The sequence below is a fragment of the Antarctobacter sp. genome (assembly GCF_034670325.1).
Taxonomy (GTDB): Bacteria; Pseudomonadota; Alphaproteobacteria; order Rhodobacterales; family Rhodobacteraceae; genus Antarctobacter.
Window position 1 is genome coordinate 398140 of sequence record NZ_JAXMNR010000003.1, and the last position, 54658, is coordinate 452797.

Here is a 54658-nt window from a genome sequence, read left to right on the forward strand (position 1 = left end):
TGTCGGAATACATCTCCAGCTTGACCGCCTCCATGAAGGCGTCGTGATCCTCTTCGGAATCCAGCTGTTCGGTGACCGAGGTGATCCACTTGGCCGGGTCCACGGCAAAGCGGTTTTCGGCCCGCACCCCGTCGCGATAGGACCAGTGCGCGGCCACGCCGGTTTCGGCGACCTCGTGCATTTCGCGGGTGCGGATCTGCACCTCGACCCGTTTGCCATCGCGGCCTGACACGGTGGTGTGGATCGAGCGATAGCCGTTGGTCTTGGGTTGGCTGATGTAATCCTTGAACCGCCCCGGCACCGCGCGCCAGCGCTGGTGGATCGCCCCCAACGCGCCATAGCAGTCCTTTTCGGACCGTGTGATCACGCGGAACCCGTAGATGTCCGACAGCCGGGAAAAGCCGATCTTCTTTTCCTGCATCTTGCGCCAGATCGAATAGGGCTTTTTCGCGCGGCCAAAGACCTCGGCCTCGACCCCGGCCTTTTCCAGTTCGTGACGCATGTCAGAGGTGATCCGCTGCACCACGTCGCCGGTTTCCCTTTGCAGGGTGATGAAGCGGCGGATGATGCTGTCGCGGCCCTTGGGGTTGAGCACGCGAAAGGCGTGATCCTCCAGTTCCTCGCGCATCCACTGCATGCCCATGCGGCCCGCCAGCGGGGCGAAGATATCCATCGTCTCGCGCGCCTTCTGCACCTGCTTTTCAGGCTTCATGGCGCGGATCGTGCGCATGTTGTGCAGCCGGTCGGCCAGCTTGACGAGGATCACCCGCAGGTCCTTGGACATCGCCATGAACAGCTTGCGAAAATTTTCGGCCTGCTTGGTTTCAGAGCTGGAAAGCTGGAGGTTGGTCAGCTTGGTGACGCCATCGACAAGGTCGGCCACCTCGCGCCCGAATCTCTGTTTGACCTCGGCGTAGGTCGATCGGGTGTCTTCGATGGTGTCATGCAGCAGTGCGGTCACGATGGTGGCGTCGTCAAGCTGTTGCTCGGTCAGGATCGCCGCCACCGCAACCGGATGGCTGAAATAGGGCTCTCCCGACTTGCGGGTCTGGCCCTCATGCATCTCGAGGCCATACTCATAGGCCGCGAGGATCAACTTTGCGTTGGTCTTCGGGTTGTAGTTGCGAACGAGGTCAACGAGGTCTTCAGCAGAGATCATGTCACCTCACCGCCGAACCGGTATCAGCCCTGGCCCTGCGCCTCCATGAGCGCGCGCAGCAGTTTTTCTTCGGACATGTCGTCCTCTTGCGGCTTGTCCGCCTCGGTGCCCATGAGCAGCGCCATGGCGTCCTCTTCAGGCTCGTCCACCTCGATCTGGGTCTGGTTCGACTCGATCAGGCGTTCGCGGAGTTCGTCGGCAGACTGGGTCTCTTCTGCGATTTCGCGCAGGGCGACAACCGGGTTCTTGTCGTTGTCGCGGTCCACCGTGATCGCCGCACCGGATGCAACCTCGCGCGCACGATGTGCGGCCAGCATCACCAGCTCGAACCGGTTCGGGACTTTGTCAACGCAATCTTCTACCGTCACGCGGGCCATAGAGTGCTCCGTTTTCTGTCTTGAGGGCCTCAGAAAGACTTGACATACCGCGCGACCCGAGGATTGACAAGGGCAATAGCCCGGTCGTCACAGGTCAAATTGGTCGTGCCTCGGCGCGATCCTGCCGGGGCAGGGCGGCCAGCATTTGTGCGACGGTTTCGCCGGTCAGCGGGTGACGCCAATCCGCCGCGATATCGGCCAGCGGCACCAGCACGAAAACCCGGTCCTGCATCCGGGGATGTGGCAGGATCAGGCACTCCGGTGCCTCGCGGCCCTGTGCCTCCGTAGGCAGCGTCCGCCACCGGGTTTGCATGTCGACGTCCGGGCGCACGGCCCTATCCGCCGCCAACAGATCAAGGTCGAGCGACCGGCTGGCCCAGCGCTGTGCCCGTTCTCGGCCGAAATCCGCCTCTATCGCGTGCAGGATTTTCAGCAGCGCCTCGGGGCTGTCCGGCCCAGTGACCGCGGCGCAGGCATTGACATAGTCCGGTCCCGCGCCCGCCGGAAAGCAAGGGGTTGCGTAAAAACGGCTCAGGCGGCGCAGATGCAGCCCGGCAGCGGCCATGGCGGCCACAGCGGCGCCAAGCGTTTCTCCGCGCCCACCCGCCTCTGATCCAAGGTTGGAGCCCAGAGCGATAAGGAATTCTTGTACCATTTGACCCAACGTACTATTCTTTTGAGACTTCCCTGCGCCTTGCAGAGCGCAGAAAAAAACATAATCTACTTCGACGCGCTCGCCGCCACACTCACACTCACGGATCAGGCGAGCCGATTGGACGAAAGGAAATTTTATGTTCTACAAGGACGAACGGCTTGCGCTGTTCATAGACGGTTCCAATCTCTATGCCGCTGCAAAAGCTCTCGGTTTCGATATCGACTACAAGCTGCTTCGGCAGGAGTTTGCGCGTCGTGGCAAGATGGTTCGGGCCTTCTATTACACAGCGCTTCTGGAAAATGACGAGTATTCGCCGATCCGCCCGCTGGTGGACTGGCTGCACTACAACGGCTTCACCATGGTGACAAAGCCCGCGAAGGAATACACCGACAGCCAGGGCCGCCGCAAGGTCAAGGGTAACATGGATATCGAACTGACTGTCGATGCCATGGAACTGGCGCCCCGTGTGGACCATATCGTGCTGTTCTCCGGTGACGGTGACTTCCGCCCGCTGGTGGAAAGCCTGCAACGTCAGGGCGTGCGTGTCTCGGTGGTTTCGACCATCAGGTCGCAACCGCCGATGATCGCGGACGAACTGCGCCGTCAGGCCGACAACTTCATCGAACTCGACGAGCTGCGTGAAGTCATCGGTCGCCCGCCGCGCGACACACATGTCGAGCGCAACTTCGAAGTTGCCGCTTCTGGCAAGTGAACCGGACCGCGCCCGTCTCCGTGACGGGCGCGGCCTGCGGTTGGTGGCCCGGCCTTCACTCGGGTCGGGCACCAACCGTCACCTTCGCCTCTGGCAGAGGCGCTGCACCCTTTACCTCGCGCCGCACGGCCACTAGGTCTGCGCAGAACAGTTGAGGAAAGGTGCCTTGATGTCCCAGACCCTTCCACCGCTCACCCTGCTGCTGGCTGCGCCGCGCGGATTCTGTGCGGGCGTGGATCGCGCGATCAAGATCGTCGAGATGGCGCTCGATAAATGGGGGGCGCCGGTCTACGTCCGGCATGAGATCGTGCATAACAAATACGTCGTCGACGATCTGCGCGCCAAGGGTGCGGTGTTTGTCGAAGAGCTGGAGGATTGCCCGGACGACCGCCCGGTGATCTTTTCCGCACACGGCGTGCCCAAGGCCATTCCGGCAGAGGCGGCCCGGCGCGAAATGATCTATGTGGACGCGACCTGCCCGCTGGTGTCCAAGGTCCATATCGAGGCAGCCCGCCATTCGGAAAACGGGTTGCAGATGATCATGATCGGCCACGCGGGCCACCCCGAGACCGTTGGCACCATGGGCCAATTGCCCGAGGGCGAGGTGCTGTTGGTCGAGACGGTGGCGGATGTCGCGACGGTCGAGGTGCGCGACCCGGAGCGGTTGGCCTTTGTCACCCAGACCACGCTGTCTGTGGATGACACCGCCGGAATCGTCGCGGCGCTTCAGGCGCGCTTTCCCGCCATTGTCGGCCCCCACAAAGAAGACATCTGCTACGCCACCACCAACCGTCAGGAGGCGGTCAAGGCCATCGCGCCCCGCGTCGATGCGATCTTGGTGGTGGGCGCGCCCAACTCGTCAAACTCCAAACGTCTGGTCGAGGTCGGTCGCCGCGCGGGTTGCGCCTATGCGCAACTTGTCCAGCGCGCCACTGACATCGACTGGCGCGCCCTTGACGGGATCACATCGGTCGGCATCACGGCGGGGGCCTCGGCCCCAGAGGTGCTGATCGACGAGGTGATCGACGCGTTCCGCGCCCATTACGATGTGACGGTTGAAATGGTGGAAACCGCGCAGGAAAACGTGGAATTCAAGGTGCCGCGCGTGCTGCGCGTTCCCGCATGACCCGCCTTACGCAGAAAGGCCGCCGATGATTTCGCTGCAATTCCTGCTCACCGCCCTCGTTGTCGTGATCGCCCCTGGAACCGGGGTGATCTATACTCTGGCCATCGGGTTGGGGCAGGGGCGGTGGCCTTCGGTCGCCGCCGCGTTCGGCTGCACCATCGGGATCGTGCCGCACCTTGCCGCTGCGACATTGGGTCTGGCGGCGCTCTTGCACACCTCGGCGCTGCTGTTCAACGTGGTGAAATTCGCGGGCGTGGCCTATTTGCTCTACCTCGCGTGGCAGACGCTGAAATCCGGCGGCGCGCTTGCGGTCGGGGCCAACCGCAAGGCAGACCGGCCTTGGCGGATCGCTCGGCGCGGCGCGCTGATCAACATCCTCAACCCCAAGCTCTCGGTCTTCTTTCTGGCGTTGCTGCCGCCTTTTCTGACCGGCAACCCTGTCACCGCCACGGGAGAGATGATCACCTTGGGTGCGGTATTCATGGCGCTGACCTTTGCGGTCTTTGTGCTGTACGGCCTCTTTGCCGCGCGGGCCCGTGACTGGCTGTTGTCCAGCGAGGCCAAGATGCGCTGGCTCAACCGCTCTTTTGCCGGGATCTTTGCAGCCCTCGCCGGACGGCTGGCGCTGGAGCGCGCATGACCGCCATCCCCCGTTCCGCCCTGATCCTCGGGCTTGCCGGGGTTGTGCCCTTTTTATGGGGCGCATTGACGATCCTTGTGCCGGACGTGTTCGACTGGGGGCTGGCCAGTTTCGGTCCGCGCTTTGTCGGGCCCTATGTGCAGTTGTTTTACGGCGCGGTGATCCTGTCCTTCATGTCCGGCGTGCTCTGGGGCTTTGCCACCAAGGCCGAGGGCAGCCGGGCCGCTACCGGCTATGCGTTGTCGACGCTGCCCGCCCTCTGGGCCTTTTTCACCACTGGCGGCGGTGAGATGCGCGCCGCGCAGAACCTCATAATCGGCTTTCTGGCCCTGTTGTTGCTGGATGCCGCCTTTGTGCGCTGGGGCCTTGCCCCGCGCTGGTGGCTGCCACTGCGCCTGCTTTTGACCGGGCTGGTCGTGACCTGCCTTGCCGTCATTCCGCTGGCGTGATCCATTGGGCGATTGTGCCCTTCAAACCGCCCGATCCCTGCGACAAGCCCTTGCGATATGCCCGCAAAAAGGCGACATCACTGGCCATGACAGACCGCGAAACCATACGGATCTACGATACCCGCGCCGAGGATTACGCGCAGGTCACCGCGTCTGAGCGGCCTGATGCCACGCTTCAGGCCTTTATCGCCGCCTTGCCAAAAGACGCGACTGTGCTCGACCTTGGCTGTGGCCCCGGGCTCTCGGCGGCGCATATGGCGGCCGCCGGGTTGCAGGTCGAGGCATGGGATGCCTCGGCCGCCATGGTCGCTCTTGCCGCCACCCGGCCGGGTGTGGCCGCGAAACAGGCAGGGTTTGACGATCTGGACGCAACGGCGGCCTATGACGGCATCTGGGCCAATTTCAGCCTGCTGCACGCTCCGCGCGCCGACATGCCCCGCCATCTGGCCGCGATCGCGCGTGCGCTGACCCCCGGCGGGTTGCTGCACATCGGCGTAAAGGAGGGCGAGGGCGAAAGGCGCGACAGCCTTGGCCGCCACTATACCTATTACACCGAAACCAGCCTGACACAGCTCTTGCATGAGGCAGGCCTGGTGCCGGGGCCCTTTACACGGGGGGCGGACAAAGGGCTGGACGGTGTCGTGGCACCCTGGATCACGGTGACCTCCCATCGCTGACCTTTATGCCTATACCGACGGTGCCTGTTCCGGCAATCCCGGCCCCGGCGGCTGGGGGGCGCTGCTGCGTGCCAAGGACGGTGAGACCATCGTCAAGGAACGTGAACTCAGCGGCGGCGAGGCACAGACCACCAACAACCGGATGGAACTGCTGGCTGCAATCAACGCGCTGGAATCCCTCAGCCGGGCGTCCAACATTACCGTTGTGACTGACAGCGCCTACGTCAAGAATGGCGTCACCAGCTGGATTCATGGGTGGAAGCGCAACGGCTGGAAAACCGCCTCCAAGAAACCGGTCAAGAATGTCGATCTCTGGCAACGTCTGGAAGAGGCGCAAAAGCGCCATGACGTCACCTGGGAATGGGTCAAGGGCCACGCGGGTCACCCGGAAAACGAACGCGCCGATGAACTCGCCCGCGCAGGCATGGCGCCGTTCAAGAAATAGCGCCGAAGGAGCCGCCATGACCCCGCTTGTCCTGCTCGACTACGCCGCCGTGCTGGTCTTTGCGCTGACCGGTGCGCTGGTGGCCAGCCGCGCGCAGCTGGATATCGTGGGCTTTGCCTTTCTTGCCGGGGTGACGGGACTGGGCGGAGGTACGCTGCGCGACGTTCTGCTGGACCGCACGCCGATCTGGGTGGCGGACCAGACCTACCTTGGAGTCGTCACCGGGGCGGCAGTTCTGGTCTTCTTCACTGCCCACTTGCTGGAAAGCCGGATGAAAGCGATCCTCTGGCTGGACGCCTTTGCGTTGGGCGTGGCGGTGGCGGCGGGAGCCGGGCTGGCGCAACGGCTGGGGCAACCGCCCACGGTGGTCATGGTCATGGGCATCGCAACGGGGTGCGCCGGGGGGCTGGCGCGCGATGTGGTCGCCAACGAGGTGCCACTGGTGCTCAAGCAGGGAGAGCTTTACGTGACCTGCGCACTGGCCGGCTCACTGGCCACGGTGCTGGCCATTTGGCTGGGCGCGCCACCGGCGATGGCCGCCGCGCTGACGGCGTTGGTCACCATCGGCCTGCGCGCCGGGTCTATGGTGCTGGGCTGGCGCCTGCCGGTCTACAAACCGCGCCCGCCTCGCTCCTAACCGGGTCCGCCCCTCCCGCGTCATACGCGACCCGCAGGTTTCTTCTGTCCGGAAATATCCCGGGGAGCGCGAGGGGCTGGCCCCTCGCATCTATCACCGCAATCGGTCGCTTATTGCAGATCGGAAAACGCCTCCTGCAACCGCTCCACCGCCTGCGCCACCCGCGCGCGCGGCGTGGCAAAGTTGAACCGCAGGAAACTTTCGCCGCCGCTGCCAAAGGTGTCGCCGTGGTTTGCTGCGATCCGGGCCTCTTTCTCGACCCGGCGGGTGAACTCCTCTACCGCCATTCCAGTGCCGCCAAAATCCACCCAGGCCAGATAGGTGGCCTCCATCGGCATCGACCGCAGCCCCGGGATCGCGTTGATACCCGCGTCGAACAGACGCCGGTTGCCGTCCAGATAGGCGCATAGTTCATCGACCCATGTGGCCCCCTCGGGCGAATAGGCCGCCGTCGCCGTGACCATGCCAAAGGAATTCGGCGAGATTGCCAGCCCGGCCATGACCTCACCAAACCGCTTGCGCAGGACCTCGTCGGGAATGATCACATTGCCGATATGGCTGCCCGCCATGTTAAAGGTCTTGGTGGTTGCGGACATCATCACCAGCCGGTCCTCGATGCCCGCATCCAGCGTCGCCATCGGGATATGTTTCTGCCCCGGCATCACAAGGTCATGGTGGATCTCGTCTGACACCAGCACCAGATCGTGCCGCTTGGCGAATTCCGCCACCCCGCGCAGCTCATCCGCGCTCCAGATGCGCCCGCCGGGATTATGTGGCGAACACAGGATCACCATCTTTTCGCGCCCGGTCATCATCGCGTCAAAGGCGTCGAAATTCATCTCGTAGCGCCCGTCGACGAGTCCCAGCGGGCATTCCACCACCTCGCGCCCAGAGCCGCGGATCACCCGTGCAAAGGCATGGTAAACCGGCGTGAACAACACCACGCCATCGCCGGGCTGGGTGTAGGCCTGAAGGCACAAGGCGGTCCCGTTCACCAACCCATGTGTGGAAAAGATCCAGTCACGCGACACCTCCCAGCCGTGCCGCGTGTCCATCCACCAGCGGATCGCGTCACGATAGGCCGTGTCCGGACCGAAATAGCCAAAGACCCCGTGGTCCACCATCCGCTGCAACGCCGCCGGGACGCAGGCGGGCGGGCGAAAGTCCATGTCGGCGACCCACATCGCCAACCCATCCTCGGGCGAGACGCCATAGTAGGACTCCATCACGTCCCATTTTGTCGAATGCGTGCCCACGCGGTCGATCTCTTCGTCAAATCGGCTCATTCACTGATCCCTCAAGTCTCTTTGTCGCGCACGCTAGCGGGCTGATCGGCAGGGGCAAGGGGCCACGCTTGCCTAAACCGCTCGCGGCGCTTAAATCAGCGCCATGAAACGGCCCATTCTCATCCACCCCGATCCTCGCCTGAAGAAGCACTGCGATCCCGTCGACGACCTGTCCGACGATCTGCGCGTGCTTGCGGACGACATGCTGGAAACCATGTATGCCGCGCCCGGCATCGGCCTTGCGGCCCCGCAGGTCGGGGTCTTGTCGCGGCTGATCGTGCTCGACTGCGTGAAGTCGGACAGCGAAGACGCGCATCGCCCGCTAATCATGTTCAACCCCAAGGTCATTGCCAGCTCGGATGAGCGCAATGTCTACGAAGAGGGTTGCCTGTCGATTCCCGATCAATACGCCGATGTCGAACGCCCCAAGGTCGTCGACGTGGAATGGATCGACCGCAACGGCAAGCTGCAGTCTGAAACCTTTGACGGTCTTTGGGCCACTTGCGTCCAGCATGAGATCGACCATCTGAAAGGCAAGCTGTTCATCGACTACCTCAAGCCGCTGCGCCGCCAGTTGATCACCCGCAAGATGGTCAAGCTGAAAAAAGAACGCGCGCGGGAACGGGCATGAGCCTGCTGCCGATCCTGAAATGGCCGGACCCGCGTCTGGCCCAACCCTGCGCCCCGGTGACGGACCCCAAGGCGGTCGAAACGCTGGTCACGGACATGTTCGAGACGATGTATGACGCACCCGGTCGCGGCCTTGCCGCGCCGCAGGTTGGCGTGATGCAGCGGCTCTTTGTCATGGATGCCGGGTGGAAAGAGGGTGACATGACCCCGCTTGCTTGCCTCAATCCGACGATCATGTCGGCCACCGACGCCAAGACGACAGTGACCGAAGGCTGCCTGTCGGTTCCGGGCGTGACCGCCGACGTGACCCGTCCGGCAGAGATCAGACTGGCCTTCACCGATCTGACCGGGGTCGCGCAGGAAATCGCCCTCAGCGGGGCGGCGGCAACGATTGCCCAGCACGAACTCGACCATCTGGACGGCGTCATGCACTTTGACCGATTGGACCCTGCCGCCCGCGACGCCCTGCTGGCGGCATATACCACAGGGCAGGAAACATGACGGTCCGTCCCTTTGTCCCTTGGCCGGACAAACGCCTGCGCAGCGTCGCCGCCCCGGTCGCGGGCATCACGGACGAGATCCGCGCCACATGGCAGGACATGGTCGACACGATGGAGGCGATGCCGGGCGTCGGCCTTGCCGCGCCCCAGATCGGCGTGATGCTTCGGCTGGCGGTTGTGGATGCCTCTGACGCGCGCGGCAAGCCGATCCTCATGGCCAACCCCGAAATCCTGCACGCCTCGGTCGAATTTCGCGATCACGAAGAGGCCAGCCCCAACCTGCCGGGCTTTTCCGCCAAAATCTCGCGCCCCCGCGCGGTGACCATTACGTACATAGATCATCATGGGATGAAGGTGCGCAAGGATCTGGTCGGCCTTTGGGCGACCTCTGTCCAGCACCAGATCGATCACCTGAATGGACGGATGTATTTCGACCGGCTCAGCAAGATGAAGCGCGACATGCTGTTGCGCAAGGCCCGCAAGAAGGGCTGACAGCGGCACAGGCAAGCCGCCTGCCACTGGCGCGCTCCCGTCCCGGGCCTGCCCGGGACGTCCCCCAATCGGCCAGTTTCCGGCTTAGGCTCTTCTGCCCGGTCGCGACCTGCGCTAAGACCCCGGCAAGGCAGGAAAAGGGATCACTCATATGCGCGTTATCTTCATGGGTACCCCCGATTTCTCCGTTCCCGTGCTCGACGCGCTGGTCACGGCGGGGCATGAGATTGTCTGCGTCTATTGCCAGCCGCCGCGCCCGGCGGGACGCGGCAAAAAGGACCGCGCCACGCCCGTCCATGCGCGGGCAGAGGTGCTGGGCCTGCCGGTCCGCCATCCGGTCAGCCTGAAATCTGCCGAAGAAAAACAAGCCTTCGCCGATCTCAACGCCGACATTGCAGTGGTCGTGGCCTACGGGTTGATCCTGCCGCAGGCCATTCTCGACGCCCCAACGCGGGGCTGCCTCAACATCCATGCCTCTCTGCTGCCACGCTGGCGCGGGGCAGCCCCGATCCACCGCGCGATCATGGCAGGTGATGCGGAAACCGGCATCTGCATCATGCAGATGGAGGCTGGACTGGATACCGGCCCGGTGCTCTTGCGCAAGGCAACGCCGATCGGCGCAACCGAAACCACTGGCGCACTGCACGACCGCCTGAGTGCCATGGGCGCAGACTTGATCGTTACGGCGCTGAACAGGCTCGATACCCTCACACCCGAAATCCAACCCGAACAGGGCGTGACCTACGCCGCCAAGATCGACAAGGCCGAGGCTGCCGTCGACTGGACCCGACCCGCGGATGAGGTCTCGCGCCTGATCCGCGGCCTGTCGCCTGTTCCGGGGGCCTGGACGACGCACAAGGGCGAGCGCATCAAACTGCTTGGCGCAGAACCGGCAGCGGGGCAGGGCGCACCCGGCACCGTGCTGGACGACGCGTTCACCGTTGCCTGCGGCAGCGGCGCGCTGCGCGTCACCCGCGCACAGCGGGCGGGCAAAGGCGCGCAGGACGCCGCCACCTTTCTCAACGGCTGCCCGCTGCCGTCCGGCACCAATCTGGGCAACTGATCCTCTGGGCATTGCGCCACAAAGCCCCTAAATTGCCCCCAGACGCAGGAGAGACCCATGTTCCCAACCCTGATCGGCACCGTGGTGATCGCCGGAATCGTCGGATACGCCTCCGAGAAGTCCCGGTTCACCCACAACGGCATCCTGCCCAGCATCATCATCTGCATCGGCGGGGCCTTCCTGTTTTACTTCGTGACCATCATGTTCGGCATCGGCTTTCGCGCTCCGGGCCTCAATGCCATCGCCGCCTCTATCGGCGCGCTGGTCATCGTCCCCACCCACTGGCGCAAACGCTAAGACACGAGACGCAGCCCCGGGCTTCTTCGTTGGCCAAATACACCCGGGAGAGCCGACCAAACGGAGACGACGGCAGCGCCCCCATCCGCCGCCCCATCCGTCACCACAGGACAGGCCCGCGACATGGCCCGACACCTGTGGATGCCCCGCACAGACCCGGCCCCTGCGGGCCAACCTTCCCCCTAGGCCCCGCCGTCGCGCTCGACTATCCTGCGACCGAAACCCGTCCTGTCAGGAGCCCCCCCAATGCCCATCGTCTGGCTGATCATCGTCGGCGCCGCCGCCGGATTCCTTGCAACCCGCATGATGAAGATGGACACAGGCATCGTGCCCACCATCGCCATCGGTATTGGCGGCGCGCTCATCGGCGGGCTGGTCATTCGCTTTCTGCTCGCCGTAACCGGCCTGTTGGCCGGTCTTGTCGGCGCGGTGCTGGGCGCGATCCTGTTGATCTGGGTGTATAAAACCTACATGCGCTGACCTCTGTGCAGCAGCGCAAAGCCCCTGCGCGGCGCGTCGCCTTGGCGATCTCCGCCACCGCCGCTACCTGTTACTCAGCATACAGGAGGCGCACATGGGACAACTCGTAGACGGTAACTGGCACGCAGGCTGGTACGATACAAAGAAATCCGGCGGCAAGTTTGTCCGCTCAGAGTCGTCCTGGCGCAACTGGATCACTGCGGACGGCAGCGCCGGTCCCTCGGGTGAGGGCGGCTTCAAGGCCGAGGCCGATCGCTATCACCTCTATGTCAGCTACGCTTGCCCCTGGGCGCACCGCGCACTGGTCTTCCGCAAGCTCAAGGGGCTTGAGGACCTGATCACCGTCAGTGCCGTTCACCCGGACATGCTGGACGATGGTTGGACCTTTCAGACGGACGACAAGGGTGCCACCGGCGATACGTTGTACGGTCTGCCCTACCTGCGCGACATCTACACCAAGGCCGATCCCAAGGCGACGACCCGCGTGACGGTGCCGATCCTCTGGGACAAGCAGCGTAAGACCATCGTCTCCAACGAATCGGCCGAGATCATCCGCATGTTCAATTCGGCTTTTGACAGGGTGACCGGCAATACCGACGACTATTGGCCCAAAGGGCTGCGCGACGCCATCGAACCGGTCAACGCACGAATCTACGACACCCTTAACAACGGCGTCTACAAGTCCGGGTTCGCCACCTCGCAAGAGGCCTATGATGCCGCCGTCTATCCGCTGTTCGACACGCTGGACTGGATCGAAGAGCGGCTGTCACGTACCCGCTATCTGATGGGTGACCAAGTCACAGAGGCCGACTGGCGGCTGTTCACCACGCTGATCCGCTTTGACAAGGTCTACCACGGTCATTTCAAATGTAACCGCGCGCGGATCGTGGATTACCCCAACCTCTGGAATTACACGCGTGAGCTGTACCAATGGCCCGGTGTCGCCGAAACGGTGAATTTTGACCATATTACCCGCCACTACCACTACAGCCATGAAACGGTGAACCCGCACCGGATTGTGCCTGTCGGTCCCGACCTAGACCTGAACGCGCCGCACGGGCGCGAGCGGATGCGCGCCGCCTGACACCGGCCCGCGCGTCAGAGCGCGCGGGCGTAGTGGTGCACCATGTTGGTCAAGTCGTCCGGGGGCGTCGTGCAGGGAAGATAGGCGCAGGCATTGGCGCAGAGGTTAAAGATCGACCCGTCCGAGAAAAAGTTGGTGTTGGTCACAAAGATGACCCGCGCCTCGGGCTGACGGAACTGGGCGATATCCGAAATCGCCAGAGCACTGTTATCCTCGACCACTACATCAAGAATGATCACCTGAAACGACTGGGTCTCCAGCATTTCAAAGGCGGAATCCTGCGTGTAGGCCGTCCACACGTCGGCCCCGCTGCGCTGGAGATGGCGCTGCCACAGTTGAGCAAGCGGCTTGCTGCTCTCCACAATCAGCACGTTCACGCGAACCTCCAGACCCCAAACCCTGAACTGGGATTTAGGCTAAACTTTCGTATAGGTTTATCAATCCTTCAGAGGAATGAAGAATTCGTTAATTGAGCCCGAGATTCTGAACGGAAGGTGAATCTCCGCTGACGTGCCCGCAATCCGGTGTCGGAGGGTCTCCGCCGATGGCCGCTTGCCCCGCCCGATGGTGTTGATACTGTGCGCCATCAGACAGCAAACGAGGGATTTCATGCGGTTTTCGGCTATATTCGGCGCGCTGATGCTGGCGGGAGCGGCGCAGGCACAGAACGTACCTTGCGGCGGCAGCTTTGGCGCTTTCGTGGACGGTCTCCGGCAGGAGGCGGTCACGCTGGGCCATGATGCCGACGCAGTTCGGCGGTTTTTTGCCAATGCGCAGCAAAGCTCGGCTGTTTTGCGGGCGGACGGGCGGCAAGGCATCTTTCAGGATCCCTTTATCACCTTCTCACGCAAACTCATCAGCCAAAGCCGCCTCGACAAGGGCCGCCAGATGGCGGACCGCTACGACAGCGTCTTTGACCGTATCGAAAGCGAGTTCGGCCTGTCGCGCGGCGTGCTGCTGGCCTTCTGGGCGTTCGAGACGGATTTCGGCGCGTTTCAGGGGGATTTCAACACGGTAAACGCGCTGGTGACGCTGGCGCATGATTGCCGCCGCCCCGAGATTTTCCGCCCGCAGATTTTTGCCGCGCTGTCGCTCTATGAACAGGGGGATCTGGACCCGCGCACCACGACAGGCGCGTGGGCCGGTGAGATCGGCATGGTGCAGATGCTGCCCAAGGACATTCTGATCAACGGTGTCGATGGCGACGGCGACGGCCATGTGACCCCCAAGACCTCGGCCCCAGATGCGTTGATGTCCGGGGCCAAGATGCTGTCGCACCTTGGCTGGCGCCCGAATGAGCCGTGGCTGCAAGAGGTTGTCCTGCCCGCCGATCTGGACTGGTACGACACCGGGATGCACGCAACCAAGACCGTGGCGGAATGGGAGCAACTGGGCGTGCGTGGCCGCCATGGCGCGCTGGATGACGGGCGGCTACCCGCCTCGATCATCATTCCGCAGGGGCGCAAAGGGCCGGCCTTTATCGCCTACCCGAACTTCAGCGTCTATTTCGAGTGGAACCAGAGCTTTACCTACGTTTTGACCGCCGCCTATTTTGGCACTCGGTTGACGGGCGCGCCGGTCTATGACGCCGGGAACCCCGAACCGGGCCTGTCCGGCGAACAGATGAAGCGTTTGCAAGCCAAACTGGCCGCGCGCGGCTATGATGTGGGCAAAGTCGACGGCATTCTGGGGGCAGGCACACGGGACGCAGTGCGCAGCGTGCAACGCGAACTGGGGATGCCAGCGGATGCTTGGCCAACACCGGCACTGCTCAACCGGCTCTAGGGGATCAGGTAGGGGGAGGCATGCCTAAGGAATGCCCCCTTCGGACATTTTGGGACAAAAGAGACATGGGGCGGGTGCGGCGGCATCTGCCCCTTCGTGTGTCTCAGCCGATGATCTCGAACTTGTTCACATCGACCATGCCCCGGTCGGTGATCTTGAGCGCCGGGATCACCGGCAGCGCCAGAAATGCCAGTTGCAGGAACGGCTCTTCCAACCCTACACCTAGCGACTTCGCCGCTGCGCGCAGGTCCACCAGCCGCGCACGCACCGCCTCGAACGGGTCCAGCGACATCAGCCCTGCCACCGGCAGCGCCAGTTCGGCCAGCACCTGACCATCGCGCACCACGACAAAGCCGCCCTCGATTTCTCCCAGCCGGTTGGCCGCCACGGCCATGTCGGCATAGTTGACGCCGACGCAGGCGATGTTGTGGTGATCGTGGCAGACGGTCGAGGCAATTGCCCCCGCCTGCAACCCGAACCCCCGGACAAAGCCGGTGGCGATATTGCCGTTCTTTCCATGTCGTTCGACCACGGCGATCCGCACCAGATCGCGTGACAGATCCGGTAGCTTGTCGCCGTCGGTAATCGGGATGTCCTCATGCAGGTGGTCTGTCAGGATTTGCCCTTCACGAATGCCGATTACGTCGGTTTCCACCCGGTTACCGCGTGCACGAAAGTCCTGCGCGCTGACGGTCGGCGCCTTGACCGATCCGCGCCCCACAGGATCCACCGTCTGTCGCTTGGCAAAAGCCGCATCATTGATCACCACGCCGCCCGCCAGCACCAGCTGCGCGTCGCAGTGTTCCAGCGATCTGACCGCCACGATATCCGCTCGCTTGCCCGGCGCGATCATACCGCGATCCTTGAGGCCAAAAGCCTCGGCCGCCGACAGTGTGGCCGCGCGGTAAACCGCCAGCGGCGGGCAGCCCAGCCGGATAAGCTCTCGGATCATGTAATCCAGATGCCCGTATTCGCCGATATCCAGCGGGTTCCGGTCATCTGTACACAGGCACATATAGGGCGCCGTCCGCTCATCCAGCAGCGGCTGCAATGCGTGCAAGTCCTTGGAGACAGACCCCTCGCGGATCAGCACCCGCATCCCCTTGCGCAGCTTTTCCATCGCCTCTTCGGGGTTTGTCGCCTCATGTTCGGTGCGGATACCGGCGGCGATATAGGCGTTCAGGTCTTTGCCTGACAGCAGCGGGCAATGTCCGTCCACATGCCCGCCCTCAAACAGGCGCAACTTGTCCATGCAGCCCGGATCGCGGTGGATCACGCCGGGAAAGTTCATGAACTCCGCCAGCCCAAGGCCGGATGTGTGCCCCATCAGCCCGGCAATCGCATCGGCGTCCAAATCAGCGCCCGCCGTTTCCATATGGGTCGAGGGCACGCAGGACGACAGTTGCACCTTGATGTCCATCAGCGTGTGCTGGCTCGCCTCCTGGAAATAGCGCACACCCGCTGCGCCGATCACATTGGCAATCTCATGCGGGTCGCAAATCGCCGTGGTTATCCCGCGGGGGCCAACACAGCGATCAAATTCAAACGGCGTGACCAAAGAGGACTCGATGTGCAGATGCGTGTCGATGAAACCGGGGACAAGGATCAGGCCGGAGACGTCGATCACCTCACGCGCCTCGTAGTGGTCGAACACGCCGACAATCGTGTCGCCGCAGATGGCCACGTCGCCCGCCAGCAGCGCGCCAGTGATCAGGTCAAACACCTGTCCACCGCGCAGCACCAGATCCGCCACCTCATCGCCGCGCCCCTGCGCGATACGCTGTTCCAATTCCGCCATGTGACTGCCTCCGAATGCCCTTGCGCGCAATGATGGCACAGCCGCGCGCCGGGGGCGAGATGTCCCGCCCTGCATCCCTACAGAGAAAAAGGGCAGATTGCAGGCCGGTTGCAAAGACGCGCGCGGCGCGGTCTACTCGCGCCAAAATCAACCAGGGAGACGACAATGAAAAAGACCCTCACCTCTGCCCTCGCACTCAGCCTTGTGTCTGGCGCGGCGCTGGCCAATTGCGACAGCGTGACGTTTTCGGACGTGGGCTGGACCGACATCACCGCCACCACAGCCGCTACCACAGTCCTGCTGGACGCTCTGGGCTATGAAACCGATATCAAGGTGCTGTCGGTGCCGGTCACCTATACCTCGATGGCGGCGGGCGACATCGACGTTTTCCTTGGCAACTGGATGCCCACGATGGAGGCGGATATCGCCCCCTACCGTGAGGCAGGCACCGTTGACACCGTGCGCGATAACCTGCAAGGCGCGAAATACACGCTGGCCACCAATGCCGTGGGCGCGGCGTTGGGGATCAAGGATTTCGCTGACATCGCCGCCCATGCCGATGCCCTGGACGAAACGATCTATGGCATCGAGCCGGGCAATGACGGCAACCGCCTGATCATCGACATGATCGACGCCGATGCCTTTGGCCTCAAGGAATTCGAGGTCAAGGAAAGCAGCGAGCAGGGCATGCTGGCGCAGGTGGGCCGCGCCGTGAACCGGGACGAGCCGGTGATCTTTCTCGCGTGGGAACCGCACCCGATGAACGCCAACTATGACCTCACGTACCTGACCGGCGGCGATGACTATTTCGGCCCCGACCTGGGTGGCGCGACGGTCTATACCAACACCCGCGCCGGCTATGTCGATGAGTGCCCGAACGTCGGCGCGCTGCTCAAGAACCTCGAATTCACCCTTGCGATGGAGAACGAGATCATGGGCGCAATCCTCGACGATGGCGAAGACCCGGAGGATGCCGCCAAGACTTGGCTCTCGGCGAACATGGGTGTGCTGGACGGCTGGCTGGCGGGCGTGACCACTCAGGACGGTGGCGACGCCATGGCCGCGGTCAAGGCCGCGCTGGAATAACAGGACCCCTCACCGGACACGTTCCAGAAGGCTCCGCCAATGGCGGGGCCTTTTCTATTCCGGCATCAACGCATCATCCAGCGCCCGCGCCCGCACCGCTGCATCGCGGGTCATGATCCGGCCGATGTAGCCGTCAAAACCGTCGCGTTCGGGCAGGGTTCCAAACTGACGCCCCCAAGCGATCTGTGACCCCAGATAGACATCCAGCGCGCTGAACGTCTCACCCAGCAGCCACGCGCGCCCGTCCGACAGCAGCGCGGCCAGAATGTCGGCCTCTTCTTCCAGAGAACACCACCCGGCGCGGCCACGGGCCTGCGGATCGTCCGGAAGTTCAAACCCGAAGGACCGGTTCACAACCGCTGCCTCCAGCGGACCTGACGCAAAGAACATCCAGCGATAAAATGCCCCGCGCGCGCCCGGCGCGGGGATCAGTCCGGCTTCGGGGAACCGCTCTGCCAGATGGCAGCAAATCGCCGCGACTTCGGTGACCACCGTGCCGCCATCGTCCAGCGCGGGCACCTTGCCCATCGGGTTGACCGCCCGGTATTCGGGCCCTTTCATCTCTGGGCCGTACTGCAGCACGCGAGTCTCATAGGACGCGCCGCATTCCTCCAGCATCCAGCGGGCGATGCGGCCACGCGACATCGGGTTGGTGTAAAAAATGAGTCCGGTCATGGCGGGTCTCCCTGTTTCGCGGCGAGGGTGCCACCCCGATGCGAGTCTGACAAACCCCAATCACAACCCTTCGGCTTCACAAATGGTGCCAAACCCCTCATGAATGGGAAAACAAGGGGGATGGGTCGGTGAACTGGCTGACAGAGCACAAGATACCCGTCGGAGACGCCGCAGAGGCGGTTTTCGACTGGCTTCAAAAAAACGGAGGCTGGTTCTTTGACGGTCTCGCCGTCGCGATGGAGGCGCTGATTGACGCGATCCTCTGGGTCCTGCAAGAGCCGCACCCAATGATCGTTGTGCTGGTGCTGACGGTGGCCACCTTTGCCGTGCATCGCCGCTGGCAGGTGGCCGCGTTGGTCTTTGCGGGCTTTCTGTTCATTCTCAATCAGGGATATTGGGAGGAAACCACCGAAAGCCTGACCCTTGTCCTGTCCGCCTGCGTGGTCTGCATGGGCGTCGGCGTTCCCATCGGCATCATGGTCGCGCACAGACCGGGCCTTTACCGCTTCATGCGGCCGGTGCTGGACCTGATGCAGACGCTGCCGACCTTTGTCTACCTGATCCCGGCCATCGTCTTTTTCGGTATCGGCATGGTGCCCGGCCTGATTGCCACGGTGATCTTTGTGGTGCCGGCCCCCATCCGCCTGACCCATCTGGGCGTTTCATCGACCCCCAAGGCGCTGCTGGAGGCGGCAGATGCCTTTGGCGCCACGCCGCGCCAGAAACTGTGGAAGGTCGAGCTGCCCTCGGCGCTGCCTCAGATCATGGCCGGGCTGAACCAGACAATCATGCTGTCGCTGTCGATGGTGGTGATTGCCGCGCTGGTCGGCGCGGACGGGCTGGGTGTGCCGGTGGTGCGTGCGCTGAACCGCGTCGATACCGGGCTGGGGTTCGAGGCGGGGCTGATCATTGTCGTCGTCGCCATCATGTTGGATCGTGCCTTGAGGGTGGGTGGCAAATGACAGCCGTGTCTTTCGAAAACGTGTCGATCATCTTTGGCGATCATCCTGATCGTGCCTTGCCGCTGGCGGACGAAGGCAAGGATCGGACTGCGATCCAGGCCGAAACCGGCCAGGTGCTCGGGGCGCATGACTGTTCGCTCGACGTGGCAGAGGGTGAGATTGTCGTGCTCATGGGCCTTTCGGGGTCTGGCAAGTCCACGCTGCTGCGGGCCGTCAACGGGTTGAACGCGGTCAGCCGGGGTGCCGTGCGCGTGACCTGCGGTGACGAGGTCACAGAGGTCACCAATTGTTCCGCAAGCGCCCTGCGGCGGGTTCGGCAGGGCCATGTCGCGATGGTGTTCCAGCAATTCGGCCTTTTGCCTTGGCGCACGGTGGCCGAAAACGTCGGTTTCGGGCTGGAACTGGCGGGGCAGGGGGGCGCGCAGCGTGCCGAGACGGTCAAGCGCCAGCTTGCTCTTGTCGGTCTTGCCGACTGGGGTGACCGCAAGGTTGGCGAGCTATCGGGCGGCATGCAGCAGCGCGTCGGCCTTGCCCGTGCCTTTGCGACTGAGGCCCCGATCCTGTTGATGGATGAGCCGTTCTCCGCGCTTGACCCGCTGATCCGCACGCGGCTGCAGGACGAATTGCTCGACCTGCAACGCGAATTGAAACGCACCATCCTCTTTGTCAGCCACGACCTCGATGAGGCGTTCAAGATTGGCAACCGCATCGCCATCATGGAAGGCGGGCGCATTGTCCAGACCGGCACCCCGCGTGAGATTTTCTCGGCCCCCGTCTCTGACTACGTGGCGGATTTCGTTGCCAACATGAATCCGCTGGGCGTGCTGACCGCACGTGACGTGATGGAACCGGGTTCGGGCACCGAAGACGTCGCCGCCGAAACCCCGATCCGCGATCTCTTGCCCCGTCTCAAGAACGGACCGCTGACAGTCACGGAAAACGGCGGGCCTCTGGGCCGCGTCAGTGCCGACAGTATTGTTGCGCGGCTGGCGGGGTAAAACACGCCCCCCCCGGCTTCTTCTGTCCAAGAATATCCCGGGGGAGGCGACCGCAGGAAAAGGGGGGTCATGCTGAAAGGATGCCGGGGCATGACGCCCCCTTTACCCGATCAATTTCTTGATCGCCCGGGCATGGTCAGCTTCGGCCCCCAGCGTATCAGAGGCCAGCGCGCGGGCCTCATCCAGAAGGTCGCCACTTACGATCCGGTCGACCAGCCCCCAGATCAGTGCCTCGTCCACCGGGATCTTTTGTCCAGCCATCAGGATCATCTTGGCCCGCGCCGGTCCCACCAGCGCAGCCAATCGCGCCGGGTCCGATGGTTGCGGTAGAAAGCCGAGTTTCATCACCGGATAAAACACCTTAGCCCCGGCGACCGAGATGCGCAGGTCGCAGGCCAGCGCCATCCCCATCGCGCCACCTGCGACCGTGCCGTTCATCGCGCAGATGGTCAGGCCGGGGTGGCGGGCAATGGCACCGGACAACCGCTCCCACAGCGGCGACACCGCCAGCCCGGCTTTTGCCGCCTCCAGATCGGCCCCGGCAGAGAACACCTTGCCTGCGCCGGTCAGCACCAGACCGCGCGCACCCGTCAGCGCGTCCTCGGCGATCTGGCACAGATCCTCCAACATCGCCGCGGTCAGCGAGTTTGCCTTGTCCGGTCGGTCAATCGTGGCGATCCATAGCCCGTCTTCCTGGTCCAGACGGATCATGCCAGCCCGACCGCCGCGCGCACGCCCTCATCGCGCAACGAGATTTCGCCGCCAAGGTAAGCCTCCGCCGCGTCGGAACACATCCAGACCAAGGCCCGCGCCACCCATTCAGGCGGGATATGGTCGGACCAGTCCAACTGGCTCACCGGGTTGATTCCGCTCGCCTTGATCTCACGCTGCATCTGGGTGGCCACCGTGCCGGGCGACAGCGACAGCGCGCGAATGCCCTGCTGGCTGTATTCCTTGTCCAGCATCCGGGTCAGCATAAGCGCCCCCGCCTTGGACGAACAATAGTGCGACCAGCCTTCAACCGGGCCATGCGCGGCCCCCGATCCGATGGTCAGCACCGTGCCGCCACCGGCCCCCAGCATCACCGGCAGCGCCGCGCGCATGCCGTGAAACACGCCCTTGAGGTTGATGTCGATCACCTCCCCCCAGGCTTTGGGGTCGACCTCGGCCAAGCGGGCCACGGGTTCGATCACGCCCGCGTTGTTCACCAGAATGTCCAGACTGCCATGGGCGGCGACGCAGTTGTTTACCGCTTTCTCGACCTCCCAGTAGCGCGCGATATCGCAGGGAATCGCCACCGCCTGCGGCCCGATCTCTCCTGCCAGATCGGCAATCGCCTCGGCAGAGCGCGCCACCAGCGCGACCTTGGCACCCTTGGCGGCAAAGGCCCGCGCCGCTTCTGCGCCGATGCCCCGGCTTGCGCCGGTGATCATAACTGTTTTGTTTTGTAGTTCTCCGCTCATGCCGAGGCCTTTCGGATAAATCTTGGATTGCGCCACAAATGGCGTCTCGCCACTTTCGTAATCGCTCAATAGTATGGAATCCAGTCCCTTGACCGCGCTTGGGAAGCCCTTGAGACTGCTAACATTCGTTTGCACCGACAGAGAGGAAAAATTATGAATCGCTACGTTACAGCCTCGGCGCTGGCTATCGTTGCTATGGCCGGACAGGCTTGGGCCGATGTTACGCCGCAGCAGGTCTGGGACGACTTCGACGCCTACATGACCAACTTTGGTTACGAAATCACCGCGACCGAGGTGATGGAAGGCTCTGATCTGGTGGTGTCCGACATGACCATGGTCGTGACCATCCCCGAAGAAGACGGCGTTGTCCGTGTTGTGATGCCGCCGATGACCTTTGCCGATGCAGGCGACGGGTCGGTGAATGTCACCTATCCCGATGTCAGCCAGATCGAACTGTTCTTTGTCGAGCGCGAAGAAACCGTCGGCGAAGTTTTCATCGAGATGACGCAAACCGCGTTTGCCATGAACGTCTCGGGCAATCCCGGCGACATGACGTACACCTACAGCGGTGACAGCATCGCGCTGGAATTGATCCGTGCCTTTGGCGACGGTGAGGAAATCACCCGCGACATGCTGAGCGCGACCATGACCATGGGGCCGCTTTCGGGCACCTCACATGTCGTTCAGGCAGACGGCATGCGCTCGTTCGAGCAAGAGCAGTCATTGGGCGATCTTGCAATCGACATGGTCTTCAAGGATCCGGACAGCGACGAGGGCGGCATGTTCAACATGCAACTCACCGGCGTCACGGGGACGGGGGCCACCGTCCTGCCAGAGGAACTGGACTACGAAGACCCGACCTCGATGTTCAAAAACGGTGGTTCGGTCGATGCGGTGCTCAAGCACAGCGGCGGCAGCACGCAGTTCACCTTTGACGAAGGTGACGGCCCAACCGCAGGTCAGTTCACATCGACCGGTGGTGAATTTGCCGTTGCCGTTTCGGAAACCAATCTGACCTACGCCCTCTCGGGCACGGGCCAGACGGTTGCGCTTTCGGGTCCGGAACTGCCGTTGCCGATCAATGCGGAACTGGGTGAGTTCGGCTTTGCTCTGGAAATGCCGCTGTCTCCCTCGGACGCGCCGCAGGATGCGTCTCTGTCGGTTGTGATCGGCAATTTCGCCATGGCGGACATGCTGTGGAACATCTTCGATCCCGCAGAGGTTCTGCCGCGCGATCCGGCCACCGTCGCCTTCAACCTCGACGCGCAGGTTACACCCTTCGTCAGCCTGTTCGACACCGAGGCGCTGGAGGATCTTGGCCGCACCGGGGGCATGCCGGGTGAGTTGAACTCTGTCACCCTCAGCGATTTCGTCATCGACATGGTTGGCGGCATGGTCCTTGGATCGGGTGCCTTCACCTTTGACAACAGCGATCTGGAAACCTTTGACGGGCTGCCGCGCCCCAAGGGTCAGCTTGACCTGCAGGTGTCGGGTGCAAACACACTGATCGACAGCCTGATTTCGATGGGTCTGCTGCCGGAACAGGATGCGATGGGCTTTCGCATGATGCTGTCGATGTTCACCGTGCCGGGCGAAGAGCCTGACACCATGACCTCGACCATCGAGATCAACGATGAGGGTCACATCCTCGCCAACGGTCAGCGCATCCAGTAACGCGCCTGATCCGGAATTCGAAAGGGCGGGGGAAACCCCGCCCTTTTTTTGTGCCGCATGGTTTAGCTGCGCAGCGCGGGCAGACCCACTCCCGTCGATTCAAACCCGCCATCCACGGCGACGATCTGGCCGCTGACATACGACGCCTTCTCCGAGGCCAGAAAGACAATCACCTCGGCCAGTTCGCGCTCTGACCCGTAGCGGTTCAGCGGGATGGAGTCGTGATAGGACTGAATGATTTCAGGGCTGTGCACTGCCATCGACAGTTTGGTCTTGACCGGGCCGGGGGCGACACAGTTCACCCGGATACCGTATTCCCCCAGTTCTGCGGCGTGCTGCTTGGTCAACTGGATCACCGCCGCCTTGGACGTGCCATAGGCCACCCGCAGGGTTGAGGCGCGCAGCCCGCTGATCGAGGCGATATTGACGATCGCCCCCTGCGTTTCCTTCAGATGTGGTGTCACAGCCTGCGAGCAGAGGAAAACGCCATCAAGGTTGGTTTCCATCACCCGCCGCCACATCTCGAAATCGCAGCCTTCGATGGGGCCAAACTCTGCCACGCCTGCGTTGTTGATCAGGGCATCAATCCGCCCGGCCCAGCCGTGCGTCTCACGCACCATGGCGTTCACGTCCTGCGGGTTCGACACGTCGCGCACCAGCGCCAACACGTTCTCGCGCTTGGCTGTCTGCTTCAGCAGTTCCTCACCGTCGCGGTCCAGCATCGCCACGCACCAGCCGTTTTCCAGAAACAGGTCCGCGGTGGCCAGCCCGATCCCGCGCGCGGCCCCGGTGACGATTGCGCATTTCTTGTCCATAGATGTCCTCCCGATTTTCGGCGCAGCTTAGGCAGCGCCCGCGGCGGGGGAAAGCCCCCTCAGGCGCGCATCAAGTCGGGCAGGTCGCCGGTCAGCCCCGCCGCCTCACGGATAAAGCTGCGGCGCAATCCCGGCGCGGCATTGATCGCCGCCATGCCAAGGTCGCGGCCCAGCCGGAGCAGGGGGTTGTCGTTCGAAAACAACCGGTTGAACAGGTCGGTCGAGGTCGCCAGCGATGCGGTGTCAAACCGCCGCCACTGTGCATAGCGGTCCAGCACGCCCGGTGAGGCAAAATCCTCGCCCCGCCGCGCCGCATGTGTGATCACATGCGCCAGCGCCGCCACATCGCGCAGCCCCGCGTTCAATCCCTGACCGGCAATCGGGTGCATCCTATGCGCCGCATCGCCCACCAGCGCCACCCGTTCAGCGGTAAAGGCCCGCGCCAGCGACAGATTCAGGGGATAGGTATAGCGTGCGCCCGCCAAGGAAATCTCACCAAGGAAATCGCCAAACCGTGGCCGCAGAACCTGTAGATACTCCGCGTCCGGCAGCGCGTTGATTGCCTGCGCGCGTCCGTTCCGCTCACTCCAGACAATGGATGAGCGGTTGCCCGTCAGCGGCAGGATCGCCAGCGGACCGGCGGGCAGGAACAACTGGTGCGCCACACCGCCATGAGGTTCCTCATGCGCAATGGCACAAACCAGCGCCACCTGCCCGTAACCCCAGCCCATCCGCCGGATGCCTGCACGACTGGCGACACCGCTTTTCTGCCCGTCCGCGCCCACCAGCAAACGACCCTTGAGAACCTCACCATCGGCCAGCGTGACCGACGCGCCCTCAGACCGGGTCTCTTGCGCGACCACCATCGCCTCTGCCCGTTGCGTGATCAGGTCGGAGCCCGCCAGCGCCTCTAGCAGCACGCGCCGCAGATAGCGGTCCTCGACCATAAATCCCATCGGGCCGTCTTCGATCTCGGCACTGTCGAAATGCAGGCCAAGGAAAACCCCGGCATCGCCCACACGCCCGTCCGACACCTTGATTTCATTCATCGGCTGTGCGTGGTCCCTTAGCGCCGCCCACAGCCCCAGCCGGTCCAGCATCCGTTGCGACGACCGCGCCAGCGCGTAAGAGCGCCCGTCAAACTCTGCGTCCTGCCGCGTCGCCAGCGGCAGCGCATCCACCACACAAGAGGTCAGCCCCGCCTGAGCGGCGGCCAGCGCAAGGGCGGGTCCGTTCAGGCCACCGCCGACAATGATCAGGTCATGTTCCATGAGGCGCAATATGGCCGCCCGCGCGGGATTGTCCATGCGCCCGCCTGCCGCTACCGTCACGCCAGACACGAGGGGACCGCACCATGACCAAAGTGACCGACCAAACCGCCGCCGACCTTGGGCGCGGCATCGCCAAGGGTGAGATCGACCCGGTCACACTGGCCGAGGATTTCCTCAATGAGATCAACGCGCACCCCATGCGCGACCGCATATACGCGCGGATCACCCCCGACCGCGCGCTGGCAGAGGCGACCGCCGCAAAGACCCGCGCCGACCTTGGCCTGCGCCGTCACCCGCTGGACGGGGTGCCGATCAGCTGGAAGGACCTCTACGACACCGCCGGGATCGTGACAGAGGCGGGCTCTGGCCTGCTGGCGGGCCGCATCCCCGACCGCGACGCAGAGGTGCTGCGCAATGCAACCCAGAACGGTCTGGTCTGTCTGGGCAAGACTCATATGTCCGAACTGGCCTTTTCCGGTCTGGGCCTGAACCCGGTCACCGCCACCGCCCCCTGCGTGAACGATCCTGAGGCCGTCGCGGGCGGATCGTCCTCCGGCGCAGCCGCCTCTGTCGCCTTTCGACTGGCCCCTGCCGGTGTGGGGTCCGATACGGGTGGCTCTGTGCGTCTGCCCGCCTGCTGGAATGACCTTGTGGGATTGAAAACCACCTCTGGTCTGCTCAGCCTGTCGGGTGTGGTGCCGCTGATCGCCAGCTTTGACACCGTCGGCCCGCTGTGTCGCACGGTCGAGGACGCGGCGCTGATGCTCTCCGCGCTCCAAGGTGCGCCCGCGCCCGACCTGAGCGGGGCCACCCTGCAAGGCCGCCGCTTTGCCGCGCTTCAGACCATCGTCATGGACGATCTGGATGAGGCCCCAGCACGCGCCTACGCCCAGTCCCTCGACCGGCTGCGCGCTGCGGGTGCCACCATCGAACCGATTGATTTCCCACAGATTGCACAGCCCCACGCGGACTCCGGCATGCTCTATACGTCAGAGGCCTGGGCCACGTGGCGCGACGCGATCAGCGCACAACCCAACGTCATGTTCGCCCCCATCCGCGAGCGGTTTGAGGCCGGGGCCACCCACAGTGCCGCCGATTTCATCGCCGCCTGGCAGCGCATCCACGCCATGCGCGCCGACTGGGCCAAAGCGACCGCCGGTTTCGATGCCGTCCTGTGTCCGACAGCACCCAACCTGCCCGAAAAGGTCGAGACCCTGATGGAACAGGGAGAGACCTATGTGCAGGCCAACCTGCGCACCCTGCGCAATACCCGGATCGGTAACCTGCTGGGCGGGGCCATCATTACCCTGCCCACGGGCACGCCGTCCTGCGGCATCTCCTTGATGGGCACGCCCTTGGGCGAGCATCGCCTGCTGCGACTTGCCGCCGCCGCAGAGGCTGCTCTGGCCTGACAAAACCCGGCGGACTGCGGCTTTCACGTCACATCGCCCTTTGGCAGGTCCTTGATTCTGGACAGAACCCCCTGTTTTTCCGTATCCTGCGGACAAACGCGGGGCACGCAATGATCCCGCATACCTTGAGGCAGTACTGGCAGATGTTCCCCGAACGGTTTTCGAACCTACCGGCCTATGCGTTCCCGCGTCTGCGGGCCCTTCTGGATTCGCAAGAACCCGGCGGTCCGGTGCTGCACATGTCCATCGGAGAGCCGAAACACGCCTTTCCGCCGTGGATCACGCAGATCATCACCGATCATGCCGCGGAATTCGGGCGCTACCCGCCGAACGAGGGTACGCCGGAACTGCGCGCCGCCATCGCGGGCTGGCTGAACCGCCGGTACGGCGTGACGATGGACCCCGACACGCAGATCATGTCGCTGAACGGCACGCGGGAGGGGCTGTACAACACCGGTATGGCGCTCTGTCCTGAACAGAAGAACGGTCAGCGACCGACCGTGCTGATGCCGAACCCGTTTTATCAGGTCTACATGATCTCGGCGATTTCGGTGGGGGCAGAGCCGGTCTTTACCCCGGCCACCGCAGACACCGGCCACCTGCCGGACTACGCCGGGTTGCCTGCGGATGTGCTGGACCGCGCGGCGCTGTGTTACATCTGTTCGCCCGCAAACCCGCAGGGCGTCATGGCCTCCGAGGCGTATTGGCGTGACCTGATCACGCTGGCCGAAAAACACGACTTCCAGATCGTCGCCGACGAATGCTATTCAGAACTGTACCGCCATACACCGCCCACGGGCGCGTTGGAGGTTGCCGCCGCGATGGGCGCAAACCCTGAGCGGGTCATCTCCTTGCATTCGCTGTCGAAACGCTCCAATCTGCCCGGCCTGCGCTCGGGCTTTGTGGCTGGTGGACCGGACAGCATCGCCTGTCTGCGGCAGTTGCGCGCCTATTCGGGCGCGCCGGTGCCGCTGCCTTTGCAACGGGTGTCAGAGGCGCTTTGGACCGATGAGGACCACGTGCGCGAGAACCGCGCGCTCTGGGTGCAGAAATACGCGCTGGCGGATGACATTCTCGGCCATGTGCCGGGGTACATGTCGCCACAGGCCGGCATGTTCCTCTGGCTGCCGGTTCAGGACGGTGAGGCCGCAGCGCTGAAGCTGTGGACACAGACCGGCGTCCGGGTGCTGCCCGGCGCCTATCTGTCGCGCGATACAGAGGGCGGAAACCCCGGGCAGGGGTATATCCGCGTGGCGCTGGTGGCGCCCTACGAAGAAACCAAAGACGGGCTGACCCGGATCCGGGACTGTCTGTTTGTATAAAAACAAGACCGACGAGGCGAAGATGGCAACTTTTCAGGCACGGGGACGCGATCCCCTGTTCGACACCAATACGGCCGCCACGCTGGAAAAGCGGGGCCGCGAACTGATCGGGCTGGCGCTTATCGCGCTGGGGTTGATGGTGGGTGCCATGATTGCCTCTTACACGCCGGATGACCCGTCGTGGCTGTCGGCAACGGATGCGCCGGTGCAGAACTGGATGGGCCGTCTGGGGGCCTACGTGGCCGCGCCGCTGTTCATGATCATCGGCCTTGGTGCGTGGTCGCTGGCGACGGTGCTGATCGTCTGGGGCGCGCGTATGGCGCTGCATCAGGGCAATGGCCGCGCCTTCACCTGCCTGATCTTCTCGCCGATTTTTGTGGCGCTGTCGGCGGTCTATGCCTCGGGCTTGCCGGAAACCACAGGCTGGACGCATCATTTCGGTCTCGGCGGGTTGTTTGGCGACATGATGATGGGCTCTGTCCTGAACGTGCTGCCGGTTGCGCCCGCCATCGGGCTCAAGGTCGTGCAACTGGGCCTTGGCGCGGGGATCATCGTGCTGGGCGCCTTTGTGCTGGGCTTTACGCGGGTCGAGCTTAAACGCATCGCGCGGTTCCTGATTGTCAGTCTGGTCATGGTCTATGCCACGGTCGTGCGGCTGCTGGGGCTTGGGGCAAATGGCGCTGTGGGCGCGGCACAGCGCGTGCAGGCCGCAACCGCCGCCCGCCGCGCCGCCAAGGCAGAGCGCCGCGCGGCAGAGGCCGTCGCTGTGACCGCCGCCGCCGAAACCTTTGCCGAACCGGCCCCCGCCACCATGCCCTCTGCGGCGCGCGTGTTGCGGGCCGACTTGGGCGTGCCGCCCTCTCCCGAGGCCGAGCTTTATGACGCGGATGAGGACCTGATAGAACTCGCCCCCGCGCCGCAGCCCGAGAAACCCGGCTTTCTGTCGCGCATGATCCGCCGGTCCGAACCGGGTCCAATGCCAGAGCCGGAACTGGTCGACCGCCAGATCGACCACGATGTCGAAGTGCCCGGAGAGGACCGCATCCGCGCCAAGATCGCCAAGGCGGTGAAATCCCGCCACACCGTTCTGCCCGGCCGTCCGACTCCCAATATCGCCGAGACCAAGCCGCTGACGCGGGGCAGGGGGCATGGCCCGCAGCCCATCGTGTTCCGCGATACGCCGCGCGTGGCGGCCTTGCCGCCCGAACCACCGTTGACCGCCTCGGCCCGCGCAATGCCCGCAGTGCCGCCGCTGACCGCCGCCACCCTGTCGCCGCAGCCGGTGACAGAGGCGCCGACCGACCCGGATTGGGATGTCTATGAACCGGAGGCAGAGATGCTGGCCGAGCCCGCGCCGCAGGCAGAGCCCCGCGTCCTGCCCCGCGTGCCGGAGGTCGACCCGGAGGTGGACGCCAATCTCTATTCCGACCTCAGCGATTTCGATGATTACGGCGACGATGACGACGCTGAGATCCTGACCCATGACTACCGCCCCGAACCGACCCCAGAGCCGGTGCAGGCACGCGCCGCCGTGCCGCTGCCCGAACCCAAAAAGGTTGTGCAACAGCCCATCCGCAAGCCGATCCTGCCGTCCAAGCGCGCACAGGCAGAGGCGCAGCCCTCGCTGATCTTTTACGACACTACGCCGGACTACGAACTGCCGCCGCTGTCGTTGCTGATGTCGCCTGACAAGATCGAGCGTCACGTCCTCAGCGACGAGGCGCTGGAGGAAAACGCCCGGATGCTGGAAACCGTGCTGGACGACTACGGCGTCAAGGGTGAGATCGTCAGCGTCCGCCCCGGCCCGGTTGTCACCATGTATGAACTGGAACCCGCGCCGGGTCTCAAGGCCAGCCGCGTCATCGGCCTCGCCGATGATATCGCGCGCTCCATGTCGGCGCTGTCGGCCCGCGTGTCCACCGTTCCGGGCCGCAGCGTGATCGGCATCGAACTGCCCAACGACAACCGCGAAATGGTGTCGTTCCGCGAAATCCTTGCCGGGCGCGATTATGGCGACGGCAAGCACAAGCTGCCGCTGGCGCTGGGCAAGGACATCGGCGGCGCGCCCGTCGTGGCCAACCTTGCCAAGATGCCTCACCTGCTGATTGCCGGGACCACCGGCTCAGGTAAATCTGTGGCGATCAACACGATGATCCTGTCGCTGCTCTACAAGCTGTCGCCCGAAGACCTGCGCATGGTCATGATCGACCCCAAGATGCTGGAACTCAGCGTCTACGACGGCATCCCGCACCTGCTGTCGCCCGTTGTTACCGATCCGAAAAAGGCGGTTGTCGCCCTGAAATGGGTCGTTGGCGAGATGGAAGACCGCTATCGCAAGATGTCGAAGATGGGTGTGCGCAATATCGATGGCTACAACGGCCGGGTCGAGGACGCGCAGTCCAAGGGTGAGATGTTCAGCCGCACGGTCCAGACCGGCTTTGACGACGACACCGGCGAACCGGTGTTCGAGACAGAAGAATTCGAACCCAAGAAAATGCCCTACATCGTCGTCATCGTCGATGAGATGGCCGATCTGATGATGGTGGCCGGCAAGGAGATCGAGGCCTGTATTCAGCGTCTGGCGCAGATGGCGCGGGCGAGCGGAATCCACCTGATCATGGCGACACAGCGCCCCTCGGTCGACGTCATCACCGGCACGATCAAGGCGAACTTCCCGACCCGGATTTCCTTTCAGGTCACCTCCAAGATCGACAGCCGCACCATCCTTGGCGAAATGGGTGCTGAACAACTGCTGGGCATGGGCGACATGCTGTACATGGCGGGCGGGGCCAAGATCACCCGCTGCCACGGTCCTTTCGTCAGCGACGAAGAGGTCGAGGAGATCGTCAACCACCTCAAGGCCTTTGGCCCGCCGGACTACATCGGCGGCGTGGTGCAGGGGCCTGACGACGAAAAGGCCGAAGACATCGACGCGGTTCTGGGCCTCAACACCGGCGGCAATACCGGCGGCGAGGATGCGCTGTACGATCAGGCGGTGGCGATTGTCATCAAGGACCGCAAATGCTCGACCTCCTACATTCAGCGCAAGCTGGGCATTGGCTATAACAAGGCCGCGCGGCTGGTCGAACAGATGGAGGACGAAATGGTCGTCTCGTCTGCAAACCACGTCGGCAAGCGTGAGATTCTGGTGCCCGAGCAGCAGTAAGCCCCCACGCGAGATGCGTCTGCAAAAAGGCCGCCCTTTCTATCGGGGCGGCCTTTTCCTATATCAAACCCCTGAGCAGGCGGCACCGATGACAGCGCCGCAGAACAGAAAGGCGCAGGGTGGCAGAGAACGAAACCGTCGAACAGATCGTCGATGCCCTGCGCGAAGAGGCGTCTGGCGATGGTGACGTATCCGTTGGCGACGTGCTGGACCGCATTGGCAAACGCGGGTTCGGTCCGCTCATGCTGATCCCGGCGCTGGTTGTCGTCACCCCGATTGGCGGTATTCCAACCGTGCCGACGCTCTTTGCCATGACCGTGGCCCTTTTGGCTCTGCAAGTGATCTTTGGGCGCAGATCTCTCTGGCTGCCCCGCGTGATTCGTGACCGCGCGCTGGCCCGCAAGCGCCTTATGCAGGCCACGGACAAGGCCCGTCCGGTGGCGCGCAGGCTGGACGGACTGTTCGGCAAACGATTCGAGGCGCTGACCCGCCCTCCGGCCCCCCGCGTGGCGGCAGGCCTTGCGCTGATGCTGTGCCTCACCATTCCACCGCTGGAGTTTATCCCCTTTGCCGCCCTTCTTCCGGTGTCCGGAATCGCCCTCTTGGGGTTGGCGATCACGCTCAGGGACGGGTTGGTGATGGCCCTTGCATGGATCATTTCGATCCTGGGCTTGATCGGCGGCGCTTGGCTGATGATATCGGGCTAGAGTCGGCTGCTATCGCATGACCGCAGGCTTCATGCGACAAACGCGCCAAACGAGCAGGAAGGAAAACCATGATCCGCACGCTACTCGCCCTTGTCACACTGGTGACGTTCGCGCTGCCCGTCAGCGCCCAGCAACTGTCGCTGAACGAGGTGTCAAAGTACCTCAACGGAATCACCTCGGCGACCGGGACATTTACCCAGATCAACTCGGACGGCACGATCTCGACCGGGGACATTGCTATCAAACGACCCGGCAAGGTGCGCTTTGACTACAACCCGCCGGAACGGTCGCTGGTCATGGCGACCGCAGGCGCGGTCTATATCCTTGACCGCAAGCTGAACGCCCGCCCCGACACCTACCCGCTGCGCCAGACGCCGCTGTCGATCATCCTCGACCGCAAGGTCGATCTTGGCCGCGCGGGCATGGTGGTGGGACATGGCTTCGACGGCACCGCCACCACGGTGACGGCGCAGGACCCGGACCACCCCGAGTACGGCACCATCCAGCTCAAGTTCACCGGCGCACCGGTGGAATTGCGGCAATGGGTGATCACCGACGGCAACGGTGCGCAGACCACGGTAATCCTTGGCGGTCTGGAAAAAGGCAACGTGCCCAACAGCCAATTCTCGATCGACGCCGAACTGGCCAAGCTGAAACCGTAACGCCTGTTGGGCCGCCTTAGCGGGCGGCCCGGCATCCCTTGAGCTGTTGCTGGTACAGAACCGACCGTTCGCCAACCTGCGATGAAACCCGCAGCAGCCACGACTTTGCGTTGTAGCTGCCCCGGCGATACCCCGAACGGCCCTCATGATAGGCTAGGTAGTGCCGCCGCGCGTCCCACATCGGGATGCCCAACTCTTCATGCGACTTTTTCATGTACCAGCCCATGAAATCGGTCGCGTCGCGGATATTGTCCCGCCGCGCACCCCGGCGGGCGCCTTCGGCAATGTACTCTTTCCACGTCCCGTCCAGCGCCTGACTATAGCCAAAGGCAGAGCTTTGACGCCCCACCGGGATCACGCCCAGACGGTACTGGAACGGGGTCCGCGCATCGCTGTCGAACTTGCTTTCCTGATAGATGGTCGCCATCTGCACATGCACCGGCACGCCCCAACGGCGCTCGGTCTTGCGGAAGGCCTGATAATATCCCGGTCGCTGTTCCAGGATGGAACAGGCGTTGTCCAGGTTGCGCGGTGATGACCCCGAGCCACCGCCACCGCCCCCACAGGAGGCCGCCAGCAGCACGATCACCAAGGCGCGAAGGACTCTGCTCATTTGCCACTCGCCTCGTTTTGTCTTTTTGTTAAAGCTATTTTAGCCGATTGCGCCTGAGGAGGGAATCACATTTCCATCAAGTTGCAGATCGCCGCCGTGCGGGCCTCGCACCTTTGGGCCGAGTGGGGTAAAGGTCCGCAGTCCGCACTGTTGGCGAGTGAGTCACAGAGTGTTTCTTGGCAATTTGAGGCGAAAGTTGGACAACGCCCCGGCGTTGACGGTATCAAGGGGTATGAAGAGGTCTGTCATGTTGCACAATCGCGCGAAGTATCACCTTGGTCAGGTTGTCCGCCACCGCAAGCATCCCTTTCGGGGGGTGGTCTTTGACGTGGACCCGGAATTCTCAAACACCGACGAATGGTATGAGTCGATTCCCGAGGACAGCCGCCCCTCCAAGAAGCAGCCGTTTTATCATCTGCTGGCCGAAAACGACCAGAGTTTCTACGTGGCTTATGTGTCCGAACAAAACCTCGTCGCCGACTATTCCGGAGAGCCGGTGGATCACCCCGACATCCCCGATCTCTTTGGCGCGTTCGAGGACGGCGCTTATGAGCTGCACTTCCAGATGAACTGAGGCCGGGCAGGGGGGCTGCCCGCTTCAGGCACCGCCACCCGTCCCGGGCCTGCCCCGGGACCTCATCGTCAGCCGTTGCTCCGCGCCCAGTCTGCGGCATCGTCCAGCCTGTCATCGCCCCAGAACACCTCGTCCCCGACAACAAAACTGGGCGATCCAAAGACCCCTCTTGCCTGCGCCGTGGCCGTCTCGCGCGCCAGTGCGTCGCCAATCTCTTTGCCTTGTGCGCGCGCCAGCACCGTCGCAGGGTCTTGCCCCACGGCCCGAAGGCTGTCGCTCAGGTTCGGTTCGCTGCCTGCTTCCTGTCCGTCCTGAAACCAGCGCCGATAGGTGTCCACCGTATAGGCCATGCCCCACCCCTCGGTCATGCCCAGCAGCGCGACCCGGTTGGCCAGCGGCAGATTCGGTAGGGGATAGGGTGCAGGCACCCGGATTGGCAGGCCGTACATCTCTGCCCGCCGCGCCATATCGCGCCACATGTAGGCGGTCTTGACCGGCTTGTCGCGGAACGGAATGTTGTTTTGCGCGACCATGATGTGACGCACGTCAAAGGGCCGCCATGTGACGTCCAGCCCATTGTCGCGGGCATAATCGCCCATGCGCATCACCGTCAGATAGCTGTAAGTGCTGCCGATCGAATACCAAAAATCCAGTTTGGCCATGTGGTCCCCCCCCGCCCGGTCAGGGCAAGGGTACAGTGTCAGGGCCGAGTCGGCAAAACAGGCGCGTCAGAGCGCGGCTTTCACCGCACTCAGGAAATCCGCCACATCCGCCTCACTGGTGGACCAACTGCACACCAGACGCCCGGTGGTCATAGCCTCGGGTGCCGTCGGCGCGTTGCCCATGAAGTGATAGACAGCGCCCGCCGCCTTGACCGCATCATGCACCCGGCGCGGGGCGCGGAAAAACAGCATGTTGGCGCGGGTCTTGTTCAGGATCTCGACCCCCAGCGTCGCCAGCCCCTCGGCCAGCGCCGCGCCGCGTGCATTGGCGCGGGTCGCCAGATCGCGCCACAGGTCGTCCTCCAGATAGGCCAGAAACTGCGCCGCCACATAGCGGTGCTTGGAATACAGATGCCCGGCCCGCTTGACCCGCAGTTCAAACTCCTGCGCGCGGGTATAGCCGCTGCTTGCGGGCGCGTCGGGGTCAAAGATCACCACCGCCTCGGCGTCCATCAAGCCGTTCTTGGTGCCGCCAAAAACGGCAATATCGACGCCAATCTTCCACGTCATCTCGGCCGGTGTGCAGCCCAGCTTGGCGCAGGCATTGGCCAGCCGCGCGCCGTCCAGATGCACCGGCAGACCGAACCCCTTGGCCACATCGCACAGCGCCGAGACCTCATCGACTGAATAGACGTTGCCGCCCTCGGTCACATTGGTGATCGACACCGGTCCGCGCTGCGGCCCGTGGACGCCCCGGTTTCCTTCGCCTTCGATCGCCGCGCGCAGGGTATCGGGCGTCATCACGTCGCCCTCGGGCACCAGCGTCAGCTTGGCCCCGCCGGTGTAGAACTCGGGCGCGTTGCACTCATCCTCGTGGATATGCGCGTGCTGCGTGCAAAAGATCGTCCCGAACGGCGGGCACAGCGTCGCCAGCGCCAGCGCATTCGCCGCTGTCCCGGTCGCCACCAGATAAACCGCCGCATTCGGAGCCTCGAACAGGTCGCGGACCCGGTCGGCCACCTCCGCCGTCACCGCGTCGCCGCCATAGCTGGCCGCGTAGCCGGTGTTCACACGGGCCAAAGCCTCCAGCACCTGCGCCGGGACCGGCCCGGCATTGTCGGATGCAAAGTTCATCTCGGCTCCTCGATGATGTGATCTTCCCAGTCGTCCTCGTCGATCTCGAACTCGGGCACTGTCATGCCCTGCACCGACACACCCGCCTCATGGACCGAGTCCGCCGTGCCGGAAATCAACGGGTGCCAGTCATACAGCGGCTCACCGTTCCACAGCAGCTTGTAGGCGCAGGTTTCCGGCATCCAGTAGACGTGTTTGTGGATGTTGGACGGCGACATCACGATACATTCTGGCACAAACTGGTGCCGGATCTCGTATTGCGCACAGCGGCAGGTGGCATCGTCGAACAGACGGCAGGCCACACGGGTCAGCGCAACCTCGCCGGTCTCTTCGTCTTCCAGCTTGTTCAGGCAGCACTTGCCACAGCCGTCGCACAGCGCCTCCCATTCGCGCGGGTTCATGTCGCGCAGGCGCTTCTTTTCCCAGAAACGCGGGGTCAGCCCGCTGCGGTCGATGGGATCGCTCATAGCGCGGCCAGAATCTCGCGGGCGCGTTGGCAATCTGCATCCATCTGGGTGATCAGCGCCTCCAGCCCGTCGAATTTCAACTCTGGCCGCAGGTAGTCGACCAGACCCACTGACAGCGTCGCGCCATAGAGATCGCCGGTGAAATCGAACAGGAAGGTCTCGATATTCGGCACCTCGCCGTTGAACATGGGCCGGACGCCGATGCTGGCCGCGCCGTGATAGCTGCCCCTGTGTGGCCCGTCTCGCACATCGACCAGCACGGCATAAACGCCGAAATGCGGCGGGTGCAGCCCGTCGATGGACATGTTCGCCGTCGGATAGCCCAGCACGCGCCCGCGCTGTTCGCCGCCGATCACCTCACCCTCGATCCGGTGCCAATGGCCCAAAAGGGCGGCGGCATCGCGCGGCCGCCCCGCGCTCAGCGCCTCGCGGATCGCGGTGGATGACACCTGTACGCCGCCCGTTTCCAGCAACTCCGCCACTGTCACCCCGAATCCCATCTCTTGGCCGTATCGCTGCAACGACTCCACATTGCCCGCGCGCGATTTGCCGAAACAGAAATCCGCGCCGACGACAACATTGACCAGCCCGAATCCCTTACAGATCACCCGTTCGGCAAACTCGCGCGGCGTCAGCGAGGCCAAAGCGGTGTTAAAGTTCAACTGATACAGCCGCTCGACCCCCAGTTTCTCCAGTCGTGCGGCGCGCGCCTCAGAGTTCATCAGCCGAAAGGGCGGCGCGTCGGGGGCGAAAAACTCGCGCGGATGCGGCTCAAACGTCATCACGCCCAAAGGCGCGCCCGGCGCAGCCTGTCGCGCCAGATCGATCACCGCCTGATGGCCCAGATGGACGCCGTCGAAATTGCCGATGGCGGCGCTGGCGCCCCGGTCTTCGGCCCGTGTGTACTGATAGTCTCGAATGATCCGCATGGGGTTTCCGTTACCGGGCTGCGGCACCGCGCGCAAGCGCAAGCCGGGTCAGGGCAGACGCGCCAGCGCCGCCGCAATCCGCGCAATGCCCTCTCCGATCCGCCCGGAAGGGATAGAGCTATAGCCCAGCCGGTAGAACTGACGCGGTGGGGCCTCGCCTGAGAAAAACGCCTTGCCCGGCTCGATCATCACGCTGTCCGCGCGCAACCGCTCTGCCAGAACCCCCGTTTCCACCCCGTCCGGTGCCTGCATCCACAGGCTCGATCCGCCATGCGCCCCGCGCCCCGCCACCCGCAACCCGTGCTCGGCCACCGCCGCCTCCATCACCTGCCGCCGCGATGCCAGCGCCTTCCCGATGCGCCGGATCAGCGCGTCGTAATGGCCAAGGCTCAGGAATTGCGCCGCCGTGCGCTGGATATGCCCGGGCGGATGCCGCAGCACGCTGGCCCGCAGCGCGCGGGCCTCACGGATAAACGGCGCGGCCCCCACCAGATAGCCCAGCCGCAGCCCCGGAAACAGCGACTTGGAAAAGCTGCCGACGTAGACCACCCGCCCATCCTCATCGAGGCTTTTCAGCGCCGGGCTGGGCGGCGTCAGATACGACATCTCGAACTCGTAATCATCCTCGACGATCAGCGCGCCCAGCTCTGCCGCCCGCGCCAGCAACGCCCGCCGCCGCACCAGCGGCAGCGTGGCCGAGGTCGGGCACTGGTGGCTGGGTGTGGTGAAAATGACCCGCGTGCCCTCGGGCACCTGCTCGGGCGGCAAGCCGTGCTCATCCACCGGCACGCTGCGAAGCGGGCTGCCCGCCTGCCGCAGGATCTGGCGCAGCGCCGGGTAACACGGGTCTTCGACCGCCACCGGCCGCCCCACCGCCAGCACCTGCGCCGCGATCCACAGCGCGTTCTGCGCCCCCATGGTGATCAATATCTCATCCGGGCGGGCAAGGATGCCGCGCCGGGGCAGGGTATGGCGCGCGATAAAGCTCACCAGTTCCGGGTCGTCCGCGTCGAACTGGTCCTGCGTCAGCGCATCGAAATTCCGCGCCCCCAGCGCCTGCATCGCGCAAAGCCGCCAGTTGGCATGGTCAAACAGCGTCGGGTCCGCCTGCCCGTAAATGAAAGGATAACGATAGCGCGTCCAGTCGGCGGGCTTGCCCATGCCCAGCGGCTGACCATCGTCGAACCGTTGCGCCAGAGCGGTGCCCCAATCGACACGGTCGGCCCGCTCAGGTGGCGCATCGAACACCGGCGGCTCGGGCGCGTTGTCGCTGACAAAATAACCCGACCGCCCGCGGGAGGCCAAAAAGTCATTGGCCAACAACTCGGTATAGGCCAGCGTCACGGTGATCCGGCTGACCCCCAGATGCCGTGCCAGCTTGCGCGTCGAGGGCAGCTTTTCACCCCGCCGGAACCGCCCGGCAAGGATGCCCTCGGCCACCATCTGCTGGATGCGCGCCTGTAGCGTACCCTGCACATTGGGCGACAGATGAAAGGTCTCGACAGGGATGGCCATGGACCGAGGATAGTCTGGACTGAAAGCCCACGCAATCTGGACCGATAGCGCGCGCCGGGGCTTCTTCTTGGTCCAAATACCTCCGGGGGTTTGGGGGCAGAGCCCCCTTCTTGACTACCCGGTGGGCGGAACCCGTTCGCCAAAGATGGCCGAACCGACGCGGATATGGGTCGCGCCAAAGGCGATGGCCTGCTCGAAATCGCTGCTCATCCCCATCGACAGCCCGGTTAACCCGTTGCGCGCCGCGATCTTCCTGAGCAGGGCGAAATGCAGGCTGGGCGTCTCTTCGACCGGCGGAATGCACATCAACCCGCTCAACGACAGATCCATCTCGCGACACTCTTGGATAAAGGCGTCCGCATCGCTCGGCAGAATGCCCGCCTTCTGCGGTTCCTCGCCGGTGTTCACCTGAATGAACAGCTCCGGACAGCGCCCCTCTTCCTGCGCAAGCCGGGCGATGGTCTTGGCCAGCTTGGGCCGGTCGACCGAATGGATCGCCTCGAACAGATCAAAGGCCTGCCGTGCCTTGTTGGTCTGCAAAGGGCCAATCAGATGCACCGACACGCCGTCAAACCGCGCCCGGAAGTCGGGCCATTTGCCCGCCGCCTCCTGCACGCGGTTTTCACCGAACAGGCGGTGCCCTTGCTCCAGAACCGCCTCGACCCGGTCCAGCGGCTGCACCTTGCTGACCGCGATCAGATGCACGTCATCTGTGGATCGGTCCGCCTCGGCGCAGGCTTTTGCGATGCGTGCCTGAATATCGCTCAACCCCATGGTTCGTCTCCCCATGCCTCGATAAAGGGGGCCAGTTCGGCCTCGTATTTTTTCCACGCGTCCCGCCGTCCGGCATGGATCGGCTGGCGCACCTGTATCAGGCTCAGCGTTTTCACATCTTTCTTGGAGGTGTGGAAGTTGAGACAGGCCTCTTCCCACTCCAGCCCCGCCGCCGCCACCAGCGCGCGCGCCTGCGGTTCGGGGTCGCCGACCAGTTCGTCATACCGCACCTCGTGGATGCGGTCGGGCAGGCGGGCCTTCCAGTGCTCGACCGACCGGCGGAACATCTTGATCGCATGGGCAATGTCGGCCAGATCGTTGGCATAGCGGTGGGTGCCCAGCTTGAAGTGGTTCTTGTAGATCGACAGCGCCGTATCGCGCGGGTCGCGATGCACCACGATGATCCGCGCGCCGGGCAGCCCGCGCGCCACAAGGCCAAAGATCATATGCGTCTGGATCGACTTGTCGGTGACAACCCCGGATGTGCGCCCGGTATCGCGGCGCACCAACCGGGTATAGGCCTCGGCCCAGCGGCCCAGTTTCATCGGCGACAGTTTCGCCAGCGGGGCCATCTTGTGCGCGGGGCCAAATTGCAGCACCGCCTGTTTCAGCGCATGGCCCAGCTCGCCGCCCGGATGGGCCTGACTGTGGCTGGCGATGATCTGCTCGACAAGGGTTGTGCCCGACCGCGGCATCCCGGTGACAAATACCGCGCGCGGTGCCTGTTCCTGCCCGACAGGGGTGTAATCCTCGGCCTCCTGCGCATCGAGAAAGGCCCGCCACTCGGCATCGCGTTCGTCCGCGTCAAAAGGGGCAATCTTGCGCTGCAATTGATTGGCCGGTTCAAGATAGCCAAACACCTTGTCCGGCGCGCCGGTCTCTTCCATCGCCTTCGCCAGACCGTATCCCAGATGCATCCGCGACATTTCGGTGATCGACTCGTCTTTCCACAGCGCCTGCATCTGACCGATCAGCGGCTCGTCCTTTTTCATCTTCCGACCGGCGGTCAGGACGCGGTAGGTCTCACCCTCCTTGGGCGCGCGTTTGATCAGAAAACGCAGGATTTCTTCGGCCTTGGCGAATTCGCCGATATGTTGAAGATAGACAGCCTTTTCCGCGCGCGGCTGGAACTGGTTCGGGTCCAGCATAATCAGACGGTCATGGCATGCCAGCGCACGGGCCGAATTGCCCAGCCGGGCATTGGCCTCGATCGCGGTCTTGAGAACAAGCTTTTCGTTCGGCTTCTTTTCCAGCGCGCGGTCCAGTTCCCGGATCTGCGCGGGCGTGTCGCCTTTGGCCTCGGCAATACGCGCAAGGTGGAAATGAATCTCCGCTGCGCCCTTGGTGGGCAACAGCAGCCCTTTCAGGGTGCTTTCGGCGGGGCCAAGCTGGCCTTTTTCGATTTGGGTCAGCGCGCGGGCGAATTGCGCCTTGATCTGCTGGGGCGTCATTGGGGCTCTCTTATGTCCGCTGTGCGCCCGTTGTTCCAAAAGAAAAGAGCGGACGCAAGCGCCCGCTCTTCCCTAAACCAGTTGGTTTGGTGTCCTTAGAAGGACATTGCCAGACCAAACGAGTAGCTGTCGTTGGAACCAGCAACCGCGCCGAAGCGACCGTCGCCGAGACCGAAGACTGCGAGCGGGATGTCCGCGTCGCTGGAGCCGTAGCCGAACTGAACTTCCAGACCGCCGCCCAGATCGTAGTTCACTGCAACACCGTAACCGCTGTTGCTGAAGCCGGGGCCGGAGTACTCACCGTAGTTGGCCGAAACGGTCAGGGCGTTCATGGTGTAACCCAGGCCCAGACCCCAATGGTCAACGGTGGTGCCGGCAACGTCGGTTTCCGAGTAGTTCACAATGGCCTGGAGGCCGTTGTCGAACGTGGTGTCAACCGAGATACCCATGACTTCGATGTCTGCGCCACCGAGGTCGACCGACTGGTAACCAAGGCCAACGCCGAGGTCGAGGCCAGCAAGCTCACCCGAGTATTTGAAGCCGATGCCCCAAACCGGGTCAAAGGTGCCGGAGTCGTCGATTTCAGCGGAGATCGCGAACGAGAACGCGTCGAACGAGTAATCGAAGCGAGCGATCTGACCGTCGAAGGTGCCGTCGAGGCCGCTGTTGAAGTTGAAGCCGGTGTGAGTGGTGTGGTCGTCAGCGATGGAACCGCCGATGCCAACTTCTTTCATGGCCCAGTCGAACGCACCGTCGGTGTCGCCCATGGTCAGGGTGGCGCCGCCGTATGCAACGAAGACTGCAAAGTCGTCTTCGACGGAGGTTGCGATGCCGCCAGCTGCTTCTTCCAGCTTGATCTTGGAACCGAAGGTCAGGCCGTTGTCAGCTTCGCCCGAGAGGGTGAAGGTGATGTCGGTATCGGTGTGGAACTGAGCGGTGGCCAGGTCATCACCATCGATGATACCCATTTCGGCGCTGCCGGTGATCTTGACTTCTGCCGCAGCGAAGCCCGCGGTTGCAACCAGCGCGGTGGTCGCGAACAGGATCTTTTTCATTGTTTCCCTCATGTGTTCAAAGGCACGTACCAGACCGATGCTCCGGCCTTGATGAGCTTTCTATGCGCTTTGGCAGGTGGCCAATGCAAGCCATCGGGAATTGTCATTCGCAACAAGGGCACCAGTGATGCGATATTGCCACAAGGGTTTTTACCGCCCCCTATCTTTATACGCTATAGCAGCGTCTTGCGGCGATTTTTGGGCGAAAACCCGCCGATGATCCGCGCTTGCCGCAGGTGTCGCGCGCTTGTATGGAGGGCGTCGATGTTTTCGACAAAGAGGGCCTGTCATGACCATGTCGCGAATCCTAGTTGGCACCTCTCTGGTGGCGATCATGCTTGTGACCTCGGGTTGTGGAACCTTCGGGGGCAACCGCAAGCCGCGCCAGCCGGTCGAGACCCGCTCTGCCGATGAGATCTTTAAGGAACTGGACGCCGAGAAGGGCGATACGGGGCCGGAAAGCACGGTCTGGGACATCTTCAAGAAACGTGAGGACCCCGGTCGAGTCGGCGCGGTAAACCGCTATCTGTGGAATTCGGCCCTTGATGTGCTGGATTTTCTGCCGGTGGAGACGATTGATCCGTTCTCGGGGGTGATCACCACTGGATACGGCACACCTCCGGGCGGCGGTCGCGCCAACCGCGCGACGATCCTGATCAGCGACCCGGCGCTGGACGCGCGGTCGCTCAACCTTGCGCTGCACACCCGCTCCGGTCCGGTGGACCCGGCAACCGTGCGCGCCATCGAGGATGCGATCCTGACTCGCGCCCGCCAGTTGCGCAAGGAAGACAGCCGATTCTGATTCTGTTTCTCGGGCAGACCTGCGACGCACAAGTTGACCGCTTCCGACGCCGGAAGCGGTCTTTTTTATGACACCACAACGATAGCAGGCAACAGGCGGGACTCGGGGTCAGAACACATGGCTCTGGCCGCTAATCGCGCGGAGGCCGCGCCGCCATTGCGCCCAGCCGTTCGACCCAGTTCAGATGTTGCGGCAGGCAAACGCTGCGCAGGTCGTATTTCTCGCGCACCAGCGCCCGCGCATTGGCCCCCAGACGCGCCCGTGTGTCCGCATCGTCCAGCAGGGCGCTGATCCGTTCCACCAGCGCGGTCCGGTCAAAGAAATCCACCATCCAGCCGGTCTCGCCCTCGGTCATGACTTCGCGCACCGGCGCGGTGTCGCTGGCCACGATCGCGGCCTCTGCGCTCATCGCCTCCAGCAGTGACCATGACAGCACAAACGGATAGGTCAGATAGACGTGCACCCGGCTGACCTGCAACATGGCAAGGAACCGGTCATATGGCACCCGGCCCAGAAAATGCACCCGCTTCCAGTGCGGCGTGGGAATCGTGCCGCGCACCTCGTCGATAAAGATCTGTTTCCATGACTGCCCCTTGGGCGGCTTCGATCCATAAGAGGTGCTGTCCCCACCCAACAGGACCACATGGGCGTTCGGGCGTTGCTTTAGCAGGTCGGGCAGGGCGCGGATAAAGACGTGGTAGCCGCGATAGGGCTCCAGATTGCGGTTGATAAAGGTGATGACCTCATCGTCACGGGTCAGGGTCAGATGATCGTCGATCTGCAATTGCGCATTGGGATTCGGGCGCACCAGATCGGTGTCGATGCCGTCATGCGCCACGGTCAGCCGCTCTTGCCAGCGGTCGGGAAAGGTCGACGCCTGAAAGCGCGTGGGTGAGATACCCGCGTCCATGACCTCTTCGTGCATCCGGTTGTTAAGGTTCTTCATCCGGATTCGCAGCTTGTCCCCGGCGGGGTTCCGGGTGGGAAACTCGGGGTCGAAGTTGATGAAGGTCTCGGTGGTCAGGTGGTACAGCTCACAATACAGGCCCAGCCGGGCGGTGGGCCAGACATCCTTGAGAAACATACTTTCGCCCCAACCGTGGTGGGCGCAGATCACATCCGGCTCAAACCCCTGTTCCTTCAGCGACACCGCGCCGCGATAACAAGAGGTGGCACGCAGGATCTTGGTCTCGAAATCCGCCAGCCAGGGGTGGATCCCCTTGGTCGAGGCGCCTTTGACCTCATAGGGGATGATCCGCACGCCCTGCCATGTCTGCGGTTCCTTTACCTTACAGGTCAACGCCACCACCTGATGCCCCATCGCGGCCAGCGCCGGGGCCAGATGTTTGTATTGCCCCGGAAAGTTCTGGTGGATCAGAAGGATCTTCATCTGCGCGTTCCCCGGGGCCGTGCCGCCCCTTGTTCTGGTGTGCCTCGCCGCCAGTATAAACGCTGCGGGGCAAAAGGGAATCGGTTGCGGGCTTTGGTAGGGGGTAGGGGGGGCGCTGCCCCCGGCTCCCTCCGGTCGCCTCCCCCGGAGCATTTGGACCAAGAAGAAGCCCGGGGCGATGCGCGGGGCGCTGGCTGTGGGGGTGGGGGGGCGAATCCGCCGAGCCTCTGGACGATTGCGCCCGCGCGCCCTATCACCCGCCCGAAGAATTGCCCGCCGGAGGACATCCTATGTCGCGTTACGACCCCGCTGAGATTGAGCCGAAATGGCAAACCGCCTGGGATGAGGCCGAGACGTTCAAGGCCAGCCGCACCGGCGACAAGCCGAAATACTACGTGCTGGAAATGTTCCCCTATCCGTCCGGGCGCATCCATATCGGCCATGTGCGCAACTACACGATGGGCGACGTGATCGCGCGGTACAAGCTGTCGACCGGGCACAACGTGCTGCACCCGATGGGCTTTGACGCCTTCGGGATGCCTGCGGAAAACGCCGCGATGAAATCGGGTGGCCACCCCAAGACCTGGACCTACGACAACATCGACACGATGGTTGGCCAGATGAAACCGCTGGGCTTTGGTCTGGATTGGTCGCGCATGTTCGCCACCTGCGACCCGGAATACTACGGCCAGCAGCAGGCGCTGTTCCTCGACTTTCTCAAGGAAGGTTTTGTCTACCGCAAGAACGCGGTGGTGAACTGGGACCCGGTCGACATGACCGTGCTGGCCAACGAGCAGGTGATCGACGGCAAGGGCTGGCGGTCCGGGGCCGAGGTGGAACGGCGCGAGCTGACGCAGTGGTTCTTCAAGATTTCCGACATGGCGGGCGAACTTTTGGACGCCATCGACGGGCTTGATGATTGGCCTGCAAAGGTCAAGCTGATGCAGGCCAACTGGATTGGTCGATCGCGCGGACTGGAGTTCGCGTGGGATCTGAGCGCTCCGGTGCATGGCATTGAAAAGATTGAGGTCTACACCACCCGTCCCGACACGCTGAAAGGCGCGTCCTTCCTTGGGGTGTCGCCGGACCATCCGCTGGTCAAAATGTTGGAAAAAGACAATCCTGAGCTGGCGGCGGCAGTGGCCGAAATGCGCAAAGGTGGCACTACAGAAGAGGCGTTGGAGAAGGCCGAGAAGCTTGGCTTTGACACCGGGTTGACGGTCAGGCACCCGTTGGACCCCTCGTGGGAAATCCCGGTCTGGGTCGCAAACTTTATCCTGATGGACTACGGCACCGGCGCGATCTTTGCCTGCCCGGCGCATGACCAGCGCGACCTCGATTTCTGCCGCAAGTACAACCTTCCGGTGATCGACACCTTTGTGGCGGTCGACGATCCCAAGCCGGTCGGGACCACCGCCTTTGTCCCGCCCAAGACCGAGAAGGTGACATGGATCGACCATTTCGCCGGACTTGATCAGGCGACCGGCCAAGAGGCCGTCGACGCCACCATCGACTGGATGGAGGCCAAGGGGCTGGGCCGCGGCGTCGAGAAGTTCCGCCTGCGCGACTGGGGCCTCAGCCGTCAGCGCTATTGGGGGTGCCCGATCCCGGTGGTCCATTGCGACACCTGCGGCGTGGTGCCGGAGAAAAAGGAAAACCTGCCCATCGCCTTGCCCGACGATGTCACATTCGACATTCCCGGCAACCCGCTGGACCGTCACCCCACGTGGCGCGACTGTGCCTGCCCGACCTGCGGCGCGCCCGCCAAGCGCGAAACCGACACGATGGACACCTTTGTGGATTCGTCGTGGTACTTTGCCCGCTTCACCGCGCCCCATGCCGAGACACCGACCAATCTGGACGACGCCGCCTATTGGATGAACGTCGACCAGTACATCGGCGGCATCGAACACGCGATCCTGCACTTGCTCTACTCGCGCTTCTTCGCCCGCGCGATGATCAAGACCGGCCACCTGCCGGAAACCGCGAAGGAACCGTTCAACGCGCTGTTCACGCAGGGCATGGTCACCCATGCGATTTATCAGACCAAGGGCGCGGATGGCCGCCCGGTCTATCACTACCCCGAGGACGTGACGCTGGACGGCACCCGCGCCACGCTCAAGGACGGGAAAGAGGTGCAGGTCATCCCCTCCGCCAAGATGTCCAAGTCCAAGAACAACGTCGTTGACCCGCAGGCCATCATCGCCACCTTCGGGGCCGATACCGCGCGCTGGTTTGTGCTGTCGGACTCGCCCCCCGAACGGGACGTGGAATGGACCGCGTCCGGGGCCGAGGCCGCGCACAAACACCTGTCGCGCGTCTACCGGATCGCGGCGGAAATCGCCGCCTCTGACGCCCCCGAAACCAAAGAGGATGCCGCCCTCCTGAAGGAGACGCACAAAGCCGTCCACGACGTCACCATGGGCGTCGAATCCTTTGGCTTCAACGCGGCCATCGCGCGGCTCTACGCCTTTACCAACGCGCTGTCGAAATCCCGCGCGGGCAAGGACACCAAAACCTTTGCCGCGAAAACCCTTGCGCAGCTCATGGCCCCGATGACCCCGCACCTGTCCGAGGAAATCTGGCACCTGCTGGGCGGCGAGGGGCTGATCGCCAACGCGCCCTGGCCCAAGGCGGATGAGTCGATGCTGGTCGAGGACATCGTCACCCTGCCCATTCAGGTCAACGGCAAGCGGCGCGGTGAAATCGACGTGCCCCGCGACATGCCCAAGGAAGAGGTTGAAAAGCTGGCGCTGGCGCACGAAGCTGTGGTGCGGGTCCTCGACGGGGCCCAGCCGAAAAAGCTGATCGTGGTGCCGGGGCGGATCGTGAATGTCGTGGTGTAACCGAAGAACACTTCTGCTCAGCCCGCTGGCGCTTGCCGCCTGCGGGTTTACGCCGGTTTACGGACCGCAGGGCGGCGGCACCGCCCTGCAAAACGCCGTTCTCTTGCCCAAACCGAACAACGAGGCGGCCTATTACTTCAATCGCCGCTATGAAGAGCGGATGGGGCGTGCGGGGCCGGGTGCGCCCTACAGCCTCAACCTGACCTTGCAGACCGACGATCAGGGCATCGGCTCGACCTCGGGGGGCAATACCACGCGCTACCGCCTGATCGGGCGCGCGTTTTTCGGTCTTGTCGATACCGGCACCGGGCAAACCCGGTTCGAAGGGCGGACAAACGCCTTTACCGGCTATTCCACCACCGGCTCTACCGTGGCCACCCGCGCGGCGGAAACCGATGCGATGGAACGGCTGATGACCCTGCTGGCCGATCAGGTCATCGACGATCTTCTGCTGTCGGGCGTCACCCCCTCATGAAGCTATCGCCGCGCGACGCAAACGGGTTTTTCCGCAAACCGGACCCGGCGATTGCCGGGCTGCTGATCTACGGCGAAGACGTGATGCGTGTCGCGATGAAGCGGCAAGAGACCATCAGCGCCATAACCGGACCTTCGGGCGAAGAAGAAATGCGCCTGACCCGGATGAACGGCGGCGATCTGCGCCGCGACCCGGCGCAATTGCTGGACGCGGTCAAGGCACAGGGCTTTTTCCCCGGCGCCCGCGCGGTGCTGGTCGAAGAGGCCGCCGACGGCGTGACCGAGGCGATGAAGGCGGCGCTGTCGGAATGGCGCGCAGGCGATGCGCAGATCATCGCAACTGCCGGGGCGCTGGCGGCGCGCTCCTCCCTGCGCAAGCTGTTCGAGGGCGCGAAAAACGCCTATGCGGCGGCGCTGTACAATGACCCGATGGGCCGGGCCGAGATCGAATCGGAACTGTCCCGCGCTGGTCTGAAAGCGGTCGACCAACAGGCGATGGGCGCGCTGGAACACCTCGCGCGCGATCTGACGCCGGGGGATTTCCGCCAGACGCTGGAAAAGATCGCGCTCTATAAATATCAGGACCCCACGCCGCTGACGCCCGATGAGGTGGTGTTGAACGCCCCCGCCTCGGTCGAGGCGCAGATGGATGAGATTTTTCATGTGTTGGCAGAGGGTCGCACCGGTGACATCGCCCCCGTCATGCGGCGGCTGAGCGCGCAGGGCGTCGCGCCGGTGACGCTGCTGATCATGGGCACACGGCATTTCCGGACGCTGTTTGCCATCGCTTCCGCCCACGGCGGACCGGCGCAGGGCATCGGCAAGCTGCGCCCGCCGATCTTTGGCCCGCGCCGCGACCGGATGCTGCGACAGGCGCAGAACTGGTCGGCGGCGCGGCTTGAAGGCGCGCTGACACTGCTGATGGATACGGATCTGACGTTGCGCTCTGCTGGTCAGAAAGCGCCGCAAATGGCGCTGGTGGAACGCGCCTTTGTGCGGCTGGCCTTTCTGGCGCGCCGCTGAGTTTTGGAAGGATAGGCAATGAGTTATACGGTTTACGGCGCGGTCCGCAGCCGCGCGTTTCGCGTCTTGTGGCTGCTAGAGGAACTGGGCGTGCCCTACACCCATGTTCCCGCCGGTCCGCAATCAGACGAGGTGCGCAAGATCAGCCCGCTGGGCAAGATCCCGGTGCTGGTCGAGGGTGACACTGTTCTGCGCGATTCCACCGCGATCCTGACCTATCTTGCGGACAAGCACGGGGCCTTCACCTTACCGGCGGGCACGCAGGACCGCGCGCGGCAGGACGCATGGACCTTTCGGATTCTGGATGAGGTCGAAAGCCTGCTCTGGACCGCCTCCAAACACAGCTTTGTTCTGCCAGAGGAAGAGCGCGTGCCAGCGATCAAGGACCCGTGCCGCGCCGAATACGCCCGCAACCTGACGCGCATCATGGAAGAGGCTCAGGGGCCATTCCTGATGGGCGACACGCCTTTGGTGCCCGACATCCTCCTGTGCCACTGCGGCGGCTGGGCGCAATCAGCAAAGTTCCCGGCAGGGCCGGACAGTTTCGGCGCGTATCTCGCGACCCTGCGCGCCCGCCCCGCATTCCAAAGAGCGGCGGCGCTGTAGGCGGCTTTCGCTGCGGTTGCGCCAAATTCGACGATCGGCGCAACCAGCAAACTACAGCGAAGTGCCCGATCGAACGCTTCCCTGTTCAAGCCACTCTCGTTCATCTTCGCCAAGCAAGTCAGCCATACGGGCATCGTAGGCGGCCAAGTCGGCATCAGAGAGCAGGCCAACCCACTTCTTCGACGTCGCACTGTCAAAGAAGTCTGAATCATTGCGCCAAAACCCTTCGCGCGCTGACACGGCAAACCGTTCCGCGTTGCGCTTCATGTTTTGGAACCGTGCCGCGTAAACAAGTGCATCCATGACAGGGGCGGGATGCGAAATGCCGATATGGTCCGCAATCCTCGCGACGGCCGCCCCTAAATCGCAGGTCATATCTGCATAGTGAAGGCACAGGATATTCTCCCGATCTGCCAAGACCCGCGCACTGCGGTAGTGGTCGACAATGGACAAAAGGCTTGCACCATCCCGGTGGTCGCCCTCCAGAAATATTCGAAACCCCTCATGAATATCAGGGGGATAGATGTCCTGTAGAACGTCCTGTGTCATGTTTTCGACGTGTCGCCTGAACGACAGATGCACATCTATGGGATGCCGAAAGACGGTGATGTAACGCAGGTCAGGCCATATCGGGATGCCATCGAGCGGTGTGTGGGTTTTTGTCTGCCGACGACCGGCCTGAGCATTGAGCGATGCGATGATTTCGTCCTGTTCGGGCGAGGTCACATCTATCCAAGGCGCCTCTCGGGAAATCGCGGCATCCACTTTAGGGTTGCCAGATATCAGCAGCGCAAGAATGCCCTGTGTCCAAGTGGTTCCTGACTTCGGAGGCGTTGAAACGACAATATCGCCCACGCGGGGTTCAAAATCGTTCCATCGGTCAGGGTCTGCAATCTTGCCACCATAATGGCGACTGGCGGTTCCGGGGGACGCAACATGTCGGTTACTATTTGGTCTGATCTCGATTGACCAAAGACCTTTTCGCCTCTCTGGCAATGGCTCTTGGGACGCCGCGCAGCCCCAGTCAAACGGGGCTGAAAGCGGTCAAATGCTGCTCGCGATTGGAACGGTGGTGCCCCGCTCTTTTGTCGCGATGCACGACTGGTCCGGGCCCCCGAGTCACACTACACACCAAAGCCCAATGATGAACAAAACCTAAAAACGCCTCTGTAAGCCATTGATCTTACACAGGGCACAGGCTGTCCACACGTGGACAGCCCTATTCTTTGTCGGTCACATTCTCTTTGAATGCCGTCTCAAATGCCGCTTGCTTGTCCGCCCCGGCCTCGGTCTGATACTTGGCCTTCCACTCGGAAAAAGGCATCCCATAATAGATCTCGCGGGCCTCATCCTTGCCCATCTCGATGCCCTTTTCGTTCGCCGCCTCCATATACCAGCGGCTGAGACAATTGCGGCAGAATCCGCCCAGATTCATCAGGTCGATATTCTGAACGTCGGGGCGTTCTTCCATCAAATGCTTGCGCAGCCGACGAAAGGCCGCGGCCTCGATTTCGATGCGTGTCTGCTCATCCATTCCGTCTCTCCTTATCAGTCTTTCGCGGCGGCCAGAGCCTGTTCCAGCAGCGGGGCCAGCCGCGCCGCCCAATGCCTCTGGCCGACCTCTTCCTCGATCAGATCGTTGCGGACCTCGATCAACGTATTCTGCCGCCCATCCCGCAGGGCGTGCCGGTCAATCGCGTCGCCGGGCAGGTGGCCGGGGTAGGGCTCATTGCGCCCCACCACCAGATCGGCCTGCGCCTCCAGCAAGTCAATCAGCGGGTCCGACAGCCGCGCGTCCCAAGCGGCGTGCAGCACCCCCACATGCCAAGGCCGCGCCGGTCGGCCATGCAGCTGCGGCGTGAACGAATGGATCGCGACAATCGCCACATCCTCGCGCCGCGCGACCATCTTGGCCAGCGCCGCGTCGTATGGACGATAATACGCGTCCAGACGGCGCGCCTTTTCGGCGGCATCCGCGTGCCGATTGCCCGGAATGACAGAGCCGTCATACAGTTTCATCAACAGCGTCGGATCGTCTTCACCCCGGTTCGGGTCGATCACAAGGCGCGAAAAGTTGGACAGCACCACCGGCGCGTCCAGCAGCTCTCCCAGTTCGATGGACACCCCGGCGGCCCCCACATCATAAGCTATGTGGCGCGCCATGTCCGACACCGGCAAACCCAGAGAGCCGCCCAGATCGGGCGGAACGGTGTTCGCGGCGTGGTCACAGGTGATCAGGATACGGCTGGGACGGCTTTCGCCTATGATCTTACAGGGAGAATATGTCATGGTCTCGTCATTGCTGGCCCGCTACACATATGTCAGTTGCGCGGCGAAGGGAAATACGAGATAACAACAGCGGTGTTAGCGTTAACGCCGCAACTGCACGCGCGATCGGCCCAGCGGGGCCGCGCGTCGCCGCCACAGCCCACAGGGCAGGGGAGACTGAGATGAAACGTGAACGCAACGTCAAGATCGTGGCCACGCTAGGGCCCGCCTCCAACACCTATGAGATGATCCGGGCGTTGCATGAGGCCGGGGCGGATGTCTTTCGCCTCAATATGAGCCACGGCACCCACGAAGAGATCGAAGAACGCCACAAGATGATCCGGCAGGTCGAAAAGGATCTCGACAGCCCGATCGGCATTCTGGCCGACCTTCAGGGGCCGAAACTGCGCGTCGGGGAATTTGCGAATGGGTCCGAGGAACTGGAGTGGGGGCAGCAATTCCGCCTCGATCTGGACCCGACCCCGGGCGATCAAAACCGTGTGCAACTGCCTCACCCCGAGATTTTTGCCGCTCTGAATGGCGGCGCGCGCCTGCTGGTCAACGACGGCAAGATTCGCTTGCGGGTCACGGACTGCGGCAAGGATCATGCCAATTGCACGGTCGAGGCGGGCGGCACGATTTCCAACCGCAAGGGCGTGAACGTGCCCGACGTTGTGCTGCCGCTGGCCGCGCTGTCCGAAAAGGACCGCCGCGATCTGGAATTCGCCTGCGCGCTTGGCATCGACTGGCTGGCGCTGTCCTTTGTGCAGCGCGTCGAGGACGTCGAAGAGGCACGCCGGTTGGTCTGGGGCCGTGCGGCGATCATCTCGAAGATCGAAAAGCCCTCGGCGGTTGAGTGTTTCGATGAGATTCTGGCCGTGTCCGACGGCATCATGGTCGCGCGGGGCGATCTGGGTGTGGAGCTGCCGGTGCAGGCCGTGCCGCCAATCCAGAAACGTCTTGTGCGCAAATGCCGCGCGGCGGCCAAGCCGGTGATCGTGGCCACGCAGATGCTGGAATCGATGATCGAATCGCCGATGCCGACGCGGGCAGAGGTGTCGGACGTCTCCGGCGCGATCTACGAGGGCACGGATGCGATCATGCTGTCGGCAGAGTCGGCAGCGGGTCAGTACCCGATCGAAGCGGTCCAGACGATGAACAACGTGGCCGTCTCGGTCGAGAGCGATCCGACCTACCGCGACGTGATCGAGGCGTCACGCTCTGCCGAGCGCAAGTCGGTGGCGGACGGGATCGTGGCTGCGGCACGCGAAATCGCCGAGACGACAGACGTCAAGGTGATCTGCTGTTTCACCTCGTCGGGCACCACGGCGGCGCTGGTGGCGCGGGAACGTCCCCGCGTGCCGATCATCGCCATGACCCCGATGCGGGGTGCTGCGCGTCGGCTGTCGCTGACCTGGGGCACGCAATGCGTGATGACTGGAGAACTGGAGCGGTTCAAGCAGGCGGTGGTCAACGCCGCCCGCGCCGCCCGCGCCGAAGGGTATGCGGATGAGAACGATCAGATCGTGCTCACTGCGGGCGTGCCCTTCAACCAGCCTGGCAGCACGAACATCCTGCGCGTCGCCCCCTGCAACGAGCGTTTGATTTACTCGACCGATCCCGAATAAGTTCGGCGTCGGAAGGGGCGCTGGATGCAACCGGATGTGATGCTTGTGGCAGGGATGGGGCTGGTGGTTCTGTCCCTGCCGGCGATCCTGTCGGCCTGGGCCGACAGGCGCGCGCCACGGATAGGCACGCTCTTGCTGCTGGGCGGGGGTGGTCTGATCCTCTGGTCCGTGCGGGGAAAGGAAGGCGGCTATGCCTGGTCCGACCTTCCGGATGTCTTTTACGGTGTGATCGGGCAAATCCTGAACTGATCCGGTTTCGACCCATTAAGGAGGCGGAGCCACATATCCCGCCTCACAGTGTGCTAAACTCTTGCAATCGGGAGGGTGCCCTTTTATACGGCGCGCTCCAACCGCGCGTCCGGCCACAAGAGGCATGCCGAGTCGCGCTAAAGAACGGAGATCGAAATGCCCAAGATGAAGACGAAATCGAGCGCCAAAAAGCGCTTTAAGGTGACAGCCACCGGCAAGGTGCTGACGGCGCAGGCCGGTAAGCGCCACGGCATGATCAAGCGCACCAAGAAATTCATCCGCGACGCCCGCGGCACCACAACCATGAGCAAGCCTGACGCCAAGATCGTCAAGCAGTTCATGCCCTACGACCGCTGATAGGAGACTGAGAGATGCCCCGTACAAAAGGCGGAACCGTCACCCACGCGCGTCACAAGAAGGTCATTGACCAGGCGAAAGGCTATTACGGCCGCCGCAAGAACACCTTCAAGGTGGCAGCGCAGGCCGTTGACAAGGCCAACCAGTACAAGACCCGCGACCGCAAGAACCGCAAGCGCAACTTCCGCGCCCTGTGGATTCAGCGGATCAACGCCGCCGTGCGCGCCCATGACGAATCGCTGACATACTCGCGCTTCATCAACGGCCTGACGCTGGCCGGGATCGAAGTGGACCGCAAGGTTCTGGCCGATCTGGCCGTGCACGAGCCCGCAGCCTTTGCCGCGATCGTGGATCAGGCGAAAGGTGCGCTGCCGGCATAAGCCGCAGACACCTGACAGACAGTTCGAAAGGCCCGGGCGACAGCGCCCGGGCCTTTTGTTTGGTACACAGGTCTTCCGTAGCGACGCCGGGACACACCTGTTCGACCGGTCGACTGGGCAATTTCGTAACAGCGCTGAAGGCAGTCATTTGGTGCAGCCACCTTTTCCGCCGGGCCGGGGCTTTCCAACAAGGCTGCCGCGCGGCAAGGTGACTGTGGTCCAGTCGAAAAGGCGTGACGCGTGTCCCAGATCGATCCTTTCCATCACCACCCGAACCTGCGCCCGCTGATCACTCCGCGCGCAGAGTCGTTCTTTGCGGATTTCCACGCCGAAAAAGTACGTGCCATGCTGCGGGAGCGGGGGCTGGATGAGGACTGGATCAGCCCCGATGCCGAGCGTGAGGCAGACCGCGCCCGCGTCATGGCGGGGCGTATGGACCGCGATCTGTGGGTCTTTGGCTACGGCTCTTTGATGTGGGATCCGGCGGTGCGGTTTGCCGAGGTGCGCCGCGCCTGGGTACCCGGTGTCGCCCGGCGGTTCATCCTGTGCGACACCAAGGGCGCACGCGGGACAGAGGACATGCCGGGCCTTATGGCGGCACTGGACAAGGGGGACGGCTGTCACGGGCTGGTCTTTCGGCTGGCAACCGAGGATCTGGAGGCAGAGACCTACAGCCTTTGGGCGCGCGAACGTATCGGTCAGGCCTATCATGCCGAATTTCTGCGCGCCGAGACCGCCTTTGGTGAGGTCGAGGCGCTGGCGTTCATGGCCAATCATGAGGCCGACAATATCCGGCCGGATCTGACCCACGAACAGCAGGTGACGATGTTGGCCAAGGGCACCGGCTTTCTGGGCAGCAGTCTGGCCTATGTCGAAAACCTTGCCGAACATCTGGACACGCTGCGGATCGAGGATGCCGAGGTGATGCGCCTGCTGACAGAGGCGCGGGCACGCGC

59 protein-coding genes (2 of these 59 running past the window's edge) are annotated in these 54658 nt (G+C 63.4%); 35 read left to right on the plus strand and 24 right to left on the minus strand.

All coding sequences use genetic code 11. The annotated features are described in order from the left end of the window. The 3 genes from VOI21_RS09890 to folK form a co-directional block, all read right to left on the minus strand. Window positions 1-1159, minus strand: the 5' portion of a protein-coding gene (locus tag VOI21_RS09890) for a bifunctional (p)ppGpp synthetase/guanosine-3',5'-bis(diphosphate) 3'-pyrophosphohydrolase (RefSeq protein WP_323769688.1). 992 nt of this gene lie to the left of the window's left edge; only the first 1159 of its 2151 coding nucleotides appear in the window; it begins with the start codon at window positions 1157-1159; the stop codon falls past the left edge of the window. A gap of 23 nt (window positions 1160-1182) precedes the next feature. Then, complete coding sequence (gene rpoZ / locus VOI21_RS09895; protein WP_323769689.1) at window positions 1183-1536, minus strand: DNA-directed RNA polymerase subunit omega; 354 nt, start codon at window positions 1534-1536, stop codon at window positions 1183-1185. A 94-nt stretch (window positions 1537-1630) separates the two neighbouring features. Continuing rightward, window positions 1631-2191, minus strand: a complete 561-nt coding sequence (gene folK, locus VOI21_RS09900) for a 2-amino-4-hydroxy-6-hydroxymethyldihydropteridine diphosphokinase (protein ID WP_323769690.1) — start codon at window positions 2189-2191, stop codon at window positions 1631-1633. 136 nt (window positions 2192-2327) lie between these two features. Here folK and VOI21_RS09905 point away from each other — a divergent pair, with 136 nt between their 5' ends. The 7 genes from VOI21_RS09905 to VOI21_RS09935 all read left to right on the plus strand — a co-directional run bounded on the left by VOI21_RS09905 (window position 2328) and on the right by VOI21_RS09935 (window position 6877). Beyond that, window positions 2328-2903, plus strand: coding sequence for an NYN domain-containing protein (locus VOI21_RS09905; protein ID WP_323769691.1), 576 nt, complete (start codon window positions 2328-2330; stop codon window positions 2901-2903). 169 nt (window positions 2904-3072) lie between these two features. Then, window positions 3073-4029 carry a 4-hydroxy-3-methylbut-2-enyl diphosphate reductase gene (ispH, locus tag VOI21_RS09910; protein WP_323769692.1) on the plus strand — a complete coding sequence of 319 codons (957 nt, stop codon included), beginning with the start codon at window positions 3073-3075 and terminating at the stop codon, window positions 4027-4029. A 25-nt stretch (window positions 4030-4054) separates the two neighbouring features. Beyond that, window positions 4055-4669, plus strand: a complete 615-nt coding sequence (locus VOI21_RS09915) for a LysE family translocator (protein ID WP_323769693.1) — start codon at window positions 4055-4057, stop codon at window positions 4667-4669. Then, a complete protein-coding gene (locus VOI21_RS09920) occupies window positions 4666-5118 on the plus strand; it encodes a DUF3429 domain-containing protein (RefSeq protein WP_323769694.1) in 453 nt (150 codons plus the stop codon). The genes VOI21_RS09915 and VOI21_RS09920 overlap by 4 nt, the downstream gene beginning before the upstream one ends. 86 nt (window positions 5119-5204) lie before the next feature. Further along, on the plus strand, window positions 5205-5795 hold the full coding sequence (locus tag VOI21_RS09925; protein ID WP_323769695.1) for a class I SAM-dependent methyltransferase: 591 nt from the start codon (window positions 5205-5207) through the stop codon (window positions 5793-5795). Next, window positions 5788-6240 carry a ribonuclease HI gene (gene rnhA, locus VOI21_RS09930; protein ID WP_323769831.1) on the plus strand — a complete coding sequence of 151 codons (453 nt, stop codon included), beginning with the start codon at window positions 5788-5790 and terminating at the stop codon, window positions 6238-6240. The genes VOI21_RS09925 and rnhA overlap by 8 nt, the downstream gene beginning before the upstream one ends. A gap of 16 nt (window positions 6241-6256) precedes the next feature. Continuing rightward, the gene (locus VOI21_RS09935; protein ID WP_323769696.1) at window positions 6257-6877 is read left to right on the plus strand and encodes a trimeric intracellular cation channel family protein; all 621 of its coding nucleotides are present in this window, start codon (window positions 6257-6259) and stop codon (window positions 6875-6877) included. Between the two features lie 110 nt (window positions 6878-6987). On the opposite strand, the gene VOI21_RS09940 is transcribed toward VOI21_RS09935, so the two are convergent. Further along, on the minus strand, window positions 6988-8163 hold the full coding sequence (locus VOI21_RS09940) for a MalY/PatB family protein (RefSeq protein WP_323769697.1): 1176 nt from the start codon (window positions 8161-8163) through the stop codon (window positions 6988-6990). Between the two features lie 103 nt (window positions 8164-8266). On the opposite strand from VOI21_RS09940, the gene def (VOI21_RS09945) reads away from it, so the two are divergent. The 7 genes from def (VOI21_RS09945) to VOI21_RS09975 all read left to right on the plus strand — a co-directional run bounded on the left by def (VOI21_RS09945) (window position 8267) and on the right by VOI21_RS09975 (window position 12709). Continuing rightward, window positions 8267-8794, plus strand: a complete 528-nt coding sequence (gene def / locus VOI21_RS09945) for a peptide deformylase (RefSeq protein WP_323769698.1) — start codon at window positions 8267-8269, stop codon at window positions 8792-8794. Then, complete coding sequence (gene def, locus VOI21_RS09950) at window positions 8791-9294, plus strand: peptide deformylase (protein ID WP_323769699.1); 504 nt, start codon at window positions 8791-8793, stop codon at window positions 9292-9294. The genes def (VOI21_RS09945) and def (VOI21_RS09950) overlap by 4 nt, the downstream gene beginning before the upstream one ends. Beyond that, window positions 9291-9785 (plus strand): peptide deformylase, encoded by a 495-nt coding sequence (gene def, locus VOI21_RS09955; RefSeq protein ID WP_323769700.1) that lies wholly within the window; start codon window positions 9291-9293, stop codon window positions 9783-9785. The genes def (VOI21_RS09950) and def (VOI21_RS09955) overlap by 4 nt, the downstream gene beginning before the upstream one ends. Window positions 9786-9936: 151 nt before the next feature. Further along, complete coding sequence (gene fmt / locus VOI21_RS09960; protein ID WP_323769701.1) at window positions 9937-10848, plus strand: methionyl-tRNA formyltransferase; 912 nt, start codon at window positions 9937-9939, stop codon at window positions 10846-10848. A 57-nt stretch (window positions 10849-10905) separates the two neighbouring features. Beyond that, entirely contained in the window at window positions 10906-11145 is a 240-nt protein-coding gene (locus VOI21_RS09965; protein WP_089279174.1) for a hypothetical protein, read from the plus strand. 246 nt (window positions 11146-11391) lie between these two features. After that, the gene (locus VOI21_RS09970; protein ID WP_323769702.1) at window positions 11392-11625 is read left to right on the plus strand and encodes a GlsB/YeaQ/YmgE family stress response membrane protein; all 234 of its coding nucleotides are present in this window, start codon (window positions 11392-11394) and stop codon (window positions 11623-11625) included. A 94-nt stretch (window positions 11626-11719) separates the two neighbouring features. Next, window positions 11720-12709: a glutathione S-transferase family protein gene (locus VOI21_RS09975; protein WP_323769703.1), complete on the plus strand. Its 990-nt coding sequence runs from the start codon at window positions 11720-11722 to the stop codon at window positions 12707-12709. 14 nt (window positions 12710-12723) lie between these two features. Here VOI21_RS09975 and VOI21_RS09980 read toward each other — a convergent pair whose 3' ends face one another. Then, the gene (locus VOI21_RS09980) at window positions 12724-13086 is read right to left on the minus strand and encodes a response regulator transcription factor (protein ID WP_323769704.1); all 363 of its coding nucleotides are present in this window, start codon (window positions 13084-13086) and stop codon (window positions 12724-12726) included. Window positions 13087-13318: 232 nt separating this feature from the next. Here VOI21_RS09980 and VOI21_RS09985 point away from each other — a divergent pair, with 232 nt between their 5' ends. Continuing rightward, complete coding sequence (locus VOI21_RS09985) at window positions 13319-14494, plus strand: lytic murein transglycosylase (RefSeq protein ID WP_323769705.1); 1176 nt, start codon at window positions 13319-13321, stop codon at window positions 14492-14494. A gap of 103 nt (window positions 14495-14597) precedes the next feature. Here the strand turns inward: VOI21_RS09985 and ade are convergent, their stop codons facing one another. After that, complete coding sequence (gene ade, locus VOI21_RS09990; protein ID WP_323769706.1) at window positions 14598-16292, minus strand: adenine deaminase; 1695 nt, start codon at window positions 16290-16292, stop codon at window positions 14598-14600. 165 nt (window positions 16293-16457) lie between these two features. On the opposite strand from ade, the gene choX reads away from it, so the two are divergent. After that, a complete protein-coding gene (gene choX / locus VOI21_RS09995; protein WP_323769707.1) occupies window positions 16458-17378 on the plus strand; it encodes a choline ABC transporter substrate-binding protein in 921 nt (306 codons plus the stop codon). Between the two features lie 54 nt (window positions 17379-17432). Here choX and VOI21_RS10000 read toward each other — a convergent pair whose 3' ends face one another. After that, window positions 17433-18053 (minus strand): glutathione S-transferase family protein, encoded by a 621-nt coding sequence (locus VOI21_RS10000; protein ID WP_323769708.1) that lies wholly within the window; start codon window positions 18051-18053, stop codon window positions 17433-17435. A gap of 128 nt (window positions 18054-18181) precedes the next feature. Here VOI21_RS10000 and choW point away from each other — a divergent pair, with 128 nt between their 5' ends. Next, window positions 18182-19015 carry a choline ABC transporter permease subunit gene (gene choW, locus VOI21_RS10005; RefSeq protein ID WP_323769709.1) on the plus strand — a complete coding sequence of 278 codons (834 nt, stop codon included), beginning with the start codon at window positions 18182-18184 and terminating at the stop codon, window positions 19013-19015. Further along, window positions 19012-20013: a choline ABC transporter ATP-binding protein gene (gene choV, locus VOI21_RS10010; protein WP_323769710.1), complete on the plus strand. Its 1002-nt coding sequence runs from the start codon at window positions 19012-19014 to the stop codon at window positions 20011-20013. Before choW ends, choV begins: the two co-directional genes overlap by 4 nt. A gap of 102 nt (window positions 20014-20115) precedes the next feature. Here choV and VOI21_RS10015 read toward each other — a convergent pair whose 3' ends face one another. Next, a complete protein-coding gene (locus tag VOI21_RS10015; protein WP_323769711.1) occupies window positions 20116-20724 on the minus strand; it encodes an enoyl-CoA hydratase/isomerase family protein in 609 nt (202 codons plus the stop codon). Beyond that, window positions 20721-21446: an SDR family oxidoreductase gene (locus tag VOI21_RS10020; RefSeq protein ID WP_323769712.1), complete on the minus strand. Its 726-nt coding sequence runs from the start codon at window positions 21444-21446 to the stop codon at window positions 20721-20723. The genes VOI21_RS10015 and VOI21_RS10020 overlap by 4 nt, the downstream gene beginning before the upstream one ends. Before the next feature lie 183 nt (window positions 21447-21629). On the opposite strand from VOI21_RS10020, the gene VOI21_RS10025 reads away from it, so the two are divergent. Next, complete coding sequence (locus VOI21_RS10025) at window positions 21630-23150, plus strand: DUF2125 domain-containing protein (RefSeq protein ID WP_323769713.1); 1521 nt, start codon at window positions 21630-21632, stop codon at window positions 23148-23150. 62 nt (window positions 23151-23212) lie between these two features. On the opposite strand, the gene VOI21_RS10030 is transcribed toward VOI21_RS10025, so the two are convergent. Together VOI21_RS10030 and VOI21_RS10035 are read right to left on the minus strand one after the other, a co-directional pair. Further along, entirely contained in the window at window positions 23213-23965 is a 753-nt protein-coding gene (locus tag VOI21_RS10030) for an SDR family oxidoreductase (protein ID WP_323769714.1), read from the minus strand. 59 nt (window positions 23966-24024) lie between these two features. Further along, on the minus strand, window positions 24025-25272 hold the full coding sequence (locus tag VOI21_RS10035; RefSeq protein ID WP_323769715.1) for an FAD-dependent monooxygenase: 1248 nt from the start codon (window positions 25270-25272) through the stop codon (window positions 24025-24027). Between the two features lie 47 nt (window positions 25273-25319). On the opposite strand from VOI21_RS10035, the gene VOI21_RS10040 reads away from it, so the two are divergent. The 5 genes from VOI21_RS10040 (at window position 25320) to VOI21_RS10060 (ending at window position 32505) form a co-directional block, all read left to right on the plus strand. Further along, window positions 25320-26648 (plus strand): amidase, encoded by a 1329-nt coding sequence (locus tag VOI21_RS10040; protein WP_323769716.1) that lies wholly within the window; start codon window positions 25320-25322, stop codon window positions 26646-26648. A gap of 143 nt (window positions 26649-26791) precedes the next feature. Continuing rightward, window positions 26792-27970 carry an aminotransferase class I/II-fold pyridoxal phosphate-dependent enzyme gene (locus tag VOI21_RS10045; RefSeq protein WP_323769832.1) on the plus strand — a complete coding sequence of 393 codons (1179 nt, stop codon included), beginning with the start codon at window positions 26792-26794 and terminating at the stop codon, window positions 27968-27970. 22 nt (window positions 27971-27992) lie between these two features. Further along, a complete protein-coding gene (locus VOI21_RS10050) occupies window positions 27993-31136 on the plus strand; it encodes a DNA translocase FtsK (RefSeq protein WP_323769717.1) in 3144 nt (1047 codons plus the stop codon). Between the two features lie 119 nt (window positions 31137-31255). After that, window positions 31256-31843, plus strand: coding sequence for an exopolysaccharide biosynthesis protein (locus VOI21_RS10055; protein WP_323769718.1), 588 nt, complete (start codon window positions 31256-31258; stop codon window positions 31841-31843). 68 nt (window positions 31844-31911) lie between these two features. Continuing rightward, on the plus strand, window positions 31912-32505 hold the full coding sequence (locus VOI21_RS10060) for an outer membrane lipoprotein carrier protein LolA (RefSeq protein WP_323769719.1): 594 nt from the start codon (window positions 31912-31914) through the stop codon (window positions 32503-32505). A 16-nt stretch (window positions 32506-32521) separates the two neighbouring features. On the opposite strand, the gene VOI21_RS10065 is transcribed toward VOI21_RS10060, so the two are convergent. Next, the gene (locus VOI21_RS10065) at window positions 32522-33118 is read right to left on the minus strand and encodes a lytic transglycosylase (protein ID WP_323769720.1); all 597 of its coding nucleotides are present in this window, start codon (window positions 33116-33118) and stop codon (window positions 32522-32524) included. 247 nt (window positions 33119-33365) lie between these two features. On the opposite strand from VOI21_RS10065, the gene hspQ reads away from it, so the two are divergent. After that, window positions 33366-33692, plus strand: coding sequence for a heat shock protein HspQ (gene hspQ, locus VOI21_RS10070; RefSeq protein WP_323769722.1), 327 nt, complete (start codon window positions 33366-33368; stop codon window positions 33690-33692). Between the two features lie 68 nt (window positions 33693-33760). Here hspQ and VOI21_RS10075 read toward each other — a convergent pair whose 3' ends face one another. The 8 genes from VOI21_RS10075 to VOI21_RS10110 form a co-directional block, all read right to left on the minus strand. Beyond that, on the minus strand, window positions 33761-34354 hold the full coding sequence (locus VOI21_RS10075; RefSeq protein WP_323769723.1) for a 2-hydroxychromene-2-carboxylate isomerase: 594 nt from the start codon (window positions 34352-34354) through the stop codon (window positions 33761-33763). A gap of 66 nt (window positions 34355-34420) precedes the next feature. After that, a complete protein-coding gene (locus VOI21_RS10080) occupies window positions 34421-35488 on the minus strand; it encodes a threonine aldolase family protein (RefSeq protein WP_323769724.1) in 1068 nt (355 codons plus the stop codon). Then, complete coding sequence (locus VOI21_RS10085) at window positions 35485-35955, minus strand: YcgN family cysteine cluster protein (protein ID WP_323769725.1); 471 nt, start codon at window positions 35953-35955, stop codon at window positions 35485-35487. The genes VOI21_RS10080 and VOI21_RS10085 overlap by 4 nt, the downstream gene beginning before the upstream one ends. Beyond that, the gene (locus VOI21_RS10090) at window positions 35952-36884 is read right to left on the minus strand and encodes a bifunctional riboflavin kinase/FAD synthetase (protein ID WP_323769727.1); all 933 of its coding nucleotides are present in this window, start codon (window positions 36882-36884) and stop codon (window positions 35952-35954) included. Before VOI21_RS10090 ends, VOI21_RS10085 begins: the two co-directional genes overlap by 4 nt. Before the next feature lie 48 nt (window positions 36885-36932). Beyond that, window positions 36933-38399, minus strand: a complete 1467-nt coding sequence (locus VOI21_RS10095; RefSeq protein WP_323769728.1) for a PLP-dependent aminotransferase family protein — start codon at window positions 38397-38399, stop codon at window positions 36933-36935. 114 nt (window positions 38400-38513) lie between these two features. Then, window positions 38514-39173 carry a YggS family pyridoxal phosphate-dependent enzyme gene (locus VOI21_RS10100; protein WP_323769729.1) on the minus strand — a complete coding sequence of 220 codons (660 nt, stop codon included), beginning with the start codon at window positions 39171-39173 and terminating at the stop codon, window positions 38514-38516. Then, entirely contained in the window at window positions 39164-40624 is a 1461-nt protein-coding gene (locus VOI21_RS10105) for a tetratricopeptide repeat-containing sulfotransferase family protein (protein WP_323769730.1), read from the minus strand. Before VOI21_RS10105 ends, VOI21_RS10100 begins: the two co-directional genes overlap by 10 nt. 95 nt (window positions 40625-40719) lie before the next feature. Next, a complete protein-coding gene (locus tag VOI21_RS10110) occupies window positions 40720-41679 on the minus strand; it encodes a porin (RefSeq protein ID WP_323769731.1) in 960 nt (319 codons plus the stop codon). 289 nt (window positions 41680-41968) lie between these two features. Between VOI21_RS10110 and VOI21_RS10115 the strand changes: the two genes are divergently transcribed. Then, complete coding sequence (locus tag VOI21_RS10115; RefSeq protein ID WP_323769733.1) at window positions 41969-42481, plus strand: DUF3576 domain-containing protein; 513 nt, start codon at window positions 41969-41971, stop codon at window positions 42479-42481. 130 nt (window positions 42482-42611) lie between these two features. Here the strand turns inward: VOI21_RS10115 and VOI21_RS10120 are convergent, their stop codons facing one another. Then, window positions 42612-43871 (minus strand): glycosyltransferase, encoded by a 1260-nt coding sequence (locus VOI21_RS10120; protein WP_323769734.1) that lies wholly within the window; start codon window positions 43869-43871, stop codon window positions 42612-42614. A gap of 290 nt (window positions 43872-44161) precedes the next feature. Between VOI21_RS10120 and leuS the strand changes: the two genes are divergently transcribed. Genes leuS through VOI21_RS10140 form a run of 4 tightly spaced genes read left to right on the plus strand, consistent with a single transcriptional unit; the run spans window position 44162 to window position 48820 of the window. Then, complete coding sequence (gene leuS, locus VOI21_RS10125; protein ID WP_323769735.1) at window positions 44162-46717, plus strand: leucine--tRNA ligase; 2556 nt, start codon at window positions 44162-44164, stop codon at window positions 46715-46717. Then, window positions 46704-47192 carry an LPS assembly lipoprotein LptE gene (gene lptE, locus VOI21_RS10130; protein ID WP_323769736.1) on the plus strand — a complete coding sequence of 163 codons (489 nt, stop codon included), beginning with the start codon at window positions 46704-46706 and terminating at the stop codon, window positions 47190-47192. Before leuS ends, lptE begins: the two co-directional genes overlap by 14 nt. Beyond that, complete coding sequence (gene holA / locus VOI21_RS10135) at window positions 47189-48214, plus strand: DNA polymerase III subunit delta (RefSeq protein WP_323769737.1); 1026 nt, start codon at window positions 47189-47191, stop codon at window positions 48212-48214. Before lptE ends, holA begins: the two co-directional genes overlap by 4 nt. A gap of 18 nt (window positions 48215-48232) precedes the next feature. After that, window positions 48233-48820 (plus strand): glutathione S-transferase family protein, encoded by a 588-nt coding sequence (locus VOI21_RS10140; RefSeq protein WP_323769738.1) that lies wholly within the window; start codon window positions 48233-48235, stop codon window positions 48818-48820. Between the two features lie 51 nt (window positions 48821-48871). On the opposite strand, the gene VOI21_RS10145 is transcribed toward VOI21_RS10140, so the two are convergent. From VOI21_RS10145 to VOI21_RS10155, 3 genes are all read right to left on the minus strand, one after another. Next, window positions 48872-49675, minus strand: a complete 804-nt coding sequence (locus tag VOI21_RS10145; RefSeq protein ID WP_323769739.1) for a sulfotransferase domain-containing protein — start codon at window positions 49673-49675, stop codon at window positions 48872-48874. 364 nt (window positions 49676-50039) lie between these two features. After that, the gene (locus VOI21_RS10150) at window positions 50040-50354 is read right to left on the minus strand and encodes a DUF1244 domain-containing protein (RefSeq protein ID WP_323769740.1); all 315 of its coding nucleotides are present in this window, start codon (window positions 50352-50354) and stop codon (window positions 50040-50042) included. Window positions 50355-50368: 14 nt separating this feature from the next. Further along, window positions 50369-51109: an N-formylglutamate amidohydrolase gene (locus VOI21_RS10155; protein ID WP_323769741.1), complete on the minus strand. Its 741-nt coding sequence runs from the start codon at window positions 51107-51109 to the stop codon at window positions 50369-50371. Window positions 51110-51270: 161 nt separating this feature from the next. On the opposite strand from VOI21_RS10155, the gene pyk reads away from it, so the two are divergent. The 5 genes from pyk to VOI21_RS10180 all read left to right on the plus strand — a co-directional run. Further along, the gene (pyk, locus tag VOI21_RS10160) at window positions 51271-52716 is read left to right on the plus strand and encodes a pyruvate kinase (protein ID WP_323769742.1); all 1446 of its coding nucleotides are present in this window, start codon (window positions 51271-51273) and stop codon (window positions 52714-52716) included. A 24-nt stretch (window positions 52717-52740) separates the two neighbouring features. Then, the gene (locus VOI21_RS10165; RefSeq protein WP_323769743.1) at window positions 52741-52965 is read left to right on the plus strand and encodes a hypothetical protein; all 225 of its coding nucleotides are present in this window, start codon (window positions 52741-52743) and stop codon (window positions 52963-52965) included. Between the two features lie 156 nt (window positions 52966-53121). Then, a complete protein-coding gene (gene rpmI / locus VOI21_RS10170; RefSeq protein ID WP_089279946.1) occupies window positions 53122-53322 on the plus strand; it encodes a 50S ribosomal protein L35 in 201 nt (66 codons plus the stop codon). Between the two features lie 14 nt (window positions 53323-53336). Further along, window positions 53337-53702 (plus strand): 50S ribosomal protein L20, encoded by a 366-nt coding sequence (gene rplT / locus VOI21_RS10175; protein WP_089279945.1) that lies wholly within the window; start codon window positions 53337-53339, stop codon window positions 53700-53702. Window positions 53703-53942: 240 nt separating this feature from the next. After that, window positions 53943-54658, plus strand: the 5' portion of a protein-coding gene (locus tag VOI21_RS10180; protein ID WP_323769744.1) for a gamma-glutamylcyclotransferase. 10 nt of this gene lie beyond the right edge of the window; 716 of the gene's 726 nt are visible here — the first part of the coding sequence; it begins with the start codon at window positions 53943-53945; the stop codon falls past the right edge of the window.

What these genes read in the sequence shown, in the direction of transcription:
- def (WP_323769699.1), top strand. Translation starts at nt 8,791, where the DNA reads ATGAGCCTGCTGCCGATCCTGAAATGGCCGGACCCGCGTCTGGCCCAA.
- VOI21_RS09965 (WP_089279174.1), top strand. Translation starts at nt 10,906, where the DNA reads ATGTTCCCAACCCTGATCGGCACCGTGGTGATCGCCGGAATCGTCGGA.
- VOI21_RS09920 (WP_323769694.1), top strand. Translation starts at nt 4,666, where the DNA reads ATGACCGCCATCCCCCGTTCCGCCCTGATCCTCGGGCTTGCCGGGGTT.
- VOI21_RS10140 (WP_323769738.1), top strand. Translation starts at nt 48,233, where the DNA reads ATGAGTTATACGGTTTACGGCGCGGTCCGCAGCCGCGCGTTTCGCGTC.
- VOI21_RS10115 (WP_323769733.1), top strand. Translation starts at nt 41,969, where the DNA reads ATGACCATGTCGCGAATCCTAGTTGGCACCTCTCTGGTGGCGATCATG.
- VOI21_RS10120 (WP_323769734.1), bottom strand. Translation starts at nt 43,871, where the DNA reads ATGAAGATCCTTCTGATCCACCAGAACTTTCCGGGGCAATACAAACAT.
- VOI21_RS10110 (WP_323769731.1), bottom strand. Translation starts at nt 41,679, where the DNA reads ATGAAAAAGATCCTGTTCGCGACCACCGCGCTGGTTGCAACCGCGGGC.
- VOI21_RS10150 (WP_323769740.1), bottom strand. Translation starts at nt 50,354, where the DNA reads ATGGATGAGCAGACACGCATCGAAATCGAGGCCGCGGCCTTTCGTCGG.
- hspQ (WP_323769722.1), top strand. Translation starts at nt 33,366, where the DNA reads ATGTTGCACAATCGCGCGAAGTATCACCTTGGTCAGGTTGTCCGCCAC.
- VOI21_RS10095 (WP_323769728.1), bottom strand. Translation starts at nt 38,399, where the DNA reads ATGGCCATCCCTGTCGAGACCTTTCATCTGTCGCCCAATGTGCAGGGT.
- VOI21_RS10035 (WP_323769715.1), bottom strand. Translation starts at nt 25,272, where the DNA reads ATGGACAATCCCGCGCGGGCGGCCATATTGCGCCTCATGGAACATGAC.
- VOI21_RS09975 (WP_323769703.1), top strand. Translation starts at nt 11,720, where the DNA reads ATGGGACAACTCGTAGACGGTAACTGGCACGCAGGCTGGTACGATACA.
- VOI21_RS10085 (WP_323769725.1), bottom strand. Translation starts at nt 35,955, where the DNA reads ATGAGCGATCCCATCGACCGCAGCGGGCTGACCCCGCGTTTCTGGGAA.
- VOI21_RS10075 (WP_323769723.1), bottom strand. Translation starts at nt 34,354, where the DNA reads ATGGCCAAACTGGATTTTTGGTATTCGATCGGCAGCACTTACAGCTAT.
- ade (WP_323769706.1), bottom strand. Translation starts at nt 16,292, where the DNA reads ATGGCGGAATTGGAACAGCGTATCGCGCAGGGGCGCGGCGATGAGGTG.
- def (WP_323769700.1), top strand. Translation starts at nt 9,291, where the DNA reads ATGACGGTCCGTCCCTTTGTCCCTTGGCCGGACAAACGCCTGCGCAGC.
- def (WP_323769698.1), top strand. Translation starts at nt 8,267, where the DNA reads ATGAAACGGCCCATTCTCATCCACCCCGATCCTCGCCTGAAGAAGCAC.
- VOI21_RS10030 (WP_323769714.1), bottom strand. Translation starts at nt 23,965, where the DNA reads ATGGACAAGAAATGCGCAATCGTCACCGGGGCCGCGCGCGGGATCGGG.
- VOI21_RS10080 (WP_323769724.1), bottom strand. Translation starts at nt 35,488, where the DNA reads ATGAACTTTGCATCCGACAATGCCGGGCCGGTCCCGGCGCAGGTGCTG.
- VOI21_RS10000 (WP_323769708.1), bottom strand. Translation starts at nt 18,053, where the DNA reads ATGACCGGACTCATTTTTTACACCAACCCGATGTCGCGTGGCCGCATC.
- rpmI (WP_089279946.1), top strand. Translation starts at nt 53,122, where the DNA reads ATGCCCAAGATGAAGACGAAATCGAGCGCCAAAAAGCGCTTTAAGGTG.
- VOI21_RS10025 (WP_323769713.1), top strand. Translation starts at nt 21,630, where the DNA reads ATGAATCGCTACGTTACAGCCTCGGCGCTGGCTATCGTTGCTATGGCC.
- VOI21_RS10105 (WP_323769730.1), bottom strand. Translation starts at nt 40,624, where the DNA reads ATGACGCCCCAGCAGATCAAGGCGCAATTCGCCCGCGCGCTGACCCAA.
- leuS (WP_323769735.1), top strand. Translation starts at nt 44,162, where the DNA reads ATGTCGCGTTACGACCCCGCTGAGATTGAGCCGAAATGGCAAACCGCC.
- VOI21_RS10155 (WP_323769741.1), bottom strand. Translation starts at nt 51,109, where the DNA reads ATGACATATTCTCCCTGTAAGATCATAGGCGAAAGCCGTCCCAGCCGT.
- rplT (WP_089279945.1), top strand. Translation starts at nt 53,337, where the DNA reads ATGCCCCGTACAAAAGGCGGAACCGTCACCCACGCGCGTCACAAGAAG.
- folK (WP_323769690.1), bottom strand. Translation starts at nt 2,191, where the DNA reads ATGGTACAAGAATTCCTTATCGCTCTGGGCTCCAACCTTGGATCAGAG.
- VOI21_RS10165 (WP_323769743.1), top strand. Translation starts at nt 52,741, where the DNA reads ATGCAACCGGATGTGATGCTTGTGGCAGGGATGGGGCTGGTGGTTCTG.
- VOI21_RS10015 (WP_323769711.1), bottom strand. Translation starts at nt 20,724, where the DNA reads ATGATCCGTCTGGACCAGGAAGACGGGCTATGGATCGCCACGATTGAC.
- lptE (WP_323769736.1), top strand. Translation starts at nt 46,704, where the DNA reads ATGTCGTGGTGTAACCGAAGAACACTTCTGCTCAGCCCGCTGGCGCTT.
- VOI21_RS10050 (WP_323769717.1), top strand. Translation starts at nt 27,993, where the DNA reads ATGGCAACTTTTCAGGCACGGGGACGCGATCCCCTGTTCGACACCAAT.
- fmt (WP_323769701.1), top strand. Translation starts at nt 9,937, where the DNA reads ATGCGCGTTATCTTCATGGGTACCCCCGATTTCTCCGTTCCCGTGCTC.
- VOI21_RS09935 (WP_323769696.1), top strand. Translation starts at nt 6,257, where the DNA reads ATGACCCCGCTTGTCCTGCTCGACTACGCCGCCGTGCTGGTCTTTGCG.
- VOI21_RS10090 (WP_323769727.1), bottom strand. Translation starts at nt 36,884, where the DNA reads ATGCGGATCATTCGAGACTATCAGTACACACGGGCCGAAGACCGGGGC.
- choX (WP_323769707.1), top strand. Translation starts at nt 16,458, where the DNA reads ATGAAAAAGACCCTCACCTCTGCCCTCGCACTCAGCCTTGTGTCTGGC.
- ispH (WP_323769692.1), top strand. Translation starts at nt 3,073, where the DNA reads ATGTCCCAGACCCTTCCACCGCTCACCCTGCTGCTGGCTGCGCCGCGC.
- VOI21_RS10040 (WP_323769716.1), top strand. Translation starts at nt 25,320, where the DNA reads ATGACCAAAGTGACCGACCAAACCGCCGCCGACCTTGGGCGCGGCATC.
- VOI21_RS09985 (WP_323769705.1), top strand. Translation starts at nt 13,319, where the DNA reads ATGCGGTTTTCGGCTATATTCGGCGCGCTGATGCTGGCGGGAGCGGCG.
- VOI21_RS10100 (WP_323769729.1), bottom strand. Translation starts at nt 39,173, where the DNA reads ATGGGGTTGAGCGATATTCAGGCACGCATCGCAAAAGCCTGCGCCGAG.
- VOI21_RS09905 (WP_323769691.1), top strand. Translation starts at nt 2,328, where the DNA reads ATGTTCTACAAGGACGAACGGCTTGCGCTGTTCATAGACGGTTCCAAT.
- VOI21_RS10020 (WP_323769712.1), bottom strand. Translation starts at nt 21,446, where the DNA reads ATGATCACCGGCGCAAGCCGGGGCATCGGCGCAGAAGCGGCGCGGGCC.
- VOI21_RS10060 (WP_323769719.1), top strand. Translation starts at nt 31,912, where the DNA reads ATGATCCGCACGCTACTCGCCCTTGTCACACTGGTGACGTTCGCGCTG.
- VOI21_RS09940 (WP_323769697.1), bottom strand. Translation starts at nt 8,163, where the DNA reads ATGAGCCGATTTGACGAAGAGATCGACCGCGTGGGCACGCATTCGACA.
- holA (WP_323769737.1), top strand. Translation starts at nt 47,189, where the DNA reads ATGAAGCTATCGCCGCGCGACGCAAACGGGTTTTTCCGCAAACCGGAC.
- pyk (WP_323769742.1), top strand. Translation starts at nt 51,271, where the DNA reads ATGAAACGTGAACGCAACGTCAAGATCGTGGCCACGCTAGGGCCCGCC.
- rpoZ (WP_323769689.1), bottom strand. Translation starts at nt 1,536, where the DNA reads ATGGCCCGCGTGACGGTAGAAGATTGCGTTGACAAAGTCCCGAACCGG.
- VOI21_RS09925 (WP_323769695.1), top strand. Translation starts at nt 5,205, where the DNA reads ATGACAGACCGCGAAACCATACGGATCTACGATACCCGCGCCGAGGAT.
- VOI21_RS09915 (WP_323769693.1), top strand. Translation starts at nt 4,055, where the DNA reads ATGATTTCGCTGCAATTCCTGCTCACCGCCCTCGTTGTCGTGATCGCC.
- VOI21_RS09970 (WP_323769702.1), top strand. Translation starts at nt 11,392, where the DNA reads ATGCCCATCGTCTGGCTGATCATCGTCGGCGCCGCCGCCGGATTCCTT.
- VOI21_RS10045 (WP_323769832.1), top strand. Translation starts at nt 26,792, where the DNA reads ATGTTCCCCGAACGGTTTTCGAACCTACCGGCCTATGCGTTCCCGCGT.
- VOI21_RS10065 (WP_323769720.1), bottom strand. Translation starts at nt 33,118, where the DNA reads ATGAGCAGAGTCCTTCGCGCCTTGGTGATCGTGCTGCTGGCGGCCTCC.
- choV (WP_323769710.1), top strand. Translation starts at nt 19,012, where the DNA reads ATGACAGCCGTGTCTTTCGAAAACGTGTCGATCATCTTTGGCGATCAT.